The following is a 52,717-nucleotide window of genomic DNA, read 5'->3' as shown; positions in this document are numbered from 1 at the left end:
CGGGGCGGCGTCTGGCGACGGGGCCTGAGGCGCCGGAGCCATGGTCTAGAAGTCGTAGGTGGCGCGGAGGCCGATGGTGCGGGGCCGCTGAACGCCGTAGCGACTGAAGACAAAGGCCTCGGGGTGGACGTAGTTGAGCTTGCGGCTGTCGAAGAGGTTCTCGACGTAGGCGCCGATGGTCAGCTGGTCGAAGGCCACCGCGAAGGTCGCATTCACGTTGTTGTACTTCTCCGTGTAGTCGTAGGTGCCCTGCAGCACGCCCGGGCGGCCCGGCACATAGGGGAACATGCCCGGATAACTGCCCACGTGGCTGGCGACCACCGAGAGGTTGGCGCGCGCCTCCGGCGACAGGTCGAAGCCGTAGTTGACGTAGGCCGACCCCTGGAACCTCGGCGCGGCGAGACGGACGCCTTCGGCGGCGCCGGAGATGGCGGCCTCGGTCGGCGTCAGGTCGGTGACCTGGGCGTCGATGAAGCTGCCGTTGGCGCCGACCGTCAGGCCCTCCGCCAGCAGGTACTGGATCTCGAACTCCAGGCCGCGGGAGACCGCCTTGCCGATGTTGGTGGCGAACTGGACCGAGTCCGAGACCCGGTTGGCCTGGACCTGGATGTTCTTCCAGTCGATCCAGTAGGCCGCGAGGTTGGCCGACAGGCGGCCTTCCAGGAAGCGGCCCTTCAGGCCGACCTCGTAGTTGGTGAGGTCGTCGGAGTCCGCGCCGGAGGGGATGATGATGTCGCTCGGGTTCACGACACTGGCGCGGCCGGCGAAGCCGTTCACCACCGGGGTGCGGAAGCCGGTCGAGATGGTCGCGTAGGTGGTCAGCGCGTCAGAGGGCTTCCAGGAGACGCTGACCTTGTAGGACGGGCCGCTTTCCTTGGCCTTCACGCCGGTGGCGGGCGCCACTTGGGTGATGGTCAGCGGGCCGCGATAGCTGGGCGTCAGCGCCGCCACGAGGTAGTTCGAGGTGTAGCCGCCCTCGACGAAGGACTGGGCCTCGAAGCCGCCGTAGCGCAGGCCGCCGGTCACCCAGAACTGCTCGTTGAGGCGATAGGTGACCTCGCCGAAGCCGGCGAGCTCCTGCGACTTCGTGTGGTTGTATTGGCGCTGGTAGTACTCGTCCGGCAGGCCGGTGAAGCCGCGCAGGGCCAGGTAGGCCGGCGAGGAGCGGTAGTTGTAGTCCACGTCCGTGCGGCGATCGAGGTAGAACATCCCCACCACCCAATCCCACTTGCCGCCGGGATCGGAGATCAGCCGCGCCTCCTGGACGAAGGTGTCCATGTAGGCCGTGGCGTCGAGGGCGAAGGCGATGTTGTTCGGCCCGGGCGGGGTCGGGCTGTTCACCGGCATGAAGGTGCCGGCCAGGTCGACGAAGAACTTCTGGTCGAAGCCCGAGAGGCTGCTCGAGCTGATCAGGCTCGCGCCGTCGAACTGGTAGTTGACGGTGGCGTTGTAGATCGACTGTTGGCCCTGGAAGAGGTCCGGGCGGTCGGTGGCGCGCTTGTCCTTGCCCAGTTGCGGGGCGATCAGCGACGCGTCTTCGGGTTTGCTGTTCTCATAGGACGCCATGAGCTTGATCGACAGGCGGTCGGTCGGCTCCCACAGCAGGGCCGCGCGGCCGCCCCAGTTCACCAGGGTGTTGGCGTTCCTGGTCTTCGTGCCGAGGTTGTCGAGGTAGCCCTCCTCGTTCCGGTAGAAGCCGACCACGCGCACCGCCAGGTCCTCGGCGAGCGGGACGTTGACCATGCCGTTGTAGCGCTGGCGGAACGAGTTGTTGCCGACGATCCCGAGGTCGACGAGCAGCGAGGCGTCGTAGCCGGAGGGGTCGGGTTTCTTGGTCAGGATGCGAAGGGCGCCGGAGAGCGAGCCGGAGCCGAACAGCGTCCCCTGCGGCCCGCGCAGGAACTCCACCCGCTCCACGTCGTAGAGGTTGGTGTCGAGCACCGTGGTGTTGCCGATGGTCGAGATCGGCAGCTCGTCGATGTAGACGGCGACGGTCGACTGCAGGTTCGCGCCGTAGCCGTTGGTGGCGATGCCGCGGGCGGTGAAATTGTTGAAGTTGGCCGAGGCGCGGTTGAGGACGACGCCCGGCGTCTCCTGGGCCAGCCCTTCGTAGCCGACGACGCCCTTGGCGGTGAGCTGTTCCTGCGAATAGGCGGTGATGCTGAGCGGGACGTCTTGCAGCTTCTCGTTCCGGCGCGTGGCCGTGACGATCACCTCGCCCACCGCGGTGGGCTGGGCGGTTTCCTCAGTGCTGTTCTGAGCGAACGCCGGCGCAGCCGAGCAGAGGGCCACGGCGCAGGCCGACCCCAGTAGAAGCCCCTTCATGTCATTCCTCCCGATCGGAGCCCGGTCATTTGCGCCGGTCCGTGGAGCGGGACGATTGCCGAGCCGCTGCGTCGAGTCAATACTCACTCTCGCGAGCGTGAATATCTTACGACGGATGTTGCGAGGACGCCTCGCGGTCTCTCCGGAGGGCTCGGATTAGTCCTGCAGGGTGACCCAGACGGCACCGTGGTCGCTCGGCTTCTCACGGCCGCGGTGCTCGCGGTCGACGCCGGCGTCCTGCATGCGAGCGGCCGCGGACGGGCTGAGCAGGATGTGGTCGATGCGCAGGCCCGCGTCGCGGGCGTACGAATTCCGCCAGTGCTTCCAGAATGTGTAGATGCGCTCGTCCGGATAGCGGGCCCGCAGCGCATCGCGCCAGCCGCGATGGATCAGATGGGCGTAGCCCTCCTTCAGGACCGGCTGGAACAGCGCGTCGTCACGCCAGCGGTCCGGGACATAGACGTCCATGTCGGTGGGGATGATGTTGTAGTCGCCGGCGAGCACCACCGGGTGTCCGGTGGCCAGCAGGGCGTCGGCGCGGGCCATGAACCGCTCGTACCAGCGCAGCTTGTACTCGAACTTCGGGCTGCCAACCGGGTTGCCATTAGGCGCGTAGAGGCAGGCGACCAGCACCCCCTGCACCGCGGCCTCGAGATAGCGGCTCTGCGCGTCGCTCGGATCGCCCGGCAGGCCGCGCATGACCTCGATGGGCTCGGCGCCGCGCGCCAGGATCGCCACGCCGTTCCAGCTCTTCTGTCCCTGCCAGATCGCGCCGTAGCCGGCCCGCTCGATCGCGGCTGCCGGGAAGCGCTCGTCCGGCGCCTTGAGCTCCTGCAGGCAGACGACATCGGGCTGGGTCTCCGCCAGCCATTCCAGCACGCGCGGCAGGCGGCTGATGATCCCGTTGACGTTGAAGGTGGCGATCCTCATCCCGTCTAAACGTGAAAAAGGGGCCGGCGGACGCCGGCCCCTTCTCCGATGCTGATCCGGCGATCAGCGCTGGGCGCCGCCGCGGTCCTGGCCGCCGGTCCCAGCGTCGCCCTGCTGACGGCCGTCGTCGGCCTGCTGGCCATCCTGGCGGCCGGCCTGGTCGGCCTGATCGCGCTGGCCTTGCTGGCCCTGCTGGTTCTGCTGGCCGGGCTGCTGCTGGGAGACGTTTCCGGTCTGATCCTGCGGCTTGCGGCCCATGTTGTCGCCGCCGGTGTTGTTGGTGTTGTTCTCGTTCATGGCAGGTCTCCCTTGATCGGACTGCTTATCCAACGCCGGGGGAGGACCCCCGTTCCGACAGTCAAGCCATTCTAACCTAAGGGTTTTTGGTATATGTCGCCGTCATCCTGCGGCTCAGCCATCCGGCGGTGCATCTCGGCCTTCGCGCTTTCCGGAGTGACCGCGCTCATCGCCGCCTGAAGCTTGTTCTTCCAGCCCGCGACCACGTCGCCCTCGCCTTTCTTCATGGCCTCGTAGCCCGTGCGGGCGACCATGGCCGGATCGTCCTTCTTGCCCTGCCCGACCCTGGTGTCGACGAGATCGGCGCGCTCGAAGAACTCGGTGTCGGTGGCGCCCGGCAACAGGGTCGTGACGCTGACGCCGGTGTCCTTCAGCTCGTTGCGCAGCGCCCAGGCAAAGCTGTCGATGAAGGCCTTGGTGCCGTTGTAGACGGCCTGGAACGTCCCCGGCATCAGCCCGGCGATGGAGCCGGTGAACAGGATCATCCCCTGCCCCCGGTCGACCATCCGTTGGGCCACCTTCTGCACCAGGTAGATCGTCCCGGTGACATTGGTGTCGATGACGTGGCGCCAGTCGTCCACCGACTGCTCCAGGAAGGCGTGGCCGAGCCCGTGCCCGGCGTTGGCCATCAGGTGATCGACCGGGCGGTCGCCGATGAGCGCCAGGGAGCTGGTCGACGCCATCGATCGTCGAGAGGTCCACCTGGATCTGTTCGACGCGCGCGCCCATGGCCTCGAGCGCCTGGGCCGCCTCGACCAGTTCGGGCCGGTCGGCGGCGATGATCAGGTCGAAGCCGTCGGCGGCGCACAGCTTGGCGAGTTCGTAGCCGATGCCCGAGGAGGCGCCGGTGACGACGGAAAGGGGGCGGATCGCTTCGGACATCAGGCGGCTTCCTTCTGCCATTCGGGTTTCAGCACGACCTTGGTGACCTCGTTCTGCTGCTCCTTGAACATCTTGTAGCCCTCGGGCGCGCTCTCGAGCGGCAGGCGGTGGCTGATCAGGAAGGTGGTGTCGATCTTGCCCTCCCCGATCATCTCCAGGAGCGGGCGCAGGTACTTCTGCACATGGGTCTGGCCGGTCTTGATGGTCAGGCCCTTCTGCATCAGGGCGCCGATCGGCAGCTTGTCGGCCATCCCGCCATAGACGCCCGGGATCGAAACCCGGCCGCCCTTGCGGCAGGCCATCAGCACCTCGCGCAGGACATGGGTGCGGTCGGTGCCGAGCTTGGTGGTGGTCTTCACGGCGTCGACGATGTTGTCGATGGAGAACCCGTGGCTCTCCATCCCCACCGCGTCGATGCAGGCGTCGGGGCCGATGCCGCCGGTCATCTCGGCCAGCGCCTCGCGCACCTTCACGTCGTGGTAGTTGATGATCTCGGCGCCCATGGACTTCGCCAGCTCGAGGCGATGCGGATGGTGGTCGATGGCGATCACCCGGTGGGCTCCAGGAGAAAGGCGCTCTGGACGGCGAACAGGCCGACCGGGCCGCAGCCCCAGACGGCGACCGTGTCGCCCGGCTCGATCTCGCAGTTCTCCGCCGCCATCCAGCCGGTGGGCAGGATGTCCGACAGGAACAGGACCTTGTCGTCCTCCAGGCCGTCCGGGATCACCAGGGGACCGACGTCCGAATAGGGCACCCGGACATACTCCGCCTGGCCGCCGGCGTAGCCGCCGGTCATGTGCGAATAGCCGAACAGCCCGCTCATGGCGTAGCCGTAGGCGATCTCGCTGAGGTCGGTCTTGTCGGCAGGGTTGGAGTTGTCGCAGGCCGAGAACTGCTGCTTGCCGCAGAAGAAGCACTGGCCGCAGGCGATGACGAAGGGGACGACGACCCGCTCGCCCTTCTTCAGGTTGGAGCCCGAGCCGGTCTCCACCACCTCGCCCATGAACTCATGCCCCAGGATGTCGCCGCGGTGCATGGACGGGATGTAGCTGTCGTAGAGGTGCAGGTCTGAGCCGCAGATGGCGGTGGACGTGATCCGGATGATCGCGTCGCGCGGATTGACGATCTTGGGGTCGGGGACGGTCTCCATCCGGACGTCGTGTTTGCCGTGCCAGGTGAGCGCGCGCATGGGTGTTCCTCGTTCCGATGGCTAGGAGAAGCTGCCGCGCACGGCGGAGTCGTCTTCCTTGAAGGCGACCGGGATCTCCCCGGTCTCCATGAGCTGCTTGAAGCGCCGAAGCTCCCGGCGCGCCTGGATCTTCGGCTCCTTCTGGAAGAGCTTGGCGATCAGCTTGCCGATGTCCCCGGCCGGCGGGTCGTAGACGATCGTGGCGGTGACATAGGTCCCCCGCCCTGGCGGGGCGTCGCGGAACTCGATCCGGCCGGCGTTCCGGACGTCCGCGCCTTCGACCGACTCCCAGGCGATGACGCTGTCGGGCTCGTCCTCGGTGATCACCGAGTCCCACTCGACGGTCCTTCCGGCCGGCGCGCTGATCACCCAGTGGGAGCGCCGGTCGTCGCCGACGTCGACGCGTTCCACGTTCTCCATGAACCGCGGCAGGTTCCGGAAGTCGCGCCAGAAGGCGTAGAGCTCGGCGCGCGTGCGGTTGATGGTGACCGTGCGGCCGACGACGGCGGCCTCGTGCCAGCCGCGCTCTTCCGCGGCTTCCTTGGATACGTCGCGCTGAGCAACGGCGGCAGTGAGCGGCGCGTCGCTTTGGCGCGCGCGCTCGACGGGCGAGCTGGACATGTTGGAAGTCTCCTGACGCAGACCCAACCGCCGCGGCGATGCGCCTGTTCCCACATCTGTCAAATGCGGCCTCCGCCGGGGACCGGCGCGCTTAGCAAAAGGCGAACAGGCGGAACCAACCCACCCGGCTGCGGTTGGAAGAACAGCCAGGGAGGCCCAAACCCATGACCATGAAACTTGCGCTCATCAGCGCCGCGGCCGCGCTTTCGCTCGCCGCCTGCCAGAAGACCGACCAGACCGCCGATCCGGCGGACCCGGGCACCACCAACCCCGCGGTGAACGCCGCGCAGGACGCCACCTCCACGGCGGTCGGCGCGACCTCGGCCGCCACGGTGGGCCAGATGACCACCGCGGCCTTCGTCACCAACGCCGCGATCAGCGACATGTACGAGATCGAAGCCGGCAAGATCGCCCAGCAGAAGGGCCAGTCCGCCGGGGTGAAGGACTTCGGGAAGATGATGGCCGCCGACCACACGGCCATGTCCAACGAGATGAAGCCGCTGGTGGCCGCCGCCGGACAGACGCCGCCCGCCGGCCTGGACGAGCGCCGCAAGGGGCTCATCGACAACCTGAACGCGGCGGGCGCCGCCGACTTCGACAAGGTCTACCTGAGCCAGCAGGAGGCCGCCCACAACGAGGCCCTCACGCTGATGAAGGGCTATGCGGACAACGGCGAGGACGCAGGTCTGAAGGCCGGGGCCGCAAAGGCCGTGCCGAAGATCCAGGCGCACCTCGATCACGTGAAGCGCCTGCAGGCCGGCGGCAACTAGTCGCCGGAAGCAGCGGCCAGAAACGGAAAAGGACCGGGGTCGCCCCCGGTCCTTTTTTCATGTCCGCGATGGTACCGCCCTCCCGGATCGAACGGGAGACCTCCAGAGCCACAATCTGGCGCTCTAACCAACTGAGCTAGGGCGGCGCATCGCGAGCGCCCGGTAATAGTCGTGAGCGGGCCGGCGATCAAGCGCTTGCGCGGGCATAAGAAAAGGCCCCGGAAGCGGTTGCTCCCGGGGCCTTCGTCGTCTTGCCTGAAAGGCCTAGCCCTTCGGCAGCTGGAAGCGGATCGGGATCCGCACCGTGCCACCGTCGACGGGCTGGCCGTCCTTGGTCTGCGGACGCATCTTGAACAGACGCGCCAGACGCATCGCAGCGTCGCCGAAGCCCATGTCCGACGGCTCTTCCGAGGCCACCGAGCAGTTCTCCAGCGTGCCGCGGGCGTTCACCGAGCAGCTGAGCGTCGCCCGGCCGTCGACTTCCATCCGCTGCGCACGCTCCGGATAGTACCGCGCCAGGTCCTCGGCAGAGGCCGGCGCAGCCAGTCCGGCTGCGTGATCACCGACGGGCGCGGCGGCTCAGGCGGCGGCGGAGCCGGCGGCCTGGGCTCCTCGATCCGACGCTCGACCGGCGGAACCGGCAGCGGCGGGATCGACGGCACGTCGGGCACCGCGACCGGCGGCCGCGGCTGCAGCTTGGGCGGCGGCGGCGGCGGCGTGTTCGGCGGCGGCGGAGGCGGCGGCGGCGGCGGCGGCGGCGGGACCGGCTTGATCAGCGCCACATCCGTGATCTCGTCCGAGTACTCTTTGTACTTGGGCTCGAACCGCGTCTTCCACAGATAGATGCCGAGGCCCACGTGCACCACGATCGAGAGGATGATCGCGATCGTGACGCCCTTGCTCCGCTGCGGCTTCGGATCGTCGAAGGGATTGTGCCGGACGTGGACGGCTTCCTGAGTATCAGCCATGCGTCACCGTCCTCATTGATCTTCGCCGACCAGGGCCACGCTGTAGAACCCATTGTCCTGCAGCATGTTCATAACGCCCATGAAGTCGCCGTAGAGCACGTCCTTGTCGGCCCGGATGAAAATCCGCTCCTTGGTCGGGTTGCGGCTCTCGCCCAGGTTCGACCGCAGATCGTCGCCGAGGGTGGCGAGGTCCGTGGGGAAGTCCTGGATGAAGATCCGCCCGTTCTGCTGGAGCGAGATGTAGACCGGCTTCGGTGGGTTCGCACCGGGCGGAGCAACCGCGGGGGGCAGGTTCACCTTCACAGTGACCGCCGCCATAGGCGCAGCCACCATGAAGATGATCAGGAGAACCAGCATCACGTCCACGAATGGCGTGACGTTGATCTCCGCGTTCTGCTCCTCTTGGTACTTGCCTTCGCCCCCGGAGCCCGAGAGTTTGGCTGCCATGTGGCTTACGCCCCCTTGTCGAGCTGCCGGGAGATGGCGTTCATCAGCTCAGCCACAAACCCTTCCGTCCGCGCGCCGTAGGCGGAGATGCGGGTCTGGAAGTAGTTGTAGAAGATAACCGACGGGATAGCGGCGAAGAGACCCAGGCCGGTGGCCAGAAGGGCTTCAGCGATACCCGGCGCCACGACGGCGAGGTTGGTCGTGTTGGTGTTCGCGATGCCGATGAACGAGTTCATGATCCCGTAGACGGTGCCGAACAGGCCGATGAACGGACCGTTGGAGCCGACCGAGGCCAGGAACTGCATGCCGCTGGAGAGACGGCGAGCCAGCGACGCCTGCACGGCGCCGACGGCGGCCGCGGCGCGGCTGATGGTGCTGTCGCGGTGTTCGCCGGTGATCTGCAGGCCCGCCTGACGGCTGAGCTCGATCTCCTGCGCGGCGGCCGCGGCCATATCGGCGAGCGGGTTGCCGTCGAACTCTTCCGAGAGCGCGATGCGGTTCATGTCGTTGATCGACTTCGCAGCGCGGAATTGCTCGAGGAAGTTGTCGGTCACGCGGTTCAGGGCGCGGAACTCGAGGATCTTCGTGAGCAGCAGGGTCCACGAGAAGATCGAGGCCAGCACCAGGCCGATCATGATCACCTTAACGACCGGGTCGGAGTCCATGAACATGGTGCCGACGCCGAGCTTGCCGGCGTGCTTCATGGTCGGCGGATCCGCCGGTTCTTCAGCGGCCGGAGCGGCCGGGGCCGGAGCGGCGGCCGGGGCCGCAGCAGCTTCAGCCGCCGGAGCGGCCGGGGCGGCGGCGTCCTGGGCGAACGCCGGCGCGCTCACCGCCAGCGCGAGCGCGCCAACGAGAGCGATGAAAGGGGTCTTCAGTTTGTTGTCGAGCATCTGTCGCCAGTTCCTGGTTGGTCTAGCACGATTGGCCGGAGGGTCGTCGCGCGAGAGCGTCTCCACCCTAGTTGAAACAAGCCCGCCGTCCCGACCCGTTTGACCGGTCCGGAACGACAGAGCCGCTGTCGCTTACGCCCGACCCGTAACGCGTACTCCCAACTGCTCGTGGGAAGCTTGACGTTTCGAAGGCGCGAGGCGACCCCGAACTCCCGGAGGAACCCGAAGTCTTACCGCTATGTTAGACGTGCGGCTGCGACCCTTTGGCAACCCCTTATTAAGCCGTCAAGGGGCCACAGGCCTTCGCGGTCTTGTGAAAGTTTGTCGCCTGCCTATGTTGCTGCAACGCACAATCCCTGCTCACCTCACGCCGCGTCACAATTCCACTTGGCCGGGAATCCTTGCGCTGCATCGCAACATTCTTCCGCGGAACCACGTTGTCGCACAGCAAGTCTCGGATAACTGAATCTCTCAACCCTCTCAGGGTCGGCGGGCGCGTTCTGCTTGGCCGAGATGCAGTCGGGGATGGCTTCATCTTCGCGGTCAGCCGGTTCAACCACGAAGCGGCGGGCGGAAAACCGCACAAACCAGTTCTGAACGTGGGGAAATGGTGCCTGGGGGCGGATTCGAACCACCGACACGCGGATTTTCAATCCGCTGCTCTACCAACTGAGCTACCCAGGCGCCTGGGGCCGCCGACGCGGGAGCGGCGTCTATAGGGCAGGCTTTTTCGGAAGTCCAGCCAGCCTTTTCATTCGTCCGCAAGGTCGTCGTCCGCGGCGTCGTCGCCCTCTACCGCGGGCACCGCGTAGCCCCCGGTCAGCCACCTCTGCAGGTCCACATCGGCGCAGCGGCGCGAGCAGAACGGCCGGTACTCCGCGACCGCCGGCTTGCGGCAGATCGGGCATTTCCCGGCGCTCATCGAACCTGGACCTCCAGCCGCTCGCGGGCCGCCGCCGGATCGGCGACGACCGAGAACCGTGCGCCGATCCGGGCCGCGAGCAGCGCCGCCAGCGGGCGGGCGGCCTGTTCGACGCCCGGCGCGACGCGGGCCTCCAGCCTCGCCCCGCCGTTGGCGGCGGCCTCGGCCTCGATGCGTCGGATCAGGCGCTGGGCGAGGGTGCGGTCGGAGAGATGGCCGTCTTCGCGGCACAGCACCTCGGCGAGCGGGGTGACCCGCCGGGGCAGCGACAGTTCCATGGTGCCGAAGCGGCCGACCGGCCCGATCGCGACGCCGGGATTGTCCGCCCCGAAGGCGGCGCGGGCGGCGGCCATCAGCGCGTTGCCGTCATGGCCGCGGCCGACCAGATCGACGATGACGATGCCGCCGATGCCCTTCAGGCGCAGGAGCCGCGCGGCGAGGCCGAGGGCCGCGAGGTTCGCCTGGCGGGTGACGCGCTTGGCGTCCTGTCCTTTGCGTTCACCAAGGTCGATGTCGATCGCGGTGAGCGCGCGGGTCGGCTCGATGGCCAGGTCGCCGCCGCCGGGGATCGGATGGACCACCTCCAGCGCCTCGGCCTCGGCCTCGTCGGCCATGTCGCGCGCGGCAGCGCCTTCGATCACCTCGACGTCGCGGGCATAGGCGCGCAGTTCGTCGGCCAGATCGCGGGGCTGACCCAGCAGGCGGGGGTTCCCCTGCCCTTCGCCAAGCGCCCGGGCGATGGCGAGCTTGCCCCGGCGCGGCTCGCTGCGGATCTCGATCTCGATCGTCTGTCCACGGACCGGCCGGGCGTCGGACTTGAACGGAAGGATCGCCTCGACGCCGCCTCCAAGGTCGAGAAAGGCGGTGGCCAGCGCCGGTTCAAGGCTGGCCACCCGGGCCACCGATCGCGCACCCAGCGCAAGCTTGGGGTCGTCGCCGTCGCGGCGGATGATCAGCCGCTCGGGCCGACCGTCGAGGGTGACCACGCCCCGGCTCTCGCCGAGGCCGCGGTCGAGGTAGAGGCGGCGCTGGCTCATGGCAGGCGGAATCCCAGGCCGGCGAGCAGGTTCGCCGTTTCATAGAGCGGAAGGCCGACCACACCGGAATAGGAGCCTTGCAGCTCGATGACGAAAGCCCCGGCGCGGCCCTGGATCGCGTAGCCGCCGGCCTTGCCGAGGCCTTCCCCGCTTTCGACATAGCGGTCGATGTCCTGGCTCGAGAGGCGCTTGAAGCGGACCCGGCTCTCCACGAGGCGCTCGGCGCGCCGGCCGTCCGCGCCCGCCGCGGCGACGGCGGTGAGCACGCGGTGTGAGCGGCCGGAGAGCAGCGCCAGGCACGCTCGGACTTCCGCCTCGGTCTCCGCCTTGGGAAGCACGCGGCGGCCGACGGCCACCACCGTATCGGCGCCCAGCACGAAGGCGCCGGGCGCCGTATCCGCCACGCGCGCACATTTGGCCGCGGCGAGGCGAAGGGCCAGCCGGCGCGGCGTTTCATCCTTGAGGGGGGATTCGTCGACCTCGGCGGGCGCGACAGCGTCGGGGACAAGGCCGATCTGCCGGAGGAGGTCGTTCCGCCTGGGACTGGCCGAGGCGAGCACCAGGCGCTGAGGCGTATGGGCCAAGCCCTCGCCGCCTAGCGGACGCGGAAGGTGATACGGCCCTTGGTGAGGTCGTAGGGCGTCATCTCCACGAGCACCTTGTCCCCGGCCGAAACGCGGATGCGGTTCTTGCGCATCTTGCCGGCGGTATGGGCGATGATCTCGTGGTCGTTCTCGAGTTTCACGCGGAAGGTCGCGTTGGGCAGGACTTCGCTGACCGTGCCCGGAAATTCCAGAAGCTCTTCCTTCGCCATGCGGGCTCCCAACCGGAGAATAAAACGACGGCTCGCGCCTTTAGAACAGGTCGCGAGCCGTGAAAAGCTGGGGAATTATAGCTCAGGCCGCAGGGCGGGGTCGATGGTGGCGCGATCAGCGCCGGAACCGGGCGGCGATATGCGCGGCGAGCGCATTGCGCACCTCGCGGTAGGCCGCCAGCCGGGATTTGCGTGACCCCTCGGCGCGGGTGGGATCCGGAATCGGCCAGTATTCGATCTCCACGGCGCGGCCGCGGGTCATCTCGACGGCCCGGTGCTGGGCCTCCGGCGTCAGTGAGATCACCAGGTCGAAGGAATCGTCGTTCAGGTCGTCAAAGGTCTTCGCCTGGTGGCCGTCCAGATCGCAGCCCAGTTCGGCCATCACCGCCGCGGCGAACGGATCGACCTCGCCATCCCCGCCGCCGGCCGCGTGGCGTTTCAGTCCGCAGCTGTCGACGAAGACCCGATCCCCGAGCAGGCGCTTGAGCAGCGCTTCCGCCATGGGCGAACGCACCCGGTTGAGGTTGCAGGCGAAGAGGACCGCACACGGCAGCGGAGCAGATGTGTCGGGCGGCATCGACCCTTACCCGCGCCAGTGCAGCGCACAGATCAGGGTGAACAGCCGCCGCGCGGTGTCGAGGTCGGTCTCGACCTTCCCTTTGAGCCGCGCCTGGAGGAGTTCGGAGGCCTCGTTGTGGAGGCCGCGCCGGCCCATGTCGAGGGCCTCGATCTGCGCCGGCGTCGAGTTGCGGATCGCCTGGTAGTAGCTTTCGCAGATCATGAAGTAGTCTTTGATCACGCCTCGGAACGGCGAGAGGGAGAGGATGTGCCGGCGCTCGTAACCGGGTCCTTTGACATCGAGCACGAGCCGATCTCGATCAGCCCCATCTTGAGGTCGTAGGGCCCGCCCGCGGCCCCCCTCGGGCGCGAAGCTGTTTTCCTCGAGCAGGTCGAAGATGGCGATCTGCCGCTCCTGTTCCTGGTCGCGCGAAACCGCTGCGAGCGACTCTTCGTCGAGCTCGACACTTTGCAGACGGTGCTGGTTGCGGTCGTCGGCGGCCATGAGACGCGGGGATGGTTCTTGCGGGCGAGCTTTATGGCATTCCGGGGGCCCGCGTCATCCCGCGGCTGCGTGGGACCCGGCCCGGATAACGAAAAACGCCCGGCGCGGATGCGCCGGGCGTTCGTCAGCTCTCCGGTCGGGAGCTAGTAGCGGGCGTAGCGGTAGCCCTCGGGCTGGACGTAGGCCTGGTGGACATAGCCCACGCCCACGCCGCCCTGGCCGACCAGGATCCAGTCCGTGCCGCGCACATGCGCCATGGCCTGGAAGCGTTCGCCGGTCCGCAGGCTGCCCACACGGCCCGAGTTGGTGGTCGGGGCCGAGCGCAGGTTGACCGTACGGTTGGCCACGAAGGTGTCGCCCAGCTTGCTGTAGCTGGCCGGCGCGATGGCCGAGGACAGGCGGTAGCCGTTCCGGGTGTAGGTCGAGCCGCGGGCATAGGCCTGACGCTCGTCCTTCTTCTGCATCTGGCAGCCGATGGCCGAACCCGCCGCCGCGCCGACGCCGGCGCCGATGACGGTCTCACCCGTGGGATGCTTGCCGCCGACCTTGTTGCCGAGCAGGCCGCCGGCGACCGCGCCGAGCAGCGCGCCCATCTCCTGCTTGCCGCCGGGGGCCGAGCAGTTGGTGACGCCGTTGATGCCGGCGGCCTGCGCGCTGCCCGCGCTCATGGCCATGGCGCCAGCCAGGACGGCCGCGGCCGCGCCGCCGCCGATCAGCTTGTTGATCTTCAGAGTCCGCATGTTTGCTCTCCGTCTGTTCGCGTTGCTCCGCGAGGCCAGGCGGCCTCGATGGGTTGAAAGGTAGAAGGCCCTGCCTGAACGCCCTTTGGGCCGGGCTGACAGGAACTGTTCAGCTTGGCGGGCCCGCCAAATCGCCTGAGCCGTCCGCGGCGGGAGGCCTGGCCGCGGCCAACTGCACCGTCGGGAAGGGGATTTCGATGCCGGCCCGGTCGAAGGCCTGCTTGATGCGACGGTTGTACTCGCGGCCGACCCGCCATTGTTCCTTCGGGGTCGTCGTCACCTTCGCGCGCAGGACGACGCCGCTGTCGGCCAGGCGCTCGACCCCGAGAATCTCGAAGGGACGCAGGATGAGCGGGCCGAACTCGCCGTCCCCCCCGCATGCCCTCACCGACCTCAGCCATCACGGCCAGGGCCTGGTCGATGTCTGAATCGTAGGCGATCTGAAGATCGAACACGTACGAGGAGAACAGCTTGGTCCGGTTATGGATGATCTGGGCTTCGCTGTAGGGAATGATGTGCAAAGTGCCGTTCATGCTGCGCAGGCGGATGGTGCGGAGCGTCATGGCTTCCACCGTGCCGCTGCAGTCGGCGATCCGGACATTGTCGCCCACCGAGACCGCGTCCTCGGCGATCAGGAAGACACCGGTCAGGAAATCCTTGACGATCGACTGGGCGCCGAAGCCCACCGCAATGCCGACCACGCCGGCGCTGGCCAGCAGCGGCCCGACCTTCACGCCCACTTCCGACAGGAAGGTGAGCAGGCCGACGACGATCAGCACCGCCTGGATCGAACCGGTGACGAGCGGGCCAAGGGAGCGGATCTGGCCGGCGCGACGCGGATCGCGACTGCGGGCGGCGAAGCCCTCGATGGTGCGCCGGGTCACGAAGCCGGCGACCTCCACCAGGGCGGTGACGAGGACGACGATCAGGCCGAGCCGCAGGATCCGCGCGCCGGCGTCGCCGGAGATCCACGCCCAGGGGTCGATCCCCCAGACCGCGGCGACCAGCACCAGGGCTGCACCGAGGATCAGGAAGCGCAGCAGGGCCCAGGTGACGCCGGCGGCCCGCGACGTGCGCTGATCCTCCTCCGGCACCTCGGCCGGCGAGGTGGCTGCGAAATGCCGGAGCCAGCGATCGAACATCCGCGCCAGCACCCAGATGAGCGCGAGCGCCGCCAGCACGATGCCGGCGGAGATCAGGAAGTTGAGGCCCGCCTCGCCCGGATCGAGCTGCATGAGATGGTCCCAGGCGTCGCGCCCGAAGACAGAGAGCTGTTCGGCGAGGGAAGGTTGAACGGCCTCGGCGGGGCCGGCAGGCGTCGCCGCCGTGGCCTCGGTAGCCGGCGATTGGAACATGCGCTGCCCAACGCCTTGGCCATAGGCAGGTTCCGGAAACGACGGCCTAGCTGGGGCGGCGGTTTCCCATCCGGATCGCCGCGGAGCGGGCGTGGGCCGGCAGGCCTTCCGCCTCGGCAAGCGCGATCGTCGCCGGCGCGAGCGCCGCGAACGCGGCCTCGTCGCACTTCACGAAGGAGGTGCGCTTGAGGAAGTCGTAGAGGGAAAGACCCGAGGAGAACCGCGCCGCCCGGCTGGTGGGCAGGACGTGGTTGGAGCCCGCCACATAGTCGCCGATCGCCTCGGGGGCGTGGCGGCCGAGGAACATCGCCCCGGCGTGGCGGACCCGATCGGCGAGGCGCTCCGGCGCCTCGACCGCGAATTCCACGTGCTCGGGCGCGATCAGGTCGACAAGCCGCGGCGCATGGTCGAGGGGGGCGATCACCACCGCGCCGTGGTCGCGCCAGGAGGCGGCGGCGTCCTCGCCGGTGGCCAAGGTCCTGAGCTGCGCCTCCACGGCGGCCTCGACCCGGGCGGCGAAGGCTTCGTCGTCGGTGATCAGGATGGATTGTGCGGCGGGATCGTGCTCGGCCTGGGACAGCAGGTCCGCAGCGATCCATTCGGGATCGTTCGCTCCGTCGGCCACCACCACGATCTCGGACGGCCCGGCCAGCGCATCGATTCCAACGGCGCCGTAGACGCGCCGCTTGGCGGCGGTGACGAAGGCGCTGCCGGGGCCGACGATCTTGTCCACCGGGCGGATCGGTCCGGCCCCGTAGGCCAGGGCGGCGACGGCCTGGGCGCCGCCCACCCGCCAGATCTCGGTGACTCCGGCCGCCTGGGCCGCGGCCAGGACGGCGGGCTCCAGGCGACCCGGCGGGGTCACCATGGCGATGCGCCCGACGCCGGCGACGGCGGCCGGGACGGCGTTCATCAGGACGGTGGAGGGATAGGCCGCGCGGCCGCCGGGCACATAGACGCCGACGGATTCCAGCGGGCCCCAACGCCAGCCGAGCTCGACGCCGGCCTCGTCGGTGAAGCGCTGGTCGGCCGGGCGCTGGCGCTCGTGATAGGCGCGGATCCGCCCGGCGGCGAAGGCGATGGCGTCACGGACCTCGGCCTTGCAGGCCGCGGCGCTTTCGGCGATCTCGGCCTCGCTGACGCGGATGGAGTGCTCGTCCAGCTCGACCCTGTCGAACTCGCGGGCGAAGCGCAGGAGGGCCGCCAGACCCTCGGCGCGCACGGCGGCCAGGACGTCGCGGACGATGGCGTCCACGTCCTCGGGGGTCTCCCGCCGCTCTTCCACGAAGGCGGTGAAGGCGGTTTCGAAACCCGGATCTGAATAGCGGAAGCGGCGCATGGCGCCCGCTGTTTAGCGAGGCGTGCGCCGAAGCGCCATGCCGCGCTCAGAGATCGTGCTTCGGCGTCCGCGGCGTGGGCCAGGGGCGCGAGACGTCGGCCAGCACCGCCTCGACGCACTCCACGGTGGCGCGGAGGTCGCCGCCGCCCGCAAAGCTGAGCGTGACGACGCCGCCCGGCGCCTCGCCCGGCTCGAAGGTCAGGGCCAGGATCTCCAGAACCGCGTCGGGCGCCTCGCGCCGGACCTTGCGGGTCTCGACCTTCATCACGCCGGCCAGCTGGAGGGCCGAGCGCACTCGCTCGCCCTTCCCGGCTTCCCAACGGAAGCGGTTGAAGGCGATGGTCATCTGGCGCGCCTTCGGCTCGAACGCGATGTCGCCGACCTTGGCGACGGCGTCCTGCAGGGCCGCGGAGATGACCGCCAGGTCCTCCTGGTCCTGGGCGAGCAGCTTGAGTGGGGTGGGATCGGCCATCTGGGACCTAGTCCTCCCCCTCGTCGTCGCCCTTGATCCGCCGGATCACCGCCCCGCAGGCGCCAAGCTTCTCCTCCAGCCGCTCGAAGCCGCGATCGAGGTGATAGACGCGATTGACGACCGTCTCGCCGCGCGCCGCCAACCCCGCGATCACGAGGCTCACCGAGGCCCGAAGATCCGTCGCCATGACCTGGGCGCCTTCCAGCGCCTCGACACCGCGGACCCGCGCCTCGCCGCCGTGCACGGTGATGTCGGCGCCCAGCCGCATGAGTTCCGGCGCGTGCATGAAGCGGTTCTCGAAGATCGTCTCGCGGATCACACTCTCCCCGTCCGCCAGGGTCATCAGGGCCATGAACTGCGCCTGCAGGTCCGTCGCGAAGCCGGGATAGGGGTCGGTCTCGATCTCGACAGCCTTCAGGCGCCCGCCGTTGCGCCTGATGGTCAGTCCATCGTTGTGCGGCGTCACCTCCACGCCCGCCTCGACCATCTTGTCGATCAGGGCCTGGATGAAGTCGCAGCGGGTCTTGGTCAGCCGGACCTCGCCGCCGGCCATGGCGGCGGCCAGGGCATAGGTGCCGGTCTCGATCCGGTCCGGCAGCACCGCGTGGGTCGCGCCGTTCAGGCTGGTGACCCCCTCGATGTGGATCGTGCCGGTCCCGGCGCCGCTGATTTTCGCCCCCATCTTGTTGAGGCAGTCCGCCAGGTCGACAATCTCCGGCTCCTGGGCGGCGTTGCTCATCACCGTGTGGCCGTTCGCCAGGACCGCGGCCAGCAGGGCGTGCTCCGTCGCGCCCACCGAGACGAACGGAAACGCGATCTCGCCCCCTTGCAGCCCCCGCGGCGCCTGGGCGTAGACGTAGCCCTCGTGCAGATCGATCTTCGCGCCCAGGGCCTCCAGCGCCTTGAGGTGCAGGTCGACCGGCCGCGCGCCGATGGTGCAGCCCCCCGGGCAACGAGACCTTCGCCTGGCCGCTCCGCGCCAGCAGCGGGCCCAGCACGTTGAACGAGGCGCGCATCTGCCGGACGAGGTCGTAGGGCGCGAAACCCGAGACGATCTCCTTGGTGGTCAGCAAGGTCTCGGAGCCCGTCGCCGGCTCAGACTCGACCACCTCCGTCCCCAGCCGCTGCAACAGCTTGCCGAGGAACCGCGTGTCGGCCAGGCGCGGCATGTTGGTCAGCCGCAGGGGGCTCGCTGGTGAGCAGGCTCGCCGCCATCAGCTTGATGGCCGAGTTCTTGGCGCCGCTGATCGGGATCTCCCCGTTCAGCCGCGCGCCGCCGGTGATGGCGATGCGGTCCAATCCCAATCCTTCTTGAGGCGACGCAGTTGCGGGAATTCGCGGGGCCGTCCCTTCGTCGCGCTATCTAGCCTGCGGCCGGGCAGGCGCAAAGGGCGCCGCTCAGCGCTTGCCGTCCGATTCCTGTGCAGGTTTCGCGGACGCGGCCTGGGCGCCTTCCGGCGGCGGAGATTGGCCCTGAGCGCCTGGGCCAGCTTCGCCTCCCGGTCGTTCGCAGACGGGGTCTTCGTCTTGTCGTCGGCGGCCATGCCTGAGGGGTGCGACGAGCGGTCCGACCGGTCAAGCGCATTTGCCGACGATTGGGGCTTCACGAGCCCGAGTCGTGCCGCTATATGCCCCGCCTCGCCTTTCGCCGCCGTAGCTCAGTGGTAGAGCGCATCCTTGGTAAGGCTGAGGTCGGCAGTTCAATCCTGCCCGGCGGCACCATGTTTCCCTAGGGTTTTCAAAGCCCTAGGGAAACACCAACTCCCCTAAAGTCCACCCGAAACCCATCCGGAAGCGCATCGGAAGCAACGTGACACGACTGGCCCCGCCCAGGGCCGGGGGTTCGGCACGGCGAATCGGGAGACGGAAGGCCGCCCGGCGGCCCAGAAAGTCCCAAAGCGAGACCATCCTCCGGCCGGCCCGGCTGCGGTCGCCGGAAGATTATTGGAGAATCGCGCGGTCTCCGCCGGCGGCGCGGCGGTTCAGCAGGCCCGCGGTGTGACGGGCGTCGTCTTCTGAAAGCCCATCCTGGGGCGTCATGGCGATGACGGCGGTCTGCCCCGTCCAGATGTCGACGACCTTGAAGCGACCGGATTGGGCGCGGACGACGTATCGCTCGGCGGCCGCGGCGCCGGCGTGGAGCGCTTCCCAGGCGCGGCCATTGTCGGGATCCTCCCGCCACGCGGAGAAGGCGTCCAGGTCGTCCGGGCCAGCGTCGCTGCGGCTCAGCCTGGCCTTCCAGTCGCGCGCGGCCGCCTGGCGCGCGGCGCCTTCGTCGTCGGTCTGCATAACCCAGGCATGCGCGTCCGGACGCCGCGCAGCAAGTCCGACGGCGGCGCTGGCCGGCGAATCCCGTGGACGTCAGCCCGTGAAGCTGCGCCGCTCGTTGGGGGCCCGCCCACCCCGGCCCGGGACGGCGGGCGTCCGGGCCGTGGAGCGCCGCGCTCCCTCGTCGACCCAGGCGCGGAGGTCGTCGACCATGTAGACGACCCGGCCGCCGAGCTTGCGATAGGACGGGCCCGTGCCGCAGCAGCGGTGCTTCTCGAGCGTCCGGCCGGAAAGGCCGAGCCATCGCGCCGCCTCCTCGGTCCTAAGGAGCCGGGGCGGCAGGGCGGGGTTGGGATCTTGCATGGCGCGTCTCCAGGCGGGGACGCGGATCATGAGCGCCGATCCGCCGGCCCCGGTAGGGCGCAAGCTCCCCCCACCCTGCGCAGCGTCGCGGCGCCGTGGGCCGGACCCTTCGGACCGACCTTGACCCCGGAGCCAACACAGTCCTCGATAGCAGGAGCATCACGCGACAATTCTCAGTTGTCTGACTGCCATGGACGTCCTGCGGGATCGGGATAAGGCCGCCCAGCGAGCAACCCTCTCCCGGGTCCTTAAGCTGCTGCGCACCCGCGCCGGCCTCCGCTCGGTCGAGGCGGCGCGGATGATGAACAAGGGCCACCGCACCTACCAGCGCTGGGAGTCCGGCTACTACGGCGTGGAACTGGACGACATCCACCGGTTCGCCGAGATCGTCCACGCCGATCCCTGGGGCATCATCTTCGCGGTGGAGTTCGGCTCCGTGGACTTCGCGCTGGACGCCGCCCAGAACGGCGCGGCGTCCTTGCTGCTGGTCGCGCTTCGCCGCTTCCACCGCCAGCCGAACGGCAAGGCTCTGCGGCAGCTGGATCCCCGATCGCTGTCGCTAACCTACTCGCGCGGTTTCGAGCTGCTGGCGCGCCGGGCCGAGGAGTACGCCGCCGACCTCGAGCAGTGGATGTTCGACGAGGAGCTGAGTGGCCGGGATCCAGATGACGACGACGGGTCGCGATAGGTCTGGACTATGGAGCCGTCCTGTCGGGATCCTGTTGCCGCGCCGTGGTAAGTTCGAAGCCTTCCGCGACCTGCATCGCGTTGCGAAGGCGCAGCATGAGCCGGCTGACTTCAGCAAGGCGCGGCGCGCCCCTTCCGTCGTCGTTGGCGGACAGGGTGCGGAACCAGAGTTCGAGGCAAACGCCGGCCATCCGCCGGGTGGCCTCGGAGCGCGTCGGGTCGTCCTTGAGGCGCGAGAGTTCGGAGAGCGGCTCCTGCATGCCCCATAGGATAACCTGTTCGCCGAACTCGCTACCAACCTGGACGTGCGGGAGCTCGCGCGTCTAGCGCCAAGGTCCAATCCTCGCCAAGAAGGCGGCCTCCGCTTCGACCCATTGCAGCTCCTCGAACGGCGCCTCACTGCCCGCCTCCGGGGGGCGCTTAGAGCTACTGGGAGCCGGCGCAGTCTGCTCGTTTGCACGCTATGGCACGCTACTTTTCCACTCAGTGGACGGTCACCGTTATCCCGACCACAACGGGATCGAGCTTGATGACCTCGCCGCAGTGCGACGCCACGCCTTGCGAGTCATGGGCGAGATGTCGGAGGTCATGGGTGACGACGTCTGGCAGTCAGGCCAGATGCGCGTGACCGTCAAGGACGATGCCGGGCTCACCCTGCTGACCCTGGACGTGATCGCCACCAGGGCCGCGGCGATGCCGAAGGTCAATTCAGCCTGAGCACCAACGGCCGGTTCCGGCCCAGTCGCAGCGCGCAGAAGCTATGTATCGATCGGGAGTATCCAACCATCGCTGCGCGGCCGGAGGCTCGCTTTCTCTCCGGTTGCGAAGACTCGCCTAGCTGAAGCGCGTCAGCGAGCCCGTTCGCGCAGGGGCTTCGACCAATCCAAGCTCGCGCGCCCGGATCACGGCCTGAATCCGCGTGCGAACCCCGAGCTTGTGGCAGGCCCTGAAGACATGCCGCTCCACGATCCGGTGCGAAATGCCCAGGATCGTCCCGATGTCCCGGGAGCTCTTGCCTTGCTGCACCCAGAACAGGCACTGCGTCTGCCGCGGCGACAAGGTTACGCGGTCGGCCGTGAGATCATCGCCGAACTCTTCGGGTCGTTGTTCGGAAGGCGCATGCATCGCGGCGGTCCCTGAGAACTGACTGATCGTGAAAGTCAGGTTTGCGAAGACATCGAATTATTCCCGCACGGATCGAGTTCCGCTCGGCTGTTCACAGGGCGACATAAGTCGCGGCCCGCGCCGGCTCCGGCGCTCAGCGCGCCAGAATCTGGCGCATGGGGGCAAACCTACGCCGGGCGGAGGTTACGCCCTCGCGGGCAGACCGGGAGACGGCGAGGCTTGCGGCGGAAAGGACGCCGCATGCTGGATGCTCAAACCGTCATCGCCCTGGCCGCCCAATGCGCCCCGGGAATTGCGCCGCCCACTCTGTTGGCGATCGCCCGGACCGAGAGCGGCCTCGAGCCGTTGGCGATCGGCGTCAATCGGGCCGCGGTCCAACGTCGGAAGCCCGCTTCCACCGCGGAGGCCGTCGCGGCCGCCTCGGCCCTGATCGCAGCCGGCCAGGACATCGACCTGGGCCTCGCGCAGATCAATGTGCGCAACCTGAAGCGCCTGGGCCTCTCCATTGAGCAGGCCTTCGATCCCTGCCGCAACCTGTCGGCGGCCGGCGAGGTCCTTCGCGAAGGCTATGCGCGCGGTGTCGCGCGACATGGCCCGGGCCAAGCCGCGCTGCGGGTCGCGCTCAGCATCTACAACACGGGTCACGCCGAGCGCGGGATCGGCAACGGTTACGTCGCCCGCGTTCTGACCCACGCCGGCCGGCCGACCGCCGCCGCTTCCGACGCACCGGCGCCAGCGACCGCTCCACCTGCGTGGGACGTCTTCGGCCGCGCGGCCGCGGCGCCGCCCCACTTCGTCTTCTCAGCCCCAGGAGTCACTCCGTGAACGCTCCGCGTTTCATCCGCCGCCTGGTCCTCTGCGCCACGGCGATCTCGTTCATGGCCGGACCGGCCGTGGCGCAGGAAGTCGGAGGGGACCTGGGCGGATTCATCCAGAACCTGATCGACCTGCTGAACAACGGCATCGTCCGCGGCCTTGCGGTGCTCGCGGTGATCATCACCGGCATCGTCTGGATGTTCGGGCACATCGATCTCCGCCGCGCTGGCACCGTGGTCATCGGCATCATCGTGATCTTCGGGGCCTCGACCATCGTCGACCTGATCACCGGCGGCGGGGGCGGCTGATGTCCGCCGAGCGCCTCCAGGAGGACGTGCTGTTCCTCGCCTGCACCCGGCCGGCCCTCATCCTGGGCGTGCCGATGGAGGCCATGGGGATCAACCTCATCGTCTCGACGGTCGCCTTCCTCGGCGGCGGATCCCTCCTCTACCTCCTGATCGCGCCCGTGCTGCACCTGGTGTTCCAGGCGATCTGCAAGGCCGATCCCAACGCCTTTCGGGTCCTCTACCTGTTCGTGGAGACCAAGGGGCGCGCCCGTAACGGCGGGCTCTGGGGCGGGAGTTCCGCCAGCCCGCTGCCCCTCCGGCGGCCGGGCCGCCGGGAGCTGCGTCATGGCTGAGCTCGCCTTGCGCTCCGTCCCGGACCGGGCCCGGCCCCGGGAAGCGGTCGCCGGGCGCTGGCTGCCCTACGCCCGGCACGTGACGGACAGGGTCATCGCCCTCGACACCGGCGCCCTGATGGCCTGCTTCCGACTTGACGGCGCCAGCTTCGAGACCGCCGACATCCGTGACCTCAACGACCGGCACGCCAAGCTGAACGGCGCATGGCGGAACCTCGCGTCGGACCGCCTCGCGGTCTGGCACCACCTCGTGCGCCGGGAGGCCGAGCTGCCGCCGGCCGGCGAGTTCCGGTCCGGATTCGCCCGGGAGTTGGACGCCGCCTACCGCGGCCGCCTGAGCCGGTCGCGGTCGTTCCAGAACGAGCTCTACGTCACCCTGGTGCTTCATCCGGCGCACGACGCCGCGGAACGGACGCAGGCCTGGGTCGGGCGCCTCATCGGCGCAGATCGTGTGGACCTCGAGACCGAGGATGCCGTGCGACGGCTCGAGGAAGCCGGGGAAGCCCTCGTGCAGCACCTCGCCCGCTATCGCGCCGAACCGCTCGGCCTCTACGAGCGTGACGGGCTGCTGTTCTCCGCCCCGATGGAAATGCTGCAGCTGGTCCTCACGGGCCGGCCGTCCCGCTGCCCGCTGGTCAGGGGGCGCCTTGGCGAGGCGATCCATGCCAGCCGCCTGATCTTCGGCCGTGAGGCGCTGGAGATCCGCGACGTCGCCAGCGCCCGATCGCGGCCATGCTGGGGATCAAGGAATACCCGGCGACCACCCGTCCGGGCCTCTGGGACGGCCTGCTCTCCGCCCCCTTCCCGCTCCTGGCCTCACAGTCGTTCAGCTTCCTGTCCAAGACCGCCGCCCAGGCGGTGATGACCCGCAAGCAGAACCAGATGCTGTCCGCGCGCGACCGCGCCCGCCTCGCAGGTCGACGACCTCGACACCGCGCTCGACGCGCTGATGTCGAACCGGTTCGTGGTGGGCGAGCACCAGGCTTCGGTCCTGGTCTACGGCGAGACGCCGCGCGAGCTGGCCGGCCACCTCGCCGCGGCCCGCGCGCTGCTGGCCGATTCCGGCCTGGTGGCGGCCCGCGAGGACCTCGGCCTCGAAGCGGCCTTCTGGGCCCAGTTCCCCGGCAATTTCCGCCTTCGACTGCGGCCCGCGGCGATCACGAGCCGCAACTTCGCGAGCTTCGCCCCCTTCCACACCCATCCGACGGGCCGCGCCACAGGAAACCACTGGGGGCCGGCGGTCACGGTGCTCAGGACCTCGGCGGGATCGCCGTACGCCTTCAACTTCCACGTGGGCGACCTCGGCCACACCTTCATCTGCGGCCCGTCCGGATCGGGCAAGACGGTCGTGCAGAACTTCATGCTCGCGCAGCTCGAGAAGCTCGGCGCGCAGCAGGTGTTCATCGACAAGGATCGCGGGGCGGAGGTCTTCGTCCGCGCCTGCGGCGGAACCTACCTGTCGCTGATCCCCGGCCAGCCGACCGGCTTCGCGCCGCTGAAGGCGCTCTCCGACACCCCCGCCGACCGCGCCTTCCTGGGCGCGCTCGTCCGCCAGATGGTGCGCCATGGCGACGAACCCCTGTCGCCCCAGGACGAGGCGGCGATCGACGCCGCCGTGGCGGCGCTCCTGCCGCTGCCGGCGCCCCGGCGCTCGGTCTCGGCGCTCCGCTCCCTGCTCGGCCAGCGGGACGCGGGCGGGATCGGCGCGCGCCTGGATCGCTGGCGCACGGGCCAGGCGCTCGGCTGGGCCCTGGACGGCGGGACCGACGCTCTTCCGCTCGACGCCGCCTTCCTGGGCTTCGACATGACCCACGTGCTGGACGCGCCAGACGTCCGCACGCCGCTGATGATGTACCTCTTCCACCGGCTGCAGCAGCTGCTGGACGGCCGGCGGCTGGTGATCGACGTGGACGAATTCTGGAAGGCGCTCGGCGACGAGGCCTTCCGCGGCCTCGCCCAGGACGGCCTGAAGACCTTCCGCAAGCAGAACGCGCTGCTGGTGCTGGGCACCCAGTCGCCCGCGGACGTCCTGCGCTCGCCGATCGCCCACACGATCGTCGAGCAGTGCGCCACGAAGATCTACCTGCCCAATCCGCACGCCGCCGAGCGCGATTACGTGGATGGCTTCGGCCTCACCCAGCGGGAGTTCGCGCTGGTCCGGGACGAGCTCTCCCCGGCGCAGCGCCGCTTCCTCGTCAAGCAGGGCCTGGATTCGGTCGTAGCCGAACTCGATCTCACCGGCCTGGACGACGCACTCGCCGTCCTCTCCGGCCGCACCGAGACCGTGGACCTGCTGGATCGGATCCGCGCCGCCCACGGCGACGATCCGGCCGACTGGATGGCCCCCCTTCCAGGCCGCGCGGAGGCGCCTGCCATGAAATCCCGGCTCCCTCTCACTCTGGCGTGGGCCCTGGCCACCGCCCCGCCGGCCTCCGCCCAGATCGTGGTTCACGATCCGACCAGCTACGCCAGCCTGCTGAAGCAGGCGACGACCGCCCTCGACCAGTTGAAGGAACTTCAGGCGCAGGTCGCGGAGGCGAAACGGCTCTACGACGGCTTCAACACCGCCTCGGGGGCCGGCGCGTTGGCGGGCGCGCTCAAGTCCCCCGAGCTCCGCGCCTTCATCCCCGACATCGACAGGTATGTCGCCGCCGCCAGGGGCGACCTGGGCGCGCTGGGCGAGCTCGGCCGCCGGGCGGCCGGAATCCGCGCCGACCAGCGGCTCTACACCGCGCCGGCCGACGATCCCCTCGGCCAGGCCCTTGAGCGTGAAGGCGATCGCGCCGCGCGGGACCTCGCGCTTGGCCAGGCGGCCGCACAGGCCGGCGCCAAACGGCAGGCCGGCCTGGAGGAGCTTCTGTCCGCGCTCGATTCGGCTCCCGACGTCCGCGCCGTGCTCGATCTGCAAGCGCGGCTCCTGGCGGAGCAGGCCATGGGCCAGAACGACCAGATGCGGCTGCAGGGCCTCGCCATGGCGCAGGACGCCGAAGAGCGCCTGCAGGCGCAGCGGAACCGCGAGCGCGCCGCCGCCGCCCGCGAAGCGCGGCTGCAGCGCTACCGGAGCGGCTTCTGATGCGTCTCTGGATCCTGATCAGCGCGCTCGCGGCAGCGGGCTGCAGTCCGTTGCCGCGGGACATCTCGTGGTTCGCGGTCCACCCGGAGGAGGCGCAGCGCGTCGTGACCGCCTGCGCCAGCGGTGCGCAGTTCACCGATTGCGAGAACGCCCGCGTCGGCCTTGGCCGAGCCAAATCGTTGTCTCGCGAGACGCGATATCGGTCGGGTGCGCACTGATGGCCGGCGAGCTGCGCATCTTCAGCCCGGCGTACGCCTATGTGGACGGTAAGCTGGACGCTTTCCTGGACCAGGGCGTCAGCAACGCGGCCGGCCAAGTGGCGGGGCCCGTCCGGGCGGCGCTGGTGCTCTACGTGCTGCTCTACGGGTTCGCGATCCTGCGCGGCGCCATCGCCGAGCCGTTCATGGACTTCGCGATCCGGTCGGTGAAGCTCGGCCTGGTCGTGATGCTGGCCACCACGGCCGCCTATGGCCCGTGGGTCGCCCAGCCGCTCTTCCATGTCCTGCCGGACACCCTGGCCCAGGCGATCGGCGGGGGTTCGGCCGGCGACGCCGGCCAGGCCTTCGACCAGTTCTTCAACCGGGCCGCCTACCTCGGCGAGAAGATCGCAAGGGAAGCCGACCTCACCGACTGGCTGCCGCTGCTGCTCAGCGGCGCGGTCTGGGTCTGCGGGGCGCTGGCGGCGGCGTTGGGGTTCGGCATCGTCACCCTGGCGAAGGTGGCCCTGGCCTTCCTCGTGGCGCTCGGGCCGATCTTCATCGCCTGCGCGCTCTTCGAGGCCACCCGCCGCTACTTCTTCGGCTGGCTCGGCCAGGCTGTGAACTACCTCGTCCTCTTCGCCCTGATCCTGTCGGTATTCCAGATGGTGCTGGCCATCGTCGCCGAGCAGTGGGTCGCCATCGAGGGCGACGATCCCATGGCCGGCGGGCTGATGTTCGTCGCGCTGTGCCTGCTCGGCGCGATCTTCTTCCTGCAGGTCCCGGCCATCGCCGCCGGCATCGCCGGCGGCGCGAGCGTCGGCCTCGCCGACTTCGCCAACACCGCACGTCTCGGGCGGCCCGCAGCACGGCCGGCGTCGTCTTCCGACGGAAGTCGCGGTTTCACGGCCCCCGAGGGGGGCTCGATCCGGCAGGTCAGGACCACACGCTAGAAGCTGGCGGCGCGGGCGTCCGGGAAACCAAGTGCATACCTATGCGCGTTGGACGATATTTCACTATTATGTTGATTTCCACATAAAGAAGATATATGTCAAAACGCGCATAATGGATTATTTCTGGAGACGCTTGTGCCGCCCGCCTTCGCCCGCTCCGCCAAACAGCTTGGACATGTCGTTCAACAAGTCCGCCAGGGGCGCAAGCTCACGCAGACGGAACTGGGGCGTCTGGCAGGCCAGCGGCAGGAGATGATCTCGAAGATCGAGACTGGCCACAGCGGCATGAAGGTCGCGACCCTGTTCGACGTGCTCGCCGCCCTCGACCTCGAGGTCACCATCGTCCCGCGCAGCAAGAGCTCTGCAGACGAGGTCGGGGATATCTTCTGATGCCGCGGCGGCGGGCGCACGAGCCCCTCAACGTCTTCATCAACAACCGCCTTTGCGGCCGCCTCGACAAGGAGCCAGGCGGCGCGATCCGTTTCCAGTACGACGCGACCTGGCTCGACTGGCCGCCGGCCTTCCCGATCTCCCTCTCGCTGCCGCTACGCCCGGCGCCGTGGCGTGGCGAACCCGTGGTCGCGGTGTTCGACAACCTGTTGCCCGACAGCCCGCAGGTACGTCGCCGGGTCGCCGAACGCACCGGCGCCGGCGGCGTGGACGCGTTCAGCCTCCTGGAGCAGATCGGACGCGACTGCGTGGGGGCGATGCAGTTTCTGCCTGCCGGCGAAGCAATGGACGCGCTGCAGCCTGCGAAGGGCGTGCCGCTCGGCGACGAAGAGATCGAGGCCATGCTCGCCGATCTCTCGCGTAGCCCGCTCGGTATCGACACCGAGCAGGAGTTCCGCATCTCCGTGGCCGGCGCCCAGGAGAAGACGGCGCTGCTGCGTCACGACGGCCGATGGATGCGTCCGCTGGGCACGACGCCCACGACCCATATCCTCAAGCCTCAGCTGGGCGAAATTCCGACGCCCTGGGGGCTCATCGATCTGAAGCACAGCGTGGAGAACGAGCACTATTGTCTCACCTTGCTCGGTTGCTTCGGCCTTCCCGTCGCCCGAACCGAGATGGCCACCTTCGGCCGACGGCGCGTCCTGGTCGTCGAGCGGTTCGATCGCCGGTGGCGCGACGGGACGCAACTCCTGCGCTTGCCGCAAGAGGACTTCTGCCAGGCGCTGTCGATCCCCTCGAGCCGCAAGTACCAGAGCCAGGGAGGGCCAGGCGTGGTCGACCTGCTGAAGAAGCTGGGCGAAGGCGATGACCCCTTGGCGGACCAGGCCCTGGTGCTGAAAAGCCAGATCCTGTTCTGGCTGATCGGTGCGACGGACGGTCATGCCAAGAACTTCAGCGTCTTCCTGCGCCCGGGGGCGATTCCGGCTGACGCCCTTCTACGATGTCCTGAGCGCCCAACCGGCCTTCGACGCGAAACGGATTCCGCACCGGAACTACAAGCTGGCCATGTCCGTCGGCGCGCGCCCGCACTATGGGATCCTCGACCTGCATGGCCGTCACTTCGTCGAGACGGCGAAGGCGGCCGGCCTCGGGCAGAAGACGATCCGGACGGTCATCGAAGACGTCAGCGCCGAGGCGAGCAAAGCCGTCGAGGATGCGCGACGCGCGATGCCCAGCGACTTTCCGGACGTCGTGCACGACTCGATCGCCGCCGCCATCCAGGCCCGCCTGCCTCGCTTGCAGACAGCGGACGACGCCCCGGCGAGATGACGCGCCCACGGGCGCGCGACGTCCGGCGCGAGCCGCACCTCGGGCGCCGGGACCAAGCGTGTCGCCGGTCGCGGGAGGGAACTTACGCCCTGCCCGTGCACCCGGTGGCTTGGCAGGGTCATCACCCGAGAGGTGAACATGCCAAACCCTCCAATCCTGCGGCTCCATCCCACCGCGCGCCTGCGCGCCCTCGCTGCGCTCGCCCTGGCGGCGATCCTGGCCGCCGCCTGCGCCCTCTCCGCCCGGGAGCCGGCAGCCTGCCAAGGCGCTCGCCGCTCGGCGAACCCGAACGGGACCGTTCTGGCGGCCGAACCCGCGGCGGCGGCCCTACCCGGCCGCGGCGCGGGCCAGTGCGCGAGCGGCCGGCCATGACCGGCGTGCCCTCCCCGGACCTGAAGGCCTACTTCGCGGAGTCCCGCAGCTGGGACCAGGACCGCCTGGCCGCCGCCCTCCGGTCGCGGCGCCTGGCCTGGGCCGTCGCCGCGATCGCCGCCGGCCTGGCGGGCGCGGCCATGGCGGCCGTCGCGGCCCTCACGCCGCTCAAGACCGTCGAGCCCTATGTGGTGCGGGTCGACCGGACAACGGGCGCGGTGGAGGTCGTGCGTGGCCTCTCGTCGGCCGGGCCCGCGACCTATGACGAGGCGGTCACCAAGTCCTTCCTCGCCTCCTATGTCCGGGCCCGGGAAGGCTGGCTGCCGCAGGCGGCGGAGTCGAACTTCCGCCAGGTGTCGATCATGTCGACGCCCGAGGAACAGCAGCGCTGGGCGCTGGCCTTCCGGCCGACCAACCCCTCGAGCCCGCAGGTCGCCTACGGAGCGGCCGCCGATGCACAGGTCGCGATCCGCGCCATCAGCTTCGTCGCGCCAGGCGTCGCCAACGTCCGGTTCCACCGCACCGTCCGGCGCGGCAGCCAGCTCGAGGAAGTCGGACTGGATCGCCACCGTGGCGTTCGCCTACACCAAGGCGCCCATGGGCGAGAGCGACCGCCTCCGGAACCCGCTGGGTTTCCAGGTCTCCTCCTACCGCGCCGATCCGGAGGTGATCCGATGAACCTCCGCGCCGCCCTGCTCATCGCCGCGCTTGCCCTCCTGGCCGGGGCGCCGGCCACGGCCGCCGAGACGCCGCGACCCGGCCGCGCCGACCCGCGCATCAAGACCATCGACTACGATCCGCAGCAGGTGGTCCGCATCGTCGGGACCTTCCGGTCCGCCACCCAGATTCGCTTCGCCGACGACGAGACGATCCTGCACGTGGCGCTGGGCGACACCTCCGGCTGGGAGGTGGCGCCCGAGGGCAATCTGCTGTTCGCCAAGCCGACGACGGTGCGCCCGCCGACGAACCTGATCGTCACCACCCGCCTCAGTGGCGGCGGCGCGCGCCACTACACCTTCGAGCTAGCGACCCGCAGCGGGGCGACGGCGCGGACCTCGCCCGACACCTTCTTCGTGGTGCAGTTCCGTTATCCCGACACGGATCGCCTCACGCTGCAGGCGGCGCTGGCGGCAGAGGCCCAGGCGCTGGAGCGCCGGGTGCTGCAGCTCAAGCTCGACCGCGGCGTCCTCGAAGGCGCTCGCAACCTTGCCTACGACGTGCAGGGCTCGGCGGCGATCGCGCCCTCCGAGGTGACGGACAACGGCCGCTTCACCGTCCTGCGTTTCCCAGGCGCGCAGGCCCTGCCGGCCGTCTATGCCGTGTCGCCCGACGGATCCGAGGGATTGGCGCCCTTCGACGTCCGCGGCGAGTTCCTGGTGGTGCACCAGACGGCGGCCCAGCTCCGCCTGCGCCGCGGCCGCGAAGTCCTTTGCATCTTCAACCTCGCCTACCAGCCGTCGGGCCGGCCCAGCGGGACGGCCACCGCAACCCCCGACGTCGACCGGACCCTGCGGGAGGCCCGGCCATGACCCACGCGCCCGACCCGCCCCCGACCCAGCCGGATCCGCCCCTCGACCGGACCATCTCGCCGGTTTCCGGGCGCCTCGGCGGCGCGGGCGGCGGCAGGCTGCTTGGCTTCGCGGGCCTGCTGGTCGGCTGCGGCGCCGTCGCGCTCGCGACCTGGAGCACCGAACGCCCCAAGTCGGCCGCCCCGCGGAACGTCCCGGCCCGCCAGGTCGTGGCTTTCGAGCCGGCGCACGATGCGCCGACGCTCGCGGCCCCGGGCCCGGGTGCGCCGCGGCTGGACGGCCGCGATGCGATCTACGTGCCCGCCATAGACCCGGCCGCCCCTGCCGAGCCGGCCCGTCGGGCGTCGACGGTCCCCTCGCCTCGCGAAACCGCCCCGCCGTCGCCGCTGATGGCCTATTCGCGGGCCGGCGCGGACGTGCGCCCTGACCCGTCGCCGACCGTTCCCGCCGTCGCCGCACCCCGATCACCCAGCGAGCTGGACGAGCTCAGGCGCGGTTCGCAACTGGCCCGGGCGACCGCGGCGCCGATCGGCGACCGCAACTTCCTGGTCCTGGCCGGCGCCACCATCCCCCTGCGTCCTGCAGACCGCCATCGACACCACCACGGCCGGATATGTGACCTGCCTGATCGGCCGCGACGTCTATTCGGACAATGGCGCGGTCGTGCTCCTCGAGAAGGGCGCCCGGGTGCTGGGCGAGTACCGGACCGGCATGCGGCAGGGACAGGACCGGATCTTCGTGCTCTGGACCCGGGCGGTCACGCCGAGCGGGATCGCGATCCCCCTCGCCTCGCCGGCCAGCGACGCGCTCGGCCGCGCCGGGTTCGGCGGGACCATCGACACCCACTTCTGGGACCGGTTCGGGGCCGCCATCCTCCTGTCGGTCATCGACGGCGGGGCGGCGGTGGTGATGGACCGGGCCGGCAGCGGCGACAGCTTCCGGCTTCCGTCCGACGCCGCCGGCCAGGCCGTGCAGCAGGGCGCCAACATCCCGCCGACGCTGCGCAAGGCGCAGGGCGGCGAGGTGGCGATCCAGGTCGCCCAGGACCTCGACTTCTCGTCGGTCTACGACCTGCGGGCGCGGCCATGAGTTATGACCCCGCGATCCTGACCCACTACCTGGCGCCGATCCGCGCGGCGCTCGACGCGCCCGGCGTCACCGAGGTGGTGGTCAACCGTCCCGGCGAGTTCGGCGTCGAGACCGAGGCGGGATGGCGCTGGGTCCCGGCGGCCGAGCTCACCGCCGAGGCCCTGACGCGCATAGCGGTCGCCGCCGCCGCGGCCACCGCACAGGACGTGAACCGCGAGCAGCCGGTCTGCTCGACTGTCCTGCCGACCGGCGAGCGCTGCCAGATCGTGCTGCCGCCCGCCGCCGAAAGCGTCTCGCTCACCCTCCGCAAGCCCTCGACCAAGGTCTTCGCTCTGGAGGAGCTGGCGCGGCGCGGCTTCTTCGCCGAAACCGCCGGCGCGGTCACCCGGCTCAGACGATCGGAAGCGACCATCGCCGCCCGGCGTGACGCCCGGGACTGGCCAGGCTTCTTCCGGGCGGCCGTCGTCGGCCGCCGGAATATCCTGGTCTCCGGGGCGACGGGGTCGGGAAAGACCACCTTCGCCAAGACGCTGATCGGCCTGATCCCGGCGGATGAGCGGCTGATCACCATCGAGGACGCCCGCGAGCTCGTCGTCCCCCACCGCAACGCCGTGCATCTGCTCTACGCCAAGGATGGCCAGGGCCTCGCCAGGGTCGGTCCGAGGGAACTCCTGGAGAGCGCGCTGCGCATGCGACCCGACCGGATCCTGCTGCAGGAGCTGCGCGACGCCTCGGCCTTCTTCTACCTGCGCAACGTCAACAGCGGCCACCCCGGTTCGATCACCACGGTGCATGCCAATTCCGCCGCCCTGGCCTTCGAGCAGCTGACACTCCTGGTGAAGGAGAGCGACGCCGGCCGCGACCTCCACCGGGACGACATCCGGCAGCTCCTGACGTCGCTCGTCGACATCGTCGTGCATGTGGAGCGTCGGAACGGCCGCTTCCGTCTGGCGGAGGTGTGGCATGAGCCGCTTCGCGCACACGCCGTGGCCGCTTAGGGCCCTCTTCGCGGGGGGCGGCGCCCTCCTGGCGCTCGGCGTCGCAGCCGGCCTGGCCGTCGCCATCGCCCTCGCTGGCCTGGGCCGGCTCTCACCGAATCTCGACCCGGCCGCCGTGCCGGCCTGGCTCTGGTACTACCGCTTCGATCCGGACGTGCAGCGCTGGCTCAAGGTCGGCGCCCTGAGCGCAGCCGGGCTCACCCTGATCACCACAATCGGGCTGGCCGCCCAGATCCGCCGGCCGCTGCACGGCGCGGCGCGCTGGGCGAACGAGGCCGAGATCCGCCGCGCGGGCCTCCGCGCCAGGACCGGGATCCTGCTCGGCCGGAAAGGCGGCCGGCTGCTGACCTTTGGCGGACAGGAACATGTGGTGCTCTACGCGCCGACCCGGACGGGAAAGGGCGTCGGTGTTGTGATCCCCAACCTGCTGACCTGGCCGGGCTCCGTCGTCGTCCTCGATGTGAAGCGGGAGAACTGGCAGGCCACCGCAGGCTTTCGGGCGGCCCACGGCCAGCAGGTCTTCCTCTTCGACCCTCTCGACCCGGAGGGCCGCACCGCACGCTACAACCCCCTCGGCCACATCGACCGCACCGACCCGGCGGCGATCCTCGACGACCTGCAGCGGATCGCGGCCATGCTTTTCCCGCATCCGGCCAATGCCGATCCCTTCTGGGCGGAGTCGGCGCGCGTCGGCTTCATCGGTGTGGGCGCCCTGCTCGCGGAAACCCCCGAGCGCCCCCTCACCTTCGGCGGCATCTATGCGGAACTGACCGCCGGCGACCCGCGCACCCGGCTTCCGGCGCTGGTCGCGCAGCGCCAGAGGGACGGCCGGCCGCTGTCCGCCGGATGTGTCCGGGCGGTGACCGATTTCACCGCCTCGTCGGAGAACACGTTCGCCAGCGTAAGGCAAAGCCTGACGGCGAAGTTGAATCTCTGGCTCAACCCCCGGGTCCGTGCGGCGACGGCCCACAGTGACTTCGACCTGGCCGCCCTCCGGAGCCGGCCGACCTCGATCTACCTCGCGGCCTCGCCCGACAACCTGGCCCGGCTCGCGCCGCTCTATGCCCTGCTGTTTCAACAGCTTGTCGACCGGTCCTGCCGTGAACTGCCCGACCCTGCGCAGTCCCCCCCACCAGGTCCTTCTTCTGCTCGACGAGTTCGCCCGGCTCGGCCACGCCGAGGTGCTGGCCAAGGCCTTCGCCTATGTGGCGGGCTACGGCTTGCGCCTGCTGCCGGTCCTGCAGAGCCCCGCACAGCTGCGGGCCGAATACGGCGCCGACGCCACCGAGGAGATCCTCGCGAACTGTGCGGTCGAGATCGCCTTCGCCACCAAGGAGCTGCGCCTGGCGCGCGAGCTCTCCGAGCGGCTGGGCGACACCACCGTGCGCACGCCATCGCGCAGTCGCCCGAGCGGACTCTCCCGGGGGCGCCGCAGCGTCAGCGAGATCCGACCAGCGCCGCGCCCTGCTGCTGCCGCAGGAGGTCGCCCAGCTGTCCGACGACGAACTGATCATCCTCAAGGCCGGCCTGCCGGCCATCCGCGGGCGCAAGCTGAGGTACTTCCGCGAGGCGGCCTTCCGGCGCCGGATCCACGCGCCCCCGCCGTGCCAGCGCTCACGCGGGAGGCGGACGATCCCCCCGCCGGCGCCCCTGCCCGCACCATCATCCGCCGAGCCGCTGACCCTGGACGCCATCGTCCCGATGCTCGCGACCGAGGACCTGGACCCCCTGCCGCCGGAAGGCGCCACCCCGGCCGAGGTCGAGGCCTGGGTCGAGCGCTACATCGACACGTCCGCGCGACTGCCCGTGATGGAGACCGGCCGTGGCTGAAGACCTCAACCTCCTCGCGCCGCAGACCTCGTCCCGCCCATCCTCGGCTGGAGACGTGCCCGAGCAGGTCCGCCGCCGCTACCTGACGCAACGAGGCGGAGGTCCGGGACTTGGCTTCTACGCCGACGTCCGCGCCGAGGTGGCCGCCTTTCGGGACCAGGGACGGCGCCTCACGACCAGCCGCAACGATCCCCACGTGGTGCGCGACCTTGTGGCCATCGCAAAGCATCGCGGCTGGTCGAGCGTCAGCGTGCGCGGCCATACGGAGTTCCGGCGCGAGGTCTGGCTCCTGGCCGCCAGCGCCGGCCTGGAGGTGCGCGGCTACCGTCCGACCGAGCTCGACCGGGAAGAGGCCCGCCGGCGGGTCGGGCCCGGTGCTGCCGGAGCATGCTTCCAGGGACGGCGATGCCCGGCTTCGGGTCGTGGAAACCGTCGTGCGCGCCCGGGTCCCCGACATAGCCCAGCAGGACCGCATCCTGCAGGCCGCCCGTGCGCGGCTCGCGCACTGGCTGGAACGCGGCGCGACGTTCGAGACGACCGTGGGTCGGGAGCGGGCGCGCCGCTGATGGCTCCGTCAGACGGAGACCTTGGCCGCCGCCAATTTGCTGATGGGTCCGGAGTAGCTCACCAGCCACGTTCCGGACCAAGCCGCGGCCAGTTCGCCTACACCTCGACTTCGGAGGTTTACGGCGACCCGCTCGTCTCGCCGCAGCCTGAGAGCTATCGCGGCTCGGTGGACTGCACCGGTCCCCGTGCGGCGTATGACGGAAGCAAGCGCTGCGTCGAGGCCCTGCTGTTCGAGGCGCACCGCGCGCACGGCACACGGGTGAAAGTCGCGCGGCTCTTCAACGTCTTCGGTCCCCGCACCCGCATGGACGACGGCCGGGCGGTCTCCAACTTCGTCTCCCAGGCTCTCCGCGCTGCCGGCTCGAACGCCGCGTCCGCCGCTGGTTCTACGACCACGGCCCCGGCGTGACGGCCGCCGGCATCGGCGCCGTCTGCGTGCTCGCAGCTGTCGCCACCCTCAAGCTCGCCGGACTGCTCGGATAACGCGGCCCAGGAGCGATCAGGCTTCCGGGTTCGGCTGCGGGGTGAGCCCAATGAGGCGCGCTCTAACCAGCGAAGGGCAGGAGCGGACATTAGGCCATGCCGAAGAGCGGACCTAAGCATGCGATGCCTACCGGACTTCCGGCAGCCCGCGGCCTACCGTTTCATCGACGATGACGGGAGCGGGCGACTGTCGGTGAAGTTGAAGACGCACTTTCCCCCGTCACGGCGAAGGGCTTCACGACCACGGGGCTTGGAAAGGTCCCCACTGGCGTCGAGTTCGGATGCTTGTAGGTCAGAGTGTAGGTCCCCGCCGGGAGGGCGAAGGTGCGTGGCGCGCTGCTCAGGCCGAGCGAGGGGAAGACATACTGCGTCCCGCCCCGACGGAAGGTGTAGTCGAGGTTCGTCAACGACATCAGCCGCACCCGGACCGTGTTCACCCCGCCAGGGGTCACCTCGCAGATGCTGTCGACGCCGGCGATCTGGGCGAAGACCGGCGCGGCCGCGATAGAAAGGGCGAGCGCCAGCGCCGCCAGTGGGGCTCCGGGGGTCATCGGCATCTCCTGTTCACAAGGTGCAGGAGAAGTCGCGGTTACGCCGCGCCCGGTTCAATAGGCCAACCGCCCGAGCAACTGGATTACCTCGGCCTGGCCGCGCGCGCCGGTCTTTCGTGAGATGCTCTGCAGGTGGACCCGGGCGGTGTTCACCGCCATGCCCGCATTGGCGGCCGCCCGCACCAGGCTCGCGCAGCGCACCAGCTCGATCGCCAGCGCGGCCTCCCGATCGCTCAGGCCGAAGACCGAGCGCAGGGCCTCATGCGACGGAAGGCGGGCGGCGGCGAGATCCTGGATGTGGATGACGCAGGCGATACCCCGACCGGCAAGGAAACGCTCCTGGCGCGGCGCGGCCATCACCGAGACCACATACGGGGACCGCCCCGAGGGGCGGCTGACCAGCACACGCCCGCCGGGCGCCTCGGCCGGAGAGCTCAGCGCGGCGTGGACCAACTGCTGCAGGCGGCGGGTCTCCGGCGGGCGGCGGGTCGCGAACGCGTCGGCCACGAGCGCGAGCCCGTCCCCCGCCTCCAGGATGGCGCGGGCGGCGTCGTTCACGAACATGAGGCGGCCGCGGCGGTCGAGCAGCACCATGCCCTCCGCCTTTCTCGCCAGCGCCTCCAGCAGGTGGTTCCGGCTCGCCGCGGCGCTGTCCACCACCATGCCGATCGAGATCGCCTGCTCGATGTGCGGCGCGAGGCGACGAAAAGCGGCGATCATGGCGTCGGACGCGTGTCCCTCCCTTGCGGTCGGCAGGAGGGCGAAGGCCCCGCGCATGCCCTCGGGCAGGCGGAGGGAGACCCCGAGCTGATACGTCACCCCGATCGCATCGACGCAGTCCCGCGTGCGGCGGTCGCGTCCGATCGCTTCCACGTCATAGAGCAGATGGTCGTAGTACACAGAACCCGCGGCCACCCCCTGCAAGTATGGAAGCCGCGGATCGTTGGCGTAAAGCTCGCTGCCGTAGTGCTCGAGCGCCACCTCGACGGGCTTGCCATGGACTTCGACCGCCAGAGTCTTCCAGTTGGCGTCGGCGACATTGATCACGTTGTGGTCGATACGGGATCTGCTCGCGATGGTTGCAAGCAGAGCGGACCACGGAAGATCGCCAGCTGCCGCCCCGTAGAGTTCGGCCACGAGCTTGTCGTGTTCGGCGTGGCTGAGCATCTCGTCCCCCGCCCGAGACCTGGGCGCCGCCCGGCTAAAGACCTAGTCCGAATAGACTAGCCGCGAAAGACCCTCGGTCGTCGAACCGCGATTATTACTTCGCAGGGACCGGATTTCAGGCTGGGGGGCGGCTCTGCGCGGTCATATCGCCGAGACGAGCGAGGCCGCCCGCACTGCGGGCTTGTCCACCGCCGACCTGCTGCGGCTGATCGCGGCTGGCGACCGCGCGGCCTTCACCCGCCTCTACGCCGACACCCGCCCGGACCTGACCCGCTACGCCGCCGCCATGCTGGGTGGCGACGCCGACGCCGCCAGCGACGTGGTCGACGAAGCCTTCCTGAGCCTCTGGCGCGAGGCCGGCGCTTACCGCGGCGAGGGCAGCGCCGACGGCTGGATCCGCCGCATCGTCCGCAACAAGGCGGTGGACTGGCTGCGGAGTCGCCGCGAACGGCCGACCAGCGACGCCGAGACCCAGCGTCATGCGGCCCTGGCGGACGAAACGGACAGCCCGGAAGCCTCCACCGAGAAGGCGCAGGCCGCACGCCGGCTGCGCGCGGCGCTGGAACGGCTGAGCCCGAGCCACCGCGAGGTGGTCTGGCTCTGCTATTTCGAGGAGAGGTCCGTCGCCGAGATCGCCGTCATCGCCGGCTGCCCCGAGAATACGGTGAAGACCCGGCTCTTCCACGCGCGCAAGCTGCTCCGCACGGAGCTGGAAGCCGGCTGACGCCGGCGACCGGGCGACGGACCCGTCCCCCGATCCCCGGCGTCGTCCCTCGACGAGGCCCTAGGGCATCGTCACCTTCACGTTGGACGTGTTGTTGGCGACATTGGTCTCGGCCACCGCTCCGCCCTGGGTGACCTTGGCGCTGTTCTGGAAGGTGCCCTTACCCTTCACTGTGAAGGACAGGTACACGGTGATCGACTGCCCGCCCGGGATGGGCGAGACGATCGTGCAGCTGATCGGCGCCGCATACGGGCCTGCGCCCGGGCAGGCCACATTGCCGCTCGCGCCCGTGTAGACCGTGCCCGCCACGACGTTCGACAGCGTATCGGTGAGGACGAGCGGGGCGACGGTCGGGACAGTCCCATTGTTCGTCACCTTGATCGCGCAGGTCACCGAGCGGTTCGCGCCGAGCTTGCACTCCTTGCCGACGCTGACATCCGGCGGCCCGCCGCCGCCTGTCCCCTTCACGGTGATCCGGACGCAGATGTTGGTGTTGTTGGCCGGGTTGGGATCCCGCGGGGTCGTCGGGTTCGAGCCCGTGGTCGCCGAGGCGCAGTTGCTGAAGGTGCCCCCCGAGGCGGGCAGCTTGAAGTAGAGGAATGTCGTCCCCGACGAGCTGTACGCGGTCGGGCCGCCGGGCATCAGCGAATGCGGTCCGGAACAGTTGATCACCGCCGGCGCCGCGCCGGTCGGCGTCGAGCAGCCAAAGCTGCCGCTGGCGCTGGTGAACGTCGTGCCGACCGGCGCCGTGATGGTGTCGACGATGTTGACCGGGGCCACCGAGGGCACGCCGCCGACGTTGAAGACGTCGATCGTACAGAAGATCGCCGTCGGTCCCTTCGATGGATCCAGGTGACAGTTCTTGGCGACCTTGATGTCCGGGGCGCCAGCCCCCGGCGGCGGCGGGACCGGCGAGCAGTGGGGTGGCGGCGGCCAGCGCGATGAGCGGGCCAGCGGACGCGCACGCCAGGCGGCGTCCGAGGAGAGAAAGGCTGCGGACAGCCTGAGCGTATCTCATGACGTTCTCCGAGTAATGTTGGGATGCCACTGGCGTGCGTCGCAACGTCGTCTGGATGTGTCCCTCGGACCCGGACCCCGACACTCAGCACAGCATCAGGTCGCGCCGCCGGCCGATCCGGTTCATCCACGTCGCGACATTCCCGGCATTCCCGCCCGGAGGGCCTCGCCAGCGCCGCGTTTGAACCCGCGCGCGTCCGCCAACGACCAAGAGGGACGCGGGGGGCCAGTGGCCTGCTGCGATCTGGGGAGCGGCCGCGCGGCCGGGGCTCGCGAGTGGCGATGACGGGCGACGACGACAATCCGCAGGGCCTCGTCCAGCTGCTGCCGTTCTACGCCACCGGCAACCTCGGGGCCGAGGACCGGGCCCGCGTCGAAGCGGCGCTGGCCGTCGACGCTTCGCTGCGGCAGGAGCTGGAGGCCGTCCAGGCGCTTCGCAGGATGGTGCGCGAGGGCGCAACCGGTCTCGCCCGCGAGCCCCGGGACGCCGAGCTCCGCCTCCGGCGGCTGCTGGCCAGGCTCGGCCCACCGGGCCCGCGGGTGCTCGGCGCCCAGCCGGAGCGGCCGACGTCGCGCGGCGTCGCCTGGAAGGTCGCCTTCGCGGCCTCGACCGCCGTCGTGGTGGCGCAGGGCGCGATCATCGCCTGGCAGGCGGCAGGCCCCCATCGGAGCTACGAGACCCTGGCGGGCCCTGCGGCTTCGCGGACCTCGGCCGACCTGCTCGTCACACCGGCCGCCGACGCCCGCTGGGGCGACGTCCAGGCCCTGCTTGCCCGCCGTAGGCTGGAGATCGTCGGCGGCCCCCCGCGACGGCGGGCTCGACGTCGCCGTCCGCGCCGGCGGCTCGCCCGAGGCGGAGGCCGAAGCGCTCCGCGCCTCGCCGCTGGTGGACTTCGCCGGCGTCGTCAGATGAGCCTCGGCCGGACGGCGATCGCCGCGCTCGCCGCGTGCTTGCTCCCGGGCGCGATGATCGCCGCCCAGCACCCCGACGTCGCTCCCCCGCCCGGCAAGGTCGCGCCCACGGTCCCGCCCGCCGCCAGGGACGAGCCGACCGCGCCCGCCCCGCCGTCTTCGCGGTCTCCGCCGCACAAGACGCCCCTAACGCCCGTGGCTCCACCGCCCGTGCACCGGCCTGCGCCGGCGAACCCGCCACCGCGCGTCGAGGGCCCGCCCCTCGCCCCGGCGCCGCGCGCGCCGCCGATGCGGGACGCCGCCCTGCCGCAGGAGAGTCCCGGGGTGGTCCTCTTCCTGCTGCGCGAGACCGCGGATCCCCGGACCGCCGCGAAGGGCGCGGGCGTCGAGCTCGCTGAGACAACGGCCCTCACCGCCATCGGCCTGCGCCTGGCCGTGGGGCGGCTGCCGCCCGGCGACACGCCGGCCGAGGCGGTCCGGCGGCTCGAGCGGCGGCCGGAGGTCGCCTGGGCCCAGGCCGACCACCGCTACCAGTCGCTGTCCGCCTCCGCCCCTCCCGCAGCGTTCGTCCTCCACGGGCTGGACGCCGCCCAGCCAGCGACCGGGGTCGTGGCGATGATCGACACCATGGCGGCCGGCGACCACGAGGCCTTTCGCGGCGCAGCGCTCCAGCAGCGGTTCTTCCGGTCGCCGGTGGCGCCGGCGGCCCACGGCACGGCCGTCGCCTCGCTGATCGTCGGCCGGGCGGGCGCCAGGGGACCGCGCGCGGCGCCCGGCTGGTCAACCTGGTGGCCTTCGTCCAGGTCGCCCCGGACGGGCCGCCGCTATCGGAGACCCGCCATCTGGCGAGGGCGCTCGACGCGGCGATCGCGCTGCAGCCGAACGTCCTGAACCTCTCGTTCGGGGGTCCCGAGGACCGCCTGCTGGCCCGGCTGGTCGAGGCTGCGGACGCCCGGGGGATCTGTCTCGTGGCGGCGGCCGGCAACGGCGGGTCCGCCGGGCGGACGCCCTTCCCGGCCTCGCACCCGAAGGTGCTCGGCGTCACCGCCGTCGATGTGCGGCTGGCCCCCTATCCCTGGTCGACACCAGGCACGGCGATGGACGTGGCGGCGCTGGGGGTCGACCTGGTGGCGGCGGTCCCGGGCGGCTACCGGCGGGTTTCAGGATCGTCCTATGCGTCGGCCATCGTCTCTGGGGCGCTCGCCCGCACGCCAGCCTGCGCCCGCGATCGGAACCCTGCGGCCATGCGGGCCGCCGTCGTCCAGGCCGCGCGCGACCTGGGCGCCCCGGGCCGCGACCCGCGCTTCGGGGCCGGGCTCTTCCGCCTGCCGGTCCGCTGAGCCGCCGTCAGCGCCGGACCGCGCCGCCGTCGCCGACCACGGGCGCCTCGCCCTGCACGGCCACGGCGACGCAGGCCCGGTTGTTGGCCTGGGCCAGGTCCTGGACGATATAGGCCCCGCCGATGCTGACCGTTGCGCACTGCTGGCCGGTTCCGGCCTTCGCCGCTGTGGCGGTGATACGGATCTGCGGCATCGGCGCGCCGGCCGGGACGATCACACCGCCCCCGTGCGTGCAGCTCACGGCGAGGCCTGCGACCGAGCAGGTCCAGGCCGGGCCGCCATCGGCGACGACCGGACCGACGAACATCGGAGGCAGGGTGTCGCTCACCCTGACGACCGCCGTAAAATACTCCACGAACGGCACGGGATTGGACGGCGGCGGGTTCAGGTCGAGCGGCTGCGGCGCGGCGTTCAGCGGAGTCACCACGTAGGTGACGCGTTGGCCCGCGGACACCGCCGATGGCCCGGACTTGCGGATCCCCACATCGAAGGGCAGCGCCAGCCGCTGGACCCGCCCCTCCGAGCAGCCGCGGCTCTCCGACGGGCCGATGGGACCCGTGGGGACCGGCCGCCGCGCCAGGTCCGTGCAGTTCACGAACGGTCCCTCGCCGCCGGCGATCGCCGTCAGCGTGACCGGCGGCAGCGGCGCGTTCGGCGCGACCGGCGGGCCGACATAGCGGCAGCCGACCACCGCCGGCGTTCCGGACGAGACCGTGCAGGTCCAGCCCAGGCCGCTGGCCCGCACCTGCGTGAACTGGGTCGGCAGGGTGTCGGTGAGCGTCACCCCATCCGCCGCGCCGATCGCGACCCCGCCATCGTTGCGCGCGTCCAGCGTCCAGCGCGCCGACTCGCCGAGCCGCAGGTTCGCCGGGCCGGTCTTGCGGACGTTCAGGCCCGCGAACTGCCCCGGCGCCGCCAGCTCGCCGCGCGCGCAGGCCCGGTTGTCCCGCGGATTGCGGTCCATCACCCTGCCAAGGCTCACCGTGGCGCAGGCCTCGAAGCGAGGCCCGCCGCCGGCCTGAGCGCTCAACGAGATCGGCGCGAAGGCGCCGCCCGCCATGACCAGCGGCCCCGCGTAGTCGCAGGTGATCGTACGGCCCGCGCCCGAGCACATCCAGCCCGCCCCGCTCGCCAGGAGCGGGCCGGTGAAGCCCGGCGGCAGCAGCTCGACCACCCGCACGCCGCTCGAGGCGTCGAGCGCGCCGGGTCCGTTGTTGAAGGGGGTGACGGAGAACCTGACGGGCTGCCCCGGCGCCGCCGGGCCGAGCGCCTGCTTGCGGACGCCGACGTCGAAGGCTGGACGGATGACGGACCTGGCCCGGACATCAAGGCAGGCGCGGTCGTCGTCCGGGTTCAGGTCCTCGCCCGGCCCCGTCACGCGGACGCAAGGGTTGAACGCCCCCTCCCGCGCGACCCGCACCTCCAGGGTGATCGGGGCCGCCAACGCACCCGGCGCCAGCTCGCCGCCGGCGTAGGCGCAGGTGAATGTCGCCCCCGCCACCCGGCACGACCAGCGCGCGCCGCCGGCGTTCCCCAGCTGCAGGCCATCGGGCAGACCGCCGGAGACCTGCACCTCCCCTGAACCGACGCCCGCGGGACCACGGTTGGCGACCATCACCGTGAACCGGGCCGGATCGCCCGCGGTGACCGCCGTCGGACCGCTGTAACGCACCGAAAGGTCGGCGCGCCGGACGCCGGGCCCGCGGACGTCGTCGACGGCGGACTTGCCGGCCGGCTGGGCCATCGGCGCGCCCGCGGCGGCGAGCGTCAGGATCGCCGCGCAGGCGACGGGCAGGCGGAAGGCGGCCATGACAGGGCTCCCGGGAAGGCTGGATGTCGGGGTGGAGGCGCGGGCCTATTCCGCGCGCAGCAGGTCGCCGCGGGCCGGCGCCTGGCCGTCCACCAGGCTCGCCACCGAGACCTTCTCGCGCACGGTGTCCACGCGGATGCGCCCGAGCCGGGTCATCTCCACGTCGAGCACGGTCCCGGTGCCGGGATCGGTCAGCGCCTCGCCCTTCCGATAGATGGCGAAGACCATGCCCGGGGCGACGTTCTGATCGGCTCCCGCATTGATGTAGACGGACGGCCCCCGGCTCTCGACCACCAGGCCCGACCAGGGGACGGCGCCGGCGTCGAGGGCGATCCGCTCGACCGCCTTCTTGATGGCGTCCTCCACGGCCTTGCCGAGCGCCGTGCCCTTCAGCGCGTTGAGGCCGAGGGTCGAACCGTCCGACCGGTTGGCGAGGCCGGCGTCGGCTTCCTGCGTCGCAGCGACGCCGTCGGCGGCGACCGTGGAGATCACCTGGCCGGTGGTGGTGTCGATCAGCCGGAGCGAGATCGCCACCGAGGTCTTGCGGTTCTGGAGGCCGCCGCCCATGGCGCCCAACAGGGCGCCGCCTGGCAGCCCGGAAACCCGGACGCCCGCGGTCCCGGCGTTCGGATTATACTTGGTGATTGCGCCCCGCACGAGGAGGCCGGCCCCGATCAGCCGGCTGGACTGCGCGGCGGTCTCGCCGCCCGCGGAGCCGCTCTGGCCGAGCTGCTGCTCGGTCTGGATCGCCCCCAGCCCGGCCCGCTCCACGACCACGAACCGGCCGTCGGCGATCAGCACGTCGGTCAGCATGGCGGTCAGGCCGTCCGCCGCGACCATTCCTGCCGTCAGTTCCGCGCCGCCGAAGCTGTCGACGGCGATGGTCTTCTTGAGGCCGGCCTGCGCCGCCGACGGCGTGGCCGCAGCCACCCCGCCCGCCAGAGCCAGGAGGACGGCGAACAGGCTCAGGATGCGGGGCTTCATCGATCTCTCCAACGGTCTCGTCAGAGGTCGGGGGTGGGAGCGCGCCAGGTTCAATGGCCACGGCCGGCCTGAGAATTTGAACCGGTCAGCGCCCCGTCGCGACAGGTCCTCACACGGGCCAGCGCCGGACGACGGGGCCAGCCCAGGCAGGATCGGAGAACGACATGAAGAACGCGATCATGGCGCTTGGCGCTGCGCTGGCCCTCGGAGCCCTCGCCGCGCCACCGGCTGCGGCGATGACCCAGGCCGAACTCGACAAGGAATGCACCCGGATCTGGGGACCGCCCGACCACCACTACACGCCCAACGGATGCGTGAAGGGCAAGCTCGTCCGCGCCAAGGCGGACGCCGACAAGCGGGTGCTTCTCATGGGCCCGCTCACCAAGGCCCCCCGACAAGACCGCACCCGCAAGGATCTCCGACCAGGCCGCGCCCGGTAACCTCAGCTCCTTCAAGAAGTAGGTCATCGAGCACCGATGCGGGACGCCGACCGAGTCGGCGTCCCGCATCCGCGCCGCCGCGTCCCGCCGCGCGCAGAGGGCGGCCGGGCTCAGGCGCAGCACGGCCGATGGGCGCCACAAGCGGACGTTGGAGGCCGGCCCAGAAGCTGACATTGAGATCGCCACCCTCGCCAGGCAGCCTTTGCCATCAGGAGACCAGGCGAGAGACCGTGCTAGCGACCTTGGCCCGGTTCTCCCCGGTCGGGCCGGTCTTCGTCTTGAAGCTGAAGTCAACGCCTCCCGCTTGCGTGCAATTTCGATTTCCTCCAGCACATGGCCCACGCGCCCAACGCACCGAGGCCCCTGACAACAGCACCCCGATGAGATCTCCGGCCAGGGCGGGGCAGTCGCTTCGTGCAGACGCAGTCGCCGGCGAACCCATGTGCGTTCTGGCATGTCGGTCCCGCAGCCTCAGGACTGCGGTGGGACGACGCGGCGACGCAGATCAGTCAACCAGGTCAAGCCGGGGCGGCTGGGCAGGCCCGAATGCTCTTGGCGCGGTCGCTCCGGTGAAGCTGCCTCAGGACGGCTCCGTCGTTCGGCTCGTGACCGCTCGCGCCGGCGAGGTAGCGTCGATCGTCCCGCCCGCCCAATCCGTCGCTTGGTTGAACGGGTCGGCGGCGCCGATAAGGCGGAGCCGTTCGAAACTCGGAGCGCACTTCCTCAAGATCCTGCCGGTGCGCGAGGTCCATCAGCTCGCGGTGAACACCCGGGAGCCAGAACCATCGTAGAAGTGAGAAGGAGACGAACATGAGCGAACAATCCAAACGCCATCCGTGACCGATCGCGCAACCCGGTCGGCAGCGCCGGAGCATCCACTTATCCCGGCAGGCCGCGTGAGCGGCGCCGATGTCTACAGTCCGTCGGGCGACAAGCTTGGCAAGATCGAGGACGTGGCGCTCGAGAAGGTGGGCGGCGAGGTAGCCTATGCTATTCTCAGCTTTGGCGGCTTCCTCGGTCTTGGGGCTGACTACCATCCGGTGCCGTGGCGCATGCTCCGCTATGACGTGGAACGGCGTGGATATGTGATCCCGTGCGAGTCGGACCAACTTGCGGAGGCGCCCGGAATCCGCCGCGAGGACCTCATTGGCTGGGACGACAGCTCGGTGCGCGACGCCATCTACGCCTTCTACGAACCCTACGGGGCGCGGCCGTACTGGATGCTTTGAGGGGGTGTTCGCGGCGGCTGTCGGGCTCGACACCGCGCGGCCCGTGGCCGCCGCGCGAGGGGCAGGAGCCGGCCGGTTCGACGGGCCTTTTCCCGCACAGGCCGCGGCCGCGTCGGAAAAGGGCGACGCTTCCCGGGGGACCGTCATGGACCGCGGTCTTCGCCCGTCCTTTCGCAGCGTTCCGAGCAGATGGAACGGCGGTCGCGGCCGTCCGTCCTTCTGCGCCCGCCGGCCTCGCCGATCCGGACGCCTTGGATGTGGTCGGCCTCGTGGTCGCCCTACGCTTGCTGGCCGGCGCGTTCTCGAAGGCGACGCCGAAGCGTCTGGCGAAGATCCTCTAAGCGGCATTGCGCCGGCGCCCGGACGGTCACCCCAACAGTTCCTCGCCTATCTGGCGGCCGACGTCGCTGACGGCGGCCCGTCCAGTGCAGGCGGGCGGTTCGCGTCATAGAGGAGGAACGCCACGGTCCCCGCGATCGCGAACGCGACGGCGATCAGGATCATGGTAATGGGCCGCCGACGGGTTACGGGATCCTTGCTGCCGGCCATGTGAGCTCCGCTAACCAACTTCACCTTTCACAGAACGTTTGCGGCGCTGGTCGGGTTCTCGGCTGCAGCCGCTGCGCGCCAGCAGGCCTTCGCGGGCGCTCCCGATCCGCAGAGCCTCATCCGAGGCCGACTGCGGGAGCCGACTTGCCGTTTCGCGCTGAACCGTCCGCGCGCCGAGGTTCTCCATCAACGAGACGGCCAACCCCGACGGTACGTGTGCGAGGGGCGCCCGCCGGTCGGCATTGCGTCAAAAGCCGCTGTTGAGAGGGCCTGTGCTTCAAGCTGGCCGGGCGGACCCCGCGCGGCTGAAGAATCCTGACCGCGCAGCTTGACGCAGGTGCTGCGAACTTCCGAAACTGCTTCGATGGTGCGCCGCTTGGAACGGCGCCGGGGACAGTGTCCATTCAACCGTTTGGCGTCTGCTGTGAACCGACCGCGGACCTCCAGCGTGCCGACCTCACCCAGGCCGCGGCCTCGACCCTGGAGCGCGACCACCGCAGATGTCCGTGAGCCTGCTCCTCTTCGTCGTCGTGGCCCTGCCATTTCTCGGGGCTCTTGCGGCTGCCGGACTACCAAGGCACGCCCGGACGTCCGCTGCGCTTCTGTCCTGGGCCGTGGCCCTGGTGAACGTGATCTGCCTCGGATTCCTGTGGCCCCTGTTCCAGGACGGCGAGATTCTGCGACTGGACATCGCCTGGCTGCCGTCTCTGGGGGTCCAGGTCGTGCTGCGCCTCGACGGCTTGTCCTGGCTTTTCAGCGCTCTGGTGCTGGGCATCGGGGCCCTCGTCGTCCTCTACGCGCGCTACTACATGTCGCCCAAGGACCCGGTCCCGCGGTTCTTTTCCTTCCTGCTGGCCTTCATGGGGTCAATGCAGGGTCTGGTGCTGTCCGGCAACCTGATCCAGCTGGTCGTTTTCTGGGAATTGACCAGCCTCTTTTCGTTCCTCCTTATCGGCTATTGGAACCAGAACCGCCTCGCTCGCGACGGCGCGCGCATGGCCCTGACCGTCACAGCCGCTGGCGGGCTGGCGCTGCTGGTGGGCGTGGTCGTGCTGGGCCAGATCGTCGGCAGTTACGATCTCGATACGGTCCTAGACGCCCGCGACATCGTACTGGCCGACCCCCGGCACCCGCTCGCCCTCGCCTTGATCCTGGTGGGCGCCATGACCAAGAGCGCCCAATTCCCATTCCACTTTTGGCTGCCTCGCGCCATGGCCGCACCGACGCCGGTCAGCGCCTACCTGCATTCGGCCACGTTGGTGAAGGCCGGCATCTTCCTGCTGATCCGCTTCTGGCCGGTGTTCGGCGAAACGCAGATGTGGCTGACACTGGTGGGCGGCGCCGGACTGCTGACCCTGCTCATTGGCGCGTGGACGGCCATCTTCCAGCACGACCTCAAGGGGCTGCTGGCCTACTCGACGATCAGCCACCTCGGGCTCATCGTGCTCCTGCTGGGGCTCGGCAGCGAACTCGGGGCGATCGCCGCCATCTTCCATGTGGTCAACCACGCGACGTTCAAGGCCTCGCTGTTCATGGCCGCGGGGATCATCGACCATGAGGCCGGGACCCGGGACATGCGCAAGCTGAGCGGCCTCTACCGCTACATGCCCATGTCGGCGACGCTGGCCATGGTTGCGGCCGCAGCCATGGCCGGGGTGCCTCTGCTGAACGGCTTCCTCTCGAAGGAGATGTTCCTGGCGGAGGCCGTGGCCGGGGCGGAGCGCCACCCGCTGGCGCTCGCCCTGCCGGTGCTGGCGACGACCGCCAGCGCCTTCAGCGTGCTCTACTCGCTGCGTTTCATCCACGCGACCTTCTTCGGGCCGGCGCCGACTGGCCTGGACCGCACCCCTCACGAGCCCCCCGTGTGGATGCGGCGGCCGGTGGAGATCCTGGTGCTCCTTTGCCTGCTGGTGGGGATCTTTCCCGCCGTGACGCTGGGGCCATTCCTCCGGAGCGCCGCCGTGGCGGTCGTGGGCTTCGACCTTCCTGAGTACAGTCTCGCCATCTGGCACGGGTTCAACCTCCCGCTGCTGCTCAGTTTCTCGGCGCTGGCGGCCGGCATCGTTCTATACGCCGTCTTCCGCCGTCGCATCGAAGGCGGCGGGCCGGGCGGGCCCCTGGCGGTCCGATGGCTGAACGGCGGCTATCTGTTCGAAAAGGCCATGACCGGCCTCTTCCGGACCGCGGAGGCGGCGGTGGGGACTTTCGGGGCGCAAGGTGTCCAACGTCAGCTCCGCATCATCGTCCTGGCGACCATGGCGTTCGGCGTCCTCGCTGCCATAGGCGCGGGGGGCGCGAAGTTCGCGACGGTCACGCTCGCGGCGCCCTCCGGCGGTGACCTGGCCTTCGCCCTGCTATGGCTGGTGGGGGGCGCCTGTGCGGTCGGGGCTGCGTGGCAGGCCAAGTATCACAGGCTGGCCGCGGTGGTCCTGATGGGCGGCGCGGGGCTCGTCAGCTGTCTTTCCTTCCTGTGGCTTTCCGCTCCCGACCTGGCCATGACCCAGCTGCTTGTGGAAATCGTCACGACCGTGCTGCTGTTGTTGGGACTGCGATGGTTGCCGAAGCGCCTGCCGTCCATCCCTTCTCCAGAGCCCCTGCAGAGGATCTCCCGGCGCCGGCGGCGCATCGACCTCGTTATCGCGGCGGCGGCCGGAGCTTGTCTGTCCGCCGCGGCCTACGCCGTCATGATCAGCGCCGCGGCCCGCGATGGCGCCTCCAGCTACTTCGTGGAGCAGGCGTACGCCGAAGCCGGCGGGCGCAACCTGGTGAATGTGATCCTCGTCGACTTCCGGGCCTTCGACACCTTTGGCGAGATCGCGGTGCTTGGGATCGTGGGCCTGACGGTTTTCGTCCTCCTGAGGCGCTTTCGTCCCTACGGCGACACCCTTCCCGAGCCCCATCAGAAGCGCATCCAAGCCGCGGCCGACCGGCGACGCGCCGACCGCTCGGAAGGCGACACCCTGCGCGAGACCATGCTGGTGCCGCAGGTGGTGATGCGCTGGATGTTCCCCTTCGTCATCCTGTTCGCCGTCCACCTCTTTCTGCGCGGTCACGATCTGCCGGGCGGAGGGTTCGCCGCTGGCGTCGCGCTCTCCATCGCCTTCGTGCTGCAGTACATGGCCTCGGGCGCGCGCTGGGTTGAGCGGCGGCTGGAGATCAGGCCGGCCGCCTGGATCGGCGTCGGCCTTCTGATCGCGACCTTGGCGGGCGGCGCGTCCTGGCTGTTCGGACGGCCATTCCTGACCTCCGCCTTCCGCTACGCCGACCTCCCCGTCCTCGGCAAGACGCCGCTGGCCAGCGCCCTTGCCTTCGACCTCGGGGTCCTGATCCTGGTTCTGGGCGCCACCGTGATGATCCTGCTTGCCCTTGCGCACCAGTCGCTGCGCAAGCCCAGGCAGGCCCCAGGCAAGGACCAGGCGACATGACCGAGATCGTCCTCGCCCTCGCGATCGGCGTGCTGGGCGCCTGCGGCGTCTGGCTGCTCCTGCGCCCGCGCACGTTCCAGGTCATCATCGGGCTCTGCCTTCTGTCCTATGGGGTCAACATCTTCATCTTCGCCATGGGACGTCTGCGCGTCGGCGCGCCGCCCGTGACGGCGGAAGGGCTGGAAAACCCGCTCCTCTACGATGACCCGATCCCACAGGCCCTCGTTCTGACCGCCATCGTGATCAGCTTCGCGCTCACAGCCCTGTTCCTGGTGGTGCTGCTGGCCGCGCGGGGCGCCACCGGAAGCGACCACATCGACGGCGAGGAGCCGTCGCCATGAACGCCGCGTCCGACCACCTTCTCATGGGCCCGATACTTCTGCCCCTGGTCGCCGCCTCGGGAATGCTGCTGCTCGACGAACGTCGGCGAGCGCTGAAGAGCCTGCTCAGCCTCGCTGTGATGGCCGCAGTGCTTGCCATGGCCGCGCTGCTGCTCGTCGAAGGCGGCGACGCCGCCGGGGAGACTGCGCGCGTCTACCGTCTCGGGGATTGGCGCGCGCCCTTCGGCATCGTCCTGGTCGCTGACCGGCTTTCTGCGCTCTTCCTTGCGATGACCGCCGTGGTCGGCGCCTGCGGCCTGCTGTTCGCCCTGGCCCGCTGGGAACGGGCGGGTCCCCGCTTCCACGCCCTCTTCCTGCTCCTGATCATGGGCGTGAACGGCGCCTTGCTCACGGGCGACTTGTTCAACCTCTTCGTGTTCTTCGAGGTCATGCTGGCCGCGTCCTATGCCTTGGTGCTGCACGGCTCGGGCGAGAGCCGGATACGCGCCGGGCTGGGCTACATCACCATCAACCTGACCGCGTCACTGCTGTTCCTCGTCGGCGTGGCCCTGATCTATGGCGTGACCAGCACCCTCAACATGGCGGACCTGGCGGCTCGGGCGCCACTCATCCCAGCCGAGGACCGATGGCTGTTCCACGTCGGGGCCGCTACACTGGGCGTCGCCTTCCTCATCAAGTCGGCCGCTTGGCCGCTCGGGTTTTGGCTGGCCCCGACCTACACTGCTGCGAGCGCCCCGGCGGCCGCCGTCCTCGCCATCCTTTCGAAGGTCGGGGTCTATGTCCTCATCCGCCAGAGCAGCCTGGTGTTCTCGCCCCTGGCGGGCCCGTCCGCCGAATTTGGCCGGGAGTGGCTGGTCGCCATTGGTGTCGCCACCATCCTGTTCGGCGTCTGCGGCATGCTTGCGTCCAGGGAGCTGGCCAGAGCGGCGGCGTTCGCCGTGGTCGTCTCGTCGGGCACGGTTCTGGCCATGATGGGCTCGGACGCTGCCGGCCTCAGCGCGGCGCTCTTCTACCTGGTGGGGTCCACCCTTGCCTGCTCGGCCTTGTTCCTGATCGCCGAGGTGCTCGAGCGCGGCCGCGACGGAGGCGGCGACTCGCACAAGGCTGTGTTCGCCGACGAATACCGGGACCCTTTCGAGGATCTCGAGCGGAACGAGCCCGGCCTGGTGATTCCCACCGCAGTGGCCGCTCTGGGCGGCGCGCTTGTCGTCTGCGCCCTGATGATCGCGGGACTCCCTCCCTTGGCGGGCTTCATTGGTAAGCTCGCCATGATGCAGGCGCTGGTCGCCGCGGGCCGCCCCACCGACTGGGCGGTCATCGCCGCCCTGGCTGTCTCCAGCCTCGGGGCGGTCATCGCCCTGGGACGCCTGGGCGTGCGCGCCATCTGGATCCGGGATGAGTCCGAACCGCAGCTCGTGGTCGGCGCCGGCGAGCTGCTGGGAATTGTCGGGCTGCTCGGCGCCTCGCTGACGCTGACCGTCTTCGGCGGCGCCGGGCTCGCCTATACCGATCTAACCGCAGCCTGGTTGGGAGAGCCGGCCGGCTACATGAGCAGCGTACTGACCGGCGAGGGGCGATGAAGCTGCTTCTGCCCCATCCGATCCTCGCCCTGGGGGTGTTCTGCGCCTCCATCCTGCTCAGCGGGGACCTCGATCCACCGTCGCTCGCCCTGGGCGTGCTGATGGCCGTGGCCGCCCCGCAGATCATGCGGGCGCTCCGGATCGAGCCGGTCCGCGTGCGAGCTCCGGCGGCGATTCTGAAACTGGCGGGCCATGTGGCGGCGGACGTGCTGCGATCCAATTGGGCCGTGGCCCAGATCCTCGCCGGCCGGCGCTCCGACCGGGTGAGCGGCTTCATCCACATACCCCTCGACATGAAGGACCGTCAGGGGCTCGCCACGCTCGCGATCATCCTCACCAGCACCCCCCGGCACGCTCTGGGTCGAGTATGAGCGGGACAAGAGCCGGCTTCTGCTCCATGTGCTCGACCTGGTCGACGAGGAGATCTGGGTGCAGACGGTCAAGGGCCGATACGAGCGTCTGCTCATGGAGATCTTCGAATGAGCACACTCATCCTGGACGTTGGCACCATCGCCGCCCTTGTGCTGCTGGGCGTGGCGCTCGCCTGCGCCGCCTTCCGCATGATCCGTGGTCCCCGGGCCCAGGACCGGATCCTCGCCCTGGACAATCTCTACCTGAACGGGATGCTGATGGTCCTCGTCTTCGGGATCAGGAGCGGACGCGACCTCTACTTCGAAGCCGCCTTGATAATCGCCATGCTCGGCTTCGCCGCAACCGTCGCCTTGGCCAAGTTCCTCATGCGCGGCGAGGTCATCGAATGACGCCTGATGAACTACCGACCTGGCTGGCCGCCGCCGTCGCAGCGCTGGCTGTGACGGGGGCAGCCATATCCTTGTTGGGGTCCGTGGGACTCGTCCGGCTGACCTCCTTCT

General features: G+C 70.0%; 61 protein-coding genes, 3 tRNA genes and 9 pseudogenes (2 of these 73 running past the window's edge). 36 read left to right on the top strand and 37 right to left on the bottom strand.

Features of this window, described 5'->3' with window-relative positions; translation table 11 throughout:
• The 9 genes and pseudogenes from LRS04_RS16445 to LRS04_RS16410 all read right to left on the bottom strand — a co-directional run.
• Nucleotides 1-42, bottom strand: partial view of an MFS transporter gene (locus LRS04_RS16445; protein WP_257817276.1) — the 5' portion only. Its footprint begins 1,275 nt before the window's first position; the window shows 42 of its 1,317 coding nt (coding positions 1-42); its start codon is at nt 40-42; the stop codon falls past the left edge of the window.
• Nucleotides 43-45: 3 nt separating this feature from the next.
• Entirely contained in the window at nt 46-2,325 is a 2,280-nt protein-coding gene (locus LRS04_RS16440; protein WP_257817275.1) for a TonB-dependent receptor, read from the bottom strand.
• Nucleotides 2,326-2,481: 156 nt separating this feature from the next.
• Nucleotides 2,482-3,255, bottom strand: a complete 774-nt coding sequence (gene xth, locus LRS04_RS16435) for an exodeoxyribonuclease III (protein ID WP_257817274.1) — start codon at nt 3,253-3,255, stop codon at nt 2,482-2,484.
• Between the two features lie 63 nt (nt 3,256-3,318).
• Nucleotides 3,319-3,552 (bottom strand): hypothetical protein, encoded by a 234-nt coding sequence (locus tag LRS04_RS16430; protein ID WP_257817273.1) that lies wholly within the window; start codon nt 3,550-3,552, stop codon nt 3,319-3,321.
• 71 nt (nt 3,553-3,623) lie between these two features.
• A complete protein-coding gene (locus LRS04_RS16425) occupies nt 3,624-4,235 on the bottom strand; it encodes an SDR family oxidoreductase (protein WP_257817272.1) in 612 nt (203 codons plus the stop codon).
• 43 nt (nt 4,236-4,278) lie between these two features.
• Nucleotides 4,279-4,434 (bottom strand): annotated as a pseudogene (locus LRS04_RS28160) (SDR family NAD(P)-dependent oxidoreductase); the annotation flags it as partial.
• On the bottom strand, nt 4,434-4,985 hold the full coding sequence (locus LRS04_RS16420) for a zinc-binding dehydrogenase (protein WP_257817271.1): 552 nt from the start codon (nt 4,983-4,985) through the stop codon (nt 4,434-4,436). The pseudogene LRS04_RS28160 and the gene LRS04_RS16420, both read right to left, overlap by 1 nt.
• Nucleotides 4,982-5,623, bottom strand: coding sequence for an alcohol dehydrogenase catalytic domain-containing protein (locus LRS04_RS16415; protein WP_257817270.1), 642 nt, complete (start codon nt 5,621-5,623; stop codon nt 4,982-4,984). The genes LRS04_RS16420 and LRS04_RS16415 overlap by 4 nt, the downstream gene beginning before the upstream one ends.
• A gap of 21 nt (nt 5,624-5,644) precedes the next feature.
• Nucleotides 5,645-6,244: an SRPBCC family protein gene (locus LRS04_RS16410; protein ID WP_257817269.1), complete on the bottom strand. Its 600-nt coding sequence runs from the start codon at nt 6,242-6,244 to the stop codon at nt 5,645-5,647.
• Nucleotides 6,245-6,408: 164 nt separating this feature from the next.
• Between LRS04_RS16410 and LRS04_RS16405 the strand changes: the two genes are divergently transcribed.
• On the top strand, nt 6,409-7,014 hold the full coding sequence (locus LRS04_RS16405; protein ID WP_257817268.1) for a DUF4142 domain-containing protein: 606 nt from the start codon (nt 6,409-6,411) through the stop codon (nt 7,012-7,014).
• 69 nt (nt 7,015-7,083) lie between these two features.
• Here the strand turns inward: LRS04_RS16405 and LRS04_RS16400 are convergent.
• The 18 genes and pseudogenes from LRS04_RS16400 to murA form a co-directional block, all read right to left on the bottom strand.
• Nucleotides 7,084-7,160 (bottom strand) — tRNA-His (locus tag LRS04_RS16400).
• A gap of 118 nt (nt 7,161-7,278) precedes the next feature.
• Nucleotides 7,279-7,500 carry an energy transducer TonB gene (locus LRS04_RS27005; RefSeq protein ID WP_308238160.1) on the bottom strand — a complete coding sequence of 74 codons (222 nt, stop codon included), beginning with the start codon at nt 7,498-7,500 and terminating at the stop codon, nt 7,279-7,281.
• The gene (locus tag LRS04_RS16395) at nt 7,461-7,982 is read right to left on the bottom strand and encodes a hypothetical protein (RefSeq protein WP_308238159.1); all 522 of its coding nucleotides are present in this window, start codon (nt 7,980-7,982) and stop codon (nt 7,461-7,463) included. Before LRS04_RS16395 ends, LRS04_RS27005 begins: the two co-directional genes overlap by 40 nt.
• A 12-nt stretch (nt 7,983-7,994) precedes the next feature.
• A complete protein-coding gene (locus LRS04_RS16390) occupies nt 7,995-8,429 on the bottom strand; it encodes a biopolymer transporter ExbD (RefSeq protein WP_257817267.1) in 435 nt (144 codons plus the stop codon).
• Between the two features lie 5 nt (nt 8,430-8,434).
• Nucleotides 8,435-9,322, bottom strand: a complete 888-nt coding sequence (locus LRS04_RS16385; protein WP_257817266.1) for a MotA/TolQ/ExbB proton channel family protein — start codon at nt 9,320-9,322, stop codon at nt 8,435-8,437.
• Between the two features lie 608 nt (nt 9,323-9,930).
• Nucleotides 9,931-10,006: transfer RNA gene (locus tag LRS04_RS16380), tRNA-Phe, on the bottom strand.
• A gap of 67 nt (nt 10,007-10,073) precedes the next feature.
• The gene (locus LRS04_RS16375) at nt 10,074-10,244 is read right to left on the bottom strand and encodes a DNA gyrase inhibitor YacG (protein ID WP_257817265.1); all 171 of its coding nucleotides are present in this window, start codon (nt 10,242-10,244) and stop codon (nt 10,074-10,076) included.
• Complete coding sequence (locus tag LRS04_RS16370) at nt 10,241-11,281, bottom strand: ribonuclease E/G (RefSeq protein WP_257817264.1); 1,041 nt, start codon at nt 11,279-11,281, stop codon at nt 10,241-10,243. The genes LRS04_RS16375 and LRS04_RS16370 overlap by 4 nt, the downstream gene beginning before the upstream one ends.
• Nucleotides 11,278-11,865, bottom strand: coding sequence for a nucleoside triphosphate pyrophosphatase (locus tag LRS04_RS16365; RefSeq protein ID WP_257817263.1), 588 nt, complete (start codon nt 11,863-11,865; stop codon nt 11,278-11,280). The genes LRS04_RS16370 and LRS04_RS16365 overlap by 4 nt, the downstream gene beginning before the upstream one ends.
• A gap of 11 nt (nt 11,866-11,876) precedes the next feature.
• Entirely contained in the window at nt 11,877-12,095 is a 219-nt protein-coding gene (gene infA / locus LRS04_RS16360) for a translation initiation factor IF-1 (RefSeq protein WP_111458197.1), read from the bottom strand.
• Nucleotides 12,096-12,210: 115 nt separating this feature from the next.
• The gene (locus LRS04_RS16355) at nt 12,211-12,672 is read right to left on the bottom strand and encodes a low molecular weight phosphatase family protein (protein WP_257817262.1); all 462 of its coding nucleotides are present in this window, start codon (nt 12,670-12,672) and stop codon (nt 12,211-12,213) included.
• A gap of 6 nt (nt 12,673-12,678) precedes the next feature.
• Entirely contained in the window at nt 12,679-13,158 is a 480-nt protein-coding gene (locus tag LRS04_RS16350; RefSeq protein WP_257817261.1) for a UPF0262 family protein, read from the bottom strand.
• A 143-nt stretch (nt 13,159-13,301) separates the two neighbouring features.
• Nucleotides 13,302-13,898: an SH3 domain-containing protein gene (locus LRS04_RS16345; RefSeq protein ID WP_257817260.1), complete on the bottom strand. Its 597-nt coding sequence runs from the start codon at nt 13,896-13,898 to the stop codon at nt 13,302-13,304.
• A 109-nt stretch (nt 13,899-14,007) separates the two neighbouring features.
• The gene (locus tag LRS04_RS28155; protein ID WP_374577227.1) at nt 14,008-14,286 is read right to left on the bottom strand and encodes a hypothetical protein; all 279 of its coding nucleotides are present in this window, start codon (nt 14,284-14,286) and stop codon (nt 14,008-14,010) included.
• A 121-nt stretch (nt 14,287-14,407) separates the two neighbouring features.
• Nucleotides 14,408-15,040: pseudogene (locus LRS04_RS28150) on the bottom strand (mechanosensitive ion channel family protein); the annotation flags it as partial.
• Between the two features lie 259 nt (nt 15,041-15,299).
• Complete coding sequence (gene hisD / locus LRS04_RS16335) at nt 15,300-16,592, bottom strand: histidinol dehydrogenase (RefSeq protein ID WP_257817258.1); 1,293 nt, start codon at nt 16,590-16,592, stop codon at nt 15,300-15,302.
• A 46-nt stretch (nt 16,593-16,638) separates the two neighbouring features.
• Nucleotides 16,639-17,064, bottom strand: a complete 426-nt coding sequence (locus LRS04_RS16330) for a DUF2948 family protein (protein WP_257817257.1) — start codon at nt 17,062-17,064, stop codon at nt 16,639-16,641.
• A gap of 7 nt (nt 17,065-17,071) precedes the next feature.
• Nucleotides 17,072-18,363: pseudogene (murA, locus tag LRS04_RS16325) on the bottom strand (UDP-N-acetylglucosamine 1-carboxyvinyltransferase).
• A 348-nt stretch (nt 18,364-18,711) separates the two neighbouring features.
• Here murA and LRS04_RS16320 point away from each other — a divergent pair.
• Nucleotides 18,712-18,786 (top strand) — tRNA-Thr (locus LRS04_RS16320).
• Between the two features lie 219 nt (nt 18,787-19,005).
• Here the strand turns inward: LRS04_RS16320 and LRS04_RS16315 are convergent.
• Together LRS04_RS16315 and LRS04_RS16310 are read right to left on the bottom strand one after the other, a co-directional pair.
• Nucleotides 19,006-19,353: a DUF4880 domain-containing protein gene (locus LRS04_RS16315; protein WP_257817256.1), complete on the bottom strand. Its 348-nt coding sequence runs from the start codon at nt 19,351-19,353 to the stop codon at nt 19,006-19,008.
• A gap of 72 nt (nt 19,354-19,425) precedes the next feature.
• Nucleotides 19,426-19,695 carry an AlpA family transcriptional regulator gene (locus LRS04_RS16310; RefSeq protein ID WP_257817255.1) on the bottom strand — a complete coding sequence of 90 codons (270 nt, stop codon included), beginning with the start codon at nt 19,693-19,695 and terminating at the stop codon, nt 19,426-19,428.
• Nucleotides 19,696-19,885: 190 nt separating this feature from the next.
• On the opposite strand from LRS04_RS16310, the gene LRS04_RS16305 reads away from it, so the two are divergent.
• Nucleotides 19,886-20,383 carry a helix-turn-helix transcriptional regulator gene (locus LRS04_RS16305; protein WP_257817254.1) on the top strand — a complete coding sequence of 166 codons (498 nt, stop codon included), beginning with the start codon at nt 19,886-19,888 and terminating at the stop codon, nt 20,381-20,383.
• A gap of 7 nt (nt 20,384-20,390) precedes the next feature.
• On the opposite strand, the gene LRS04_RS16300 is transcribed toward LRS04_RS16305, so the two are convergent.
• Nucleotides 20,391-20,642, bottom strand: coding sequence for a hypothetical protein (locus LRS04_RS16300; protein ID WP_257817253.1), 252 nt, complete (start codon nt 20,640-20,642; stop codon nt 20,391-20,393).
• Between the two features lie 226 nt (nt 20,643-20,868).
• Between LRS04_RS16300 and LRS04_RS28145 the strand changes: the two genes are divergently transcribed.
• On the top strand, nt 20,869-21,099 hold the full coding sequence (locus tag LRS04_RS28145) for a hypothetical protein (RefSeq protein WP_374576594.1): 231 nt from the start codon (nt 20,869-20,871) through the stop codon (nt 21,097-21,099).
• Between the two features lie 117 nt (nt 21,100-21,216).
• Here the strand turns inward: LRS04_RS28145 and LRS04_RS16290 are convergent, their stop codons facing one another.
• Nucleotides 21,217-21,507 (bottom strand): response regulator transcription factor, encoded by a 291-nt coding sequence (locus LRS04_RS16290; protein ID WP_257817251.1) that lies wholly within the window; start codon nt 21,505-21,507, stop codon nt 21,217-21,219.
• Between the two features lie 240 nt (nt 21,508-21,747).
• Here LRS04_RS16290 and LRS04_RS16285 point away from each other — a divergent pair, with 240 nt between their 5' ends.
• The 19 genes and pseudogenes from LRS04_RS16285 (at nt 21,748) to LRS04_RS16200 (ending at nt 35,702) form a co-directional block, all read left to right on the top strand.
• Nucleotides 21,748-22,332: a lytic transglycosylase domain-containing protein gene (locus LRS04_RS16285; RefSeq protein WP_257817250.1), complete on the top strand. Its 585-nt coding sequence runs from the start codon at nt 21,748-21,750 to the stop codon at nt 22,330-22,332.
• Nucleotides 22,329-22,631 (top strand): TrbC/VirB2 family protein, encoded by a 303-nt coding sequence (locus LRS04_RS16280; RefSeq protein WP_257817249.1) that lies wholly within the window; start codon nt 22,329-22,331, stop codon nt 22,629-22,631. Before LRS04_RS16285 ends, LRS04_RS16280 begins: the two co-directional genes overlap by 4 nt.
• Nucleotides 22,631-22,963 carry a type IV secretion system protein VirB3 gene (locus LRS04_RS16275; protein WP_257817248.1) on the top strand — a complete coding sequence of 111 codons (333 nt, stop codon included), beginning with the start codon at nt 22,631-22,633 and terminating at the stop codon, nt 22,961-22,963. Before LRS04_RS16280 ends, LRS04_RS16275 begins: the two co-directional genes overlap by 1 nt.
• Before the next feature lie 732 nt (nt 22,964-23,695).
• Nucleotides 23,696-23,815: pseudogene (locus tag LRS04_RS16270) on the top strand (hypothetical protein); the annotation flags it as partial.
• A 97-nt stretch (nt 23,816-23,912) separates the two neighbouring features.
• Nucleotides 23,913-26,036, top strand: coding sequence for a type IV secretion system protein (locus LRS04_RS28140; protein WP_374576593.1), 2,124 nt, complete (start codon nt 23,913-23,915; stop codon nt 26,034-26,036).
• On the top strand, nt 26,036-26,254 hold the full coding sequence (locus LRS04_RS16255; protein ID WP_257817247.1) for an EexN family lipoprotein: 219 nt from the start codon (nt 26,036-26,038) through the stop codon (nt 26,252-26,254). The genes LRS04_RS28140 and LRS04_RS16255 overlap by 1 nt, the downstream gene beginning before the upstream one ends.
• Complete coding sequence (locus LRS04_RS16250) at nt 26,254-27,186, top strand: type IV secretion system protein (protein WP_257817246.1); 933 nt, start codon at nt 26,254-26,256, stop codon at nt 27,184-27,186. The genes LRS04_RS16255 and LRS04_RS16250 overlap by 1 nt, the downstream gene beginning before the upstream one ends.
• 135 nt (nt 27,187-27,321) lie before the next feature.
• A complete protein-coding gene (locus LRS04_RS16245; RefSeq protein WP_257817245.1) occupies nt 27,322-27,576 on the top strand; it encodes a helix-turn-helix domain-containing protein in 255 nt (84 codons plus the stop codon).
• Nucleotides 27,576-28,493, top strand: a pseudogene (locus LRS04_RS28135) (HipA domain-containing protein); the annotation flags it as partial. The gene LRS04_RS16245 and the pseudogene LRS04_RS28135, both read left to right, overlap by 1 nt.
• 151 nt (nt 28,494-28,644) lie before the next feature.
• Nucleotides 28,645-28,908 (top strand): hypothetical protein, encoded by a 264-nt coding sequence (locus LRS04_RS16235; protein ID WP_257817243.1) that lies wholly within the window; start codon nt 28,645-28,647, stop codon nt 28,906-28,908.
• Nucleotides 28,905-29,958: pseudogene (locus tag LRS04_RS26995) on the top strand (virB8 family protein). Before LRS04_RS16235 ends, LRS04_RS26995 begins: the two are co-directional and overlap by 4 nt.
• Nucleotides 29,955-30,809 (top strand): P-type conjugative transfer protein VirB9, encoded by an 855-nt coding sequence (virB9, locus tag LRS04_RS16225; RefSeq protein WP_257817242.1) that lies wholly within the window; start codon nt 29,955-29,957, stop codon nt 30,807-30,809. The pseudogene LRS04_RS26995 and the gene virB9 overlap by 4 nt, the downstream one beginning before the upstream one ends.
• Before the next feature lie 396 nt (nt 30,810-31,205).
• Nucleotides 31,206-31,898 (top strand): TrbI/VirB10 family protein, encoded by a 693-nt coding sequence (locus LRS04_RS16220; protein WP_308238367.1) that lies wholly within the window; start codon nt 31,206-31,208, stop codon nt 31,896-31,898.
• Nucleotides 31,895-32,896 (top strand): P-type DNA transfer ATPase VirB11, encoded by a 1,002-nt coding sequence (gene virB11 / locus LRS04_RS16215; RefSeq protein ID WP_257817241.1) that lies wholly within the window; start codon nt 31,895-31,897, stop codon nt 32,894-32,896. The genes LRS04_RS16220 and virB11 overlap by 4 nt, the downstream gene beginning before the upstream one ends.
• Nucleotides 32,817-33,962: pseudogene (locus LRS04_RS16210) on the top strand (type IV secretory system conjugative DNA transfer family protein); the annotation flags it as partial. The gene virB11 and the pseudogene LRS04_RS16210, both read left to right, overlap by 80 nt.
• Nucleotides 33,958-34,275: pseudogene (locus LRS04_RS28130) on the top strand (TraM recognition domain-containing protein); the annotation flags it as partial. The pseudogenes LRS04_RS16210 and LRS04_RS28130, both read left to right, overlap by 5 nt.
• Nucleotides 34,202-34,423, top strand: a pseudogene (locus tag LRS04_RS28125) (hypothetical protein); the annotation flags it as partial. The pseudogenes LRS04_RS28130 and LRS04_RS28125, both read left to right, overlap by 74 nt.
• Nucleotides 34,424-34,597: 174 nt before the next feature.
• Entirely contained in the window at nt 34,598-34,726 is a 129-nt protein-coding gene (locus tag LRS04_RS16205; protein ID WP_257817239.1) for a hypothetical protein, read from the top strand.
• Nucleotides 34,719-35,702 carry an LPD7 domain-containing protein gene (locus tag LRS04_RS16200; RefSeq protein WP_257817238.1) on the top strand — a complete coding sequence of 328 codons (984 nt, stop codon included), beginning with the start codon at nt 34,719-34,721 and terminating at the stop codon, nt 35,700-35,702. The genes LRS04_RS16205 and LRS04_RS16200 overlap by 8 nt, the downstream gene beginning before the upstream one ends.
• Before the next feature lie 235 nt (nt 35,703-35,937).
• On the opposite strand, the gene LRS04_RS16195 is transcribed toward LRS04_RS16200, so the two are convergent.
• Nucleotides 35,938-36,327: a hypothetical protein gene (locus LRS04_RS16195; RefSeq protein WP_257817237.1), complete on the bottom strand. Its 390-nt coding sequence runs from the start codon at nt 36,325-36,327 to the stop codon at nt 35,938-35,940.
• 54 nt (nt 36,328-36,381) lie between these two features.
• Nucleotides 36,382-37,494: a helix-turn-helix transcriptional regulator gene (locus LRS04_RS16190; RefSeq protein ID WP_257817236.1), complete on the bottom strand. Its 1,113-nt coding sequence runs from the start codon at nt 37,492-37,494 to the stop codon at nt 36,382-36,384.
• A gap of 181 nt (nt 37,495-37,675) precedes the next feature.
• On the opposite strand from LRS04_RS16190, the gene LRS04_RS16185 reads away from it, so the two are divergent.
• Entirely contained in the window at nt 37,676-38,218 is a 543-nt protein-coding gene (locus LRS04_RS16185; protein WP_257817235.1) for an RNA polymerase sigma factor, read from the top strand.
• A 60-nt stretch (nt 38,219-38,278) separates the two neighbouring features.
• On the opposite strand, the gene LRS04_RS16180 is transcribed toward LRS04_RS16185, so the two are convergent.
• A complete protein-coding gene (locus tag LRS04_RS16180) occupies nt 38,279-38,860 on the bottom strand; it encodes a DUF11 domain-containing protein (protein WP_257817234.1) in 582 nt (193 codons plus the stop codon).
• 22 nt (nt 38,861-38,882) lie between these two features.
• Here LRS04_RS16180 and LRS04_RS16175 point away from each other — a divergent pair, with 22 nt between their 5' ends.
• The 3 genes from LRS04_RS16175 (at nt 38,883) to LRS04_RS16165 (ending at nt 41,487) form a co-directional block, all read left to right on the top strand.
• Nucleotides 38,883-39,074, top strand: a complete 192-nt coding sequence (locus LRS04_RS16175; protein WP_257817233.1) for a hypothetical protein — start codon at nt 38,883-38,885, stop codon at nt 39,072-39,074.
• A 443-nt stretch (nt 39,075-39,517) separates the two neighbouring features.
• Nucleotides 39,518-41,038: a hypothetical protein gene (locus LRS04_RS16170; RefSeq protein WP_257817232.1), complete on the top strand. Its 1,521-nt coding sequence runs from the start codon at nt 39,518-39,520 to the stop codon at nt 41,036-41,038.
• The gene (locus LRS04_RS16165; RefSeq protein ID WP_257817231.1) at nt 40,936-41,487 is read left to right on the top strand and encodes a S8 family serine peptidase; all 552 of its coding nucleotides are present in this window, start codon (nt 40,936-40,938) and stop codon (nt 41,485-41,487) included. The genes LRS04_RS16170 and LRS04_RS16165 overlap by 103 nt, the downstream gene beginning before the upstream one ends.
• 7 nt (nt 41,488-41,494) lie before the next feature.
• Here LRS04_RS16165 and LRS04_RS16160 read toward each other — a convergent pair whose 3' ends face one another.
• On the bottom strand, nt 41,495-43,297 hold the full coding sequence (locus tag LRS04_RS16160; RefSeq protein ID WP_257817230.1) for a DUF11 domain-containing protein: 1,803 nt from the start codon (nt 43,295-43,297) through the stop codon (nt 41,495-41,497).
• Between the two features lie 45 nt (nt 43,298-43,342).
• Nucleotides 43,343-44,281, bottom strand: coding sequence for a CsgG/HfaB family protein (locus tag LRS04_RS16155; RefSeq protein ID WP_257817229.1), 939 nt, complete (start codon nt 44,279-44,281; stop codon nt 43,343-43,345).
• 164 nt (nt 44,282-44,445) lie between these two features.
• Here LRS04_RS16155 and LRS04_RS16150 point away from each other — a divergent pair, with 164 nt between their 5' ends.
• Both LRS04_RS16150 and LRS04_RS16145 read left to right on the top strand, forming a co-directional pair.
• Nucleotides 44,446-44,721 carry a hypothetical protein gene (locus LRS04_RS16150; RefSeq protein ID WP_257817228.1) on the top strand — a complete coding sequence of 92 codons (276 nt, stop codon included), beginning with the start codon at nt 44,446-44,448 and terminating at the stop codon, nt 44,719-44,721.
• A gap of 896 nt (nt 44,722-45,617) precedes the next feature.
• Entirely contained in the window at nt 45,618-45,950 is a 333-nt protein-coding gene (locus LRS04_RS16145) for a PRC-barrel domain-containing protein (protein WP_257817227.1), read from the top strand.
• 387 nt (nt 45,951-46,337) lie between these two features.
• On the opposite strand, the gene LRS04_RS16140 is transcribed toward LRS04_RS16145, so the two are convergent.
• Nucleotides 46,338-46,499 (bottom strand): hypothetical protein, encoded by a 162-nt coding sequence (locus LRS04_RS16140; RefSeq protein WP_257817226.1) that lies wholly within the window; start codon nt 46,497-46,499, stop codon nt 46,338-46,340.
• A 500-nt stretch (nt 46,500-46,999) separates the two neighbouring features.
• On the opposite strand from LRS04_RS16140, the gene LRS04_RS16135 reads away from it, so the two are divergent.
• The 7 genes in view from LRS04_RS16135 to mnhG are tightly spaced (at most 28 nt apart) and all read left to right on the top strand, a layout consistent with a single transcriptional unit that may run on beyond the window.
• Nucleotides 47,000-49,924, top strand: coding sequence for a monovalent cation/H+ antiporter subunit A (locus tag LRS04_RS16135; RefSeq protein WP_257817225.1), 2,925 nt, complete (start codon nt 47,000-47,002; stop codon nt 49,922-49,924).
• Nucleotides 49,921-50,265, top strand: a complete 345-nt coding sequence (locus LRS04_RS16130) for a Na+/H+ antiporter subunit C (protein ID WP_257817224.1) — start codon at nt 49,921-49,923, stop codon at nt 50,263-50,265. Before LRS04_RS16135 ends, LRS04_RS16130 begins: the two co-directional genes overlap by 4 nt.
• Entirely contained in the window at nt 50,262-51,845 is a 1,584-nt protein-coding gene (locus LRS04_RS16125; RefSeq protein WP_257817223.1) for a monovalent cation/H+ antiporter subunit D, read from the top strand. Before LRS04_RS16130 ends, LRS04_RS16125 begins: the two co-directional genes overlap by 4 nt.
• Nucleotides 51,842-52,216, top strand: a complete 375-nt coding sequence (locus tag LRS04_RS16120; RefSeq protein ID WP_257817222.1) for a Na+/H+ antiporter subunit E — start codon at nt 51,842-51,844, stop codon at nt 52,214-52,216. Before LRS04_RS16125 ends, LRS04_RS16120 begins: the two co-directional genes overlap by 4 nt.
• Nucleotides 52,217-52,244: 28 nt before the next feature.
• Nucleotides 52,245-52,328 (top strand): hypothetical protein, encoded by an 84-nt coding sequence (locus LRS04_RS16115; RefSeq protein WP_257819150.1) that lies wholly within the window; start codon nt 52,245-52,247, stop codon nt 52,326-52,328.
• Nucleotides 52,325-52,606 (top strand): K+/H+ antiporter subunit F, encoded by a 282-nt coding sequence (locus LRS04_RS16110; protein ID WP_257817221.1) that lies wholly within the window; start codon nt 52,325-52,327, stop codon nt 52,604-52,606. Before LRS04_RS16115 ends, LRS04_RS16110 begins: the two co-directional genes overlap by 4 nt.
• On the top strand, nt 52,603-52,717 hold the 5' end (the start) of the coding sequence (gene mnhG / locus LRS04_RS16105) for a monovalent cation/H(+) antiporter subunit G (protein WP_257817220.1). It continues 248 nt past the right edge of the window; the window shows 115 of its 363 coding nt (coding positions 1-115); its start codon is at nt 52,603-52,605; the stop codon falls past the right edge of the window. The genes LRS04_RS16110 and mnhG overlap by 4 nt, the downstream gene beginning before the upstream one ends.

Source organism: Phenylobacterium sp. J367 (genome assembly GCF_024699985.1).
Classification (GTDB): domain Bacteria; phylum Pseudomonadota; class Alphaproteobacteria; order Caulobacterales; family Caulobacteraceae; genus Phenylobacterium.
The sequence above is the reverse complement of the archived record's forward strand: the minus strand, read 5'-3'. Positions and strand labels throughout refer to the sequence as shown.

Coding starts and splice junctions, on each gene's coding strand:
- LRS04_RS16440 (WP_257817275.1), bottom strand. CDS start 2,325: ATGAAGGGGCTTCTACTGGGGTCGGCCTGCGCCGTGGCCCTCTGCTCG.
- xth (WP_257817274.1), bottom strand. CDS start 3,255: ATGAGGATCGCCACCTTCAACGTCAACGGGATCATCAGCCGCCTGCCG.
- LRS04_RS16430 (WP_257817273.1), bottom strand. CDS start 3,552: ATGAACGAGAACAACACCAACAACACCGGCGGCGACAACATGGGCCGC.
- LRS04_RS16425 (WP_257817272.1), bottom strand. CDS start 4,235: ATGGCGTCGACCAGCTCCCTGGCGCTCATCGGCGACCGCCCGGTCGAT.
- LRS04_RS16415 (WP_257817270.1), bottom strand. CDS start 5,623: ATGCGCGCGCTCACCTGGCACGGCAAACACGACGTCCGGATGGAGACC.
- LRS04_RS16410 (WP_257817269.1), bottom strand. CDS start 6,244: ATGTCCAGCTCGCCCGTCGAGCGCGCGCGCCAAAGCGACGCGCCGCTC.
- LRS04_RS16405 (WP_257817268.1), top strand. CDS start 6,409: ATGACCATGAAACTTGCGCTCATCAGCGCCGCGGCCGCGCTTTCGCTC.
- LRS04_RS27005 (WP_308238160.1), bottom strand. CDS start 7,500: ATGGAAGTCGACGGCCGGGCGACGCTCAGCTGCTCGGTGAACGCCCGC.
- LRS04_RS16395 (WP_308238159.1), bottom strand. CDS start 7,982: ATGGCTGATACTCAGGAAGCCGTCCACGTCCGGCACAATCCCTTCGAC.
- LRS04_RS16390 (WP_257817267.1), bottom strand. CDS start 8,429: ATGGCAGCCAAACTCTCGGGCTCCGGGGGCGAAGGCAAGTACCAAGAG.
- LRS04_RS16385 (WP_257817266.1), bottom strand. CDS start 9,322: ATGCTCGACAACAAACTGAAGACCCCTTTCATCGCTCTCGTTGGCGCG.
- LRS04_RS16375 (WP_257817265.1), bottom strand. CDS start 10,244: ATGAGCGCCGGGAAATGCCCGATCTGCCGCAAGCCGGCGGTCGCGGAG.
- LRS04_RS16370 (WP_257817264.1), bottom strand. CDS start 11,281: ATGAGCCAGCGCCGCCTCTACCTCGACCGCGGCCTCGGCGAGAGCCGG.
- infA (WP_111458197.1), bottom strand. CDS start 12,095: ATGGCGAAGGAAGAGCTTCTGGAATTTCCGGGCACGGTCAGCGAAGTC.
- LRS04_RS16355 (WP_257817262.1), bottom strand. CDS start 12,672: ATGCCGCCCGACACATCTGCTCCGCTGCCGTGTGCGGTCCTCTTCGCC.
- LRS04_RS16350 (WP_257817261.1), bottom strand. CDS start 13,158: ATGGCCGCCGACGACCGCAACCAGCACCGTCTGCAAAGTGTCGAGCTC.
- LRS04_RS16345 (WP_257817260.1), bottom strand. CDS start 13,898: ATGCGGACTCTGAAGATCAACAAGCTGATCGGCGGCGGCGCGGCCGCG.
- hisD (WP_257817258.1), bottom strand. CDS start 16,592: ATGCGCCGCTTCCGCTATTCAGATCCGGGTTTCGAAACCGCCTTCACC.
- LRS04_RS16330 (WP_257817257.1), bottom strand. CDS start 17,064: ATGGCCGATCCCACCCCACTCAAGCTGCTCGCCCAGGACCAGGAGGAC.
- LRS04_RS16315 (WP_257817256.1), bottom strand. CDS start 19,353: ATGCAGACCGACGACGAAGGCGCCGCGCGCCAGGCGGCCGCGCGCGAC.
- LRS04_RS16310 (WP_257817255.1), bottom strand. CDS start 19,695: ATGCAAGATCCCAACCCCGCCCTGCCGCCCCGGCTCCTTAGGACCGAG.
- LRS04_RS16305 (WP_257817254.1), top strand. CDS start 19,886: ATGGACGTCCTGCGGGATCGGGATAAGGCCGCCCAGCGAGCAACCCTC.
- LRS04_RS16300 (WP_257817253.1), bottom strand. CDS start 20,642: ATGCAGGAGCCGCTCTCCGAACTCTCGCGCCTCAAGGACGACCCGACG.
- LRS04_RS16290 (WP_257817251.1), bottom strand. CDS start 21,507: ATGCATGCGCCTTCCGAACAACGACCCGAAGAGTTCGGCGATGATCTC.
- LRS04_RS16285 (WP_257817250.1), top strand. CDS start 21,748: ATGCTGGATGCTCAAACCGTCATCGCCCTGGCCGCCCAATGCGCCCCG.
- LRS04_RS16275 (WP_257817248.1), top strand. CDS start 22,631: ATGTCCGCCGAGCGCCTCCAGGAGGACGTGCTGTTCCTCGCCTGCACC.
- LRS04_RS28140 (WP_374576593.1), top strand. CDS start 23,913: ATGTCGAACCGGTTCGTGGTGGGCGAGCACCAGGCTTCGGTCCTGGTC.
- LRS04_RS16255 (WP_257817247.1), top strand. CDS start 26,036: ATGCGTCTCTGGATCCTGATCAGCGCGCTCGCGGCAGCGGGCTGCAGT.
- LRS04_RS16250 (WP_257817246.1), top strand. CDS start 26,254: ATGGCCGGCGAGCTGCGCATCTTCAGCCCGGCGTACGCCTATGTGGAC.
- LRS04_RS16235 (WP_257817243.1), top strand. CDS start 28,645: ATGTCCGTCGGCGCGCGCCCGCACTATGGGATCCTCGACCTGCATGGC.
- virB9 (WP_257817242.1), top strand. CDS start 29,955: ATGAACCTCCGCGCCGCCCTGCTCATCGCCGCGCTTGCCCTCCTGGCC.
- virB11 (WP_257817241.1), top strand. CDS start 31,895: ATGAGTTATGACCCCGCGATCCTGACCCACTACCTGGCGCCGATCCGC.
- LRS04_RS16205 (WP_257817239.1), top strand. CDS start 34,598: ATGCTCGCGACCGAGGACCTGGACCCCCTGCCGCCGGAAGGCGCCACC.
- LRS04_RS16195 (WP_257817237.1), bottom strand. CDS start 36,327: ATGACCCCCGGAGCCCCACTGGCGGCGCTGGCGCTCGCCCTTTCTATC.
- LRS04_RS16190 (WP_257817236.1), bottom strand. CDS start 37,494: ATGCTCAGCCACGCCGAACACGACAAGCTCGTGGCCGAACTCTACGGG.
- LRS04_RS16180 (WP_257817234.1), bottom strand. CDS start 38,860: ATGCCCGGCGGCCCGACCGCGTACAGCTCGTCGGGGACGACATTCCTC.
- LRS04_RS16170 (WP_257817232.1), top strand. CDS start 39,518: ATGACGGGCGACGACGACAATCCGCAGGGCCTCGTCCAGCTGCTGCCG.
- LRS04_RS16160 (WP_257817230.1), bottom strand. CDS start 43,297: ATGGCCGCCTTCCGCCTGCCCGTCGCCTGCGCGGCGATCCTGACGCTC.
- LRS04_RS16155 (WP_257817229.1), bottom strand. CDS start 44,281: ATGAAGCCCCGCATCCTGAGCCTGTTCGCCGTCCTCCTGGCTCTGGCG.
- LRS04_RS16150 (WP_257817228.1), top strand. CDS start 44,446: ATGAAGAACGCGATCATGGCGCTTGGCGCTGCGCTGGCCCTCGGAGCC.
- LRS04_RS16140 (WP_257817226.1), bottom strand. CDS start 46,499: ATGGCCGGCAGCAAGGATCCCGTAACCCGTCGGCGGCCCATTACCATG.
- LRS04_RS16135 (WP_257817225.1), top strand. CDS start 47,000: ATGTCCGTGAGCCTGCTCCTCTTCGTCGTCGTGGCCCTGCCATTTCTC.
- LRS04_RS16130 (WP_257817224.1), top strand. CDS start 49,921: ATGACCGAGATCGTCCTCGCCCTCGCGATCGGCGTGCTGGGCGCCTGC.
- LRS04_RS16125 (WP_257817223.1), top strand. CDS start 50,262: ATGAACGCCGCGTCCGACCACCTTCTCATGGGCCCGATACTTCTGCCC.
- LRS04_RS16120 (WP_257817222.1), top strand. CDS start 51,842: ATGAAGCTGCTTCTGCCCCATCCGATCCTCGCCCTGGGGGTGTTCTGC.
- LRS04_RS16110 (WP_257817221.1), top strand. CDS start 52,325: ATGAGCACACTCATCCTGGACGTTGGCACCATCGCCGCCCTTGTGCTG.